Annotated in this window: 47 protein-coding genes and 3 pseudogenes (1 of these 50 running past the window's edge); 23 read left to right on the forward strand and 27 right to left on the reverse strand. The window is 67.5% G+C overall.

Annotated features, from left to right (window positions below):
• Positions 1-75: 75 nt before the first annotated feature.
• Both AWC14_RS04195 and AWC14_RS04200 read right to left on the reverse strand, forming a co-directional pair.
• Entirely contained in the window at positions 76-966 is an 891-nt protein-coding gene (locus AWC14_RS04195) for a DUF559 domain-containing protein (protein WP_045379033.1), read from the reverse strand.
• 137 nt (positions 967-1,103) lie between these two features.
• The gene (locus AWC14_RS04200) at positions 1,104-2,495 is read right to left on the reverse strand and encodes a glycine--tRNA ligase (protein WP_045379036.1); all 1,392 of its coding nucleotides are present in this window, start codon (positions 2,493-2,495) and stop codon (positions 1,104-1,106) included.
• Positions 2,496-2,592: 97 nt separating this feature from the next.
• On the opposite strand from AWC14_RS04200, the gene AWC14_RS04205 reads away from it, so the two are divergent.
• Both AWC14_RS04205 and AWC14_RS04210 read left to right on the forward strand, forming a co-directional pair.
• Positions 2,593-2,970, forward strand: coding sequence for an ArsR/SmtB family transcription factor (locus AWC14_RS04205; protein WP_045379039.1), 378 nt, complete (start codon positions 2,593-2,595; stop codon positions 2,968-2,970).
• Positions 2,967-3,359, forward strand: coding sequence for a Fur family transcriptional regulator (locus tag AWC14_RS04210; protein ID WP_045379042.1), 393 nt, complete (start codon positions 2,967-2,969; stop codon positions 3,357-3,359). Before AWC14_RS04205 ends, AWC14_RS04210 begins: the two co-directional genes overlap by 4 nt.
• Positions 3,360-3,441: 82 nt before the next feature.
• On the opposite strand, the gene AWC14_RS04215 is transcribed toward AWC14_RS04210, so the two are convergent.
• From AWC14_RS04215 to recO, 3 genes are read right to left on the reverse strand one after another with little or no spacing between them, the layout of a single operon-like run.
• Positions 3,442-3,843, reverse strand: a complete 402-nt coding sequence (locus AWC14_RS04215; protein WP_045379045.1) for a hypothetical protein — start codon at positions 3,841-3,843, stop codon at positions 3,442-3,444.
• Positions 3,843-4,724 (reverse strand): decaprenyl diphosphate synthase, encoded by an 882-nt coding sequence (locus AWC14_RS04220; protein WP_045379048.1) that lies wholly within the window; start codon positions 4,722-4,724, stop codon positions 3,843-3,845. Before AWC14_RS04220 ends, AWC14_RS04215 begins: the two co-directional genes overlap by 1 nt.
• On the reverse strand, positions 4,699-5,514 hold the full coding sequence (gene recO, locus AWC14_RS04225; RefSeq protein ID WP_045379051.1) for a DNA repair protein RecO: 816 nt from the start codon (positions 5,512-5,514) through the stop codon (positions 4,699-4,701). Before recO ends, AWC14_RS04220 begins: the two co-directional genes overlap by 26 nt.
• Positions 5,515-5,576: 62 nt before the next feature.
• Between recO and AWC14_RS04230 the strand changes: the two genes are divergently transcribed.
• Positions 5,577-7,034 (forward strand): amidase, encoded by a 1,458-nt coding sequence (locus AWC14_RS04230; protein WP_428838940.1) that lies wholly within the window; start codon positions 5,577-5,579, stop codon positions 7,032-7,034.
• 3 nt (positions 7,035-7,037) lie between these two features.
• Here the strand turns inward: AWC14_RS04230 and AWC14_RS04235 are convergent, their stop codons facing one another.
• Complete coding sequence (locus AWC14_RS04235) at positions 7,038-7,682, reverse strand: TetR/AcrR family transcriptional regulator (RefSeq protein WP_045379056.1); 645 nt, start codon at positions 7,680-7,682, stop codon at positions 7,038-7,040.
• A 64-nt stretch (positions 7,683-7,746) separates the two neighbouring features.
• Between AWC14_RS04235 and AWC14_RS04240 the strand changes: the two genes are divergently transcribed.
• Positions 7,747-8,790 (forward strand): oxygenase MpaB family protein, encoded by a 1,044-nt coding sequence (locus AWC14_RS04240; RefSeq protein WP_045379060.1) that lies wholly within the window; start codon positions 7,747-7,749, stop codon positions 8,788-8,790.
• A gap of 41 nt (positions 8,791-8,831) precedes the next feature.
• On the forward strand, positions 8,832-9,257 hold the full coding sequence (locus tag AWC14_RS04245) for an LGFP repeat-containing protein (protein WP_081968151.1): 426 nt from the start codon (positions 8,832-8,834) through the stop codon (positions 9,255-9,257).
• 4 nt (positions 9,258-9,261) lie between these two features.
• Here AWC14_RS04245 and era read toward each other — a convergent pair whose 3' ends face one another.
• The 7 genes and pseudogenes from era to AWC14_RS29430 all read right to left on the reverse strand — a co-directional run.
• Positions 9,262-10,158 (reverse strand): GTPase Era, encoded by an 897-nt coding sequence (era, locus tag AWC14_RS04250; protein ID WP_045379066.1) that lies wholly within the window; start codon positions 10,156-10,158, stop codon positions 9,262-9,264.
• 75 nt (positions 10,159-10,233) lie between these two features.
• Positions 10,234-10,497 (reverse strand): cytidine deaminase, encoded by a 264-nt coding sequence (locus AWC14_RS04255; RefSeq protein ID WP_235215912.1) that lies wholly within the window; start codon positions 10,495-10,497, stop codon positions 10,234-10,236.
• A gap of 49 nt (positions 10,498-10,546) precedes the next feature.
• Positions 10,547-11,845, reverse strand: a complete 1,299-nt coding sequence (locus AWC14_RS04260) for a hemolysin family protein (RefSeq protein ID WP_045379072.1) — start codon at positions 11,843-11,845, stop codon at positions 10,547-10,549.
• Positions 11,842-12,378 carry an rRNA maturation RNase YbeY gene (ybeY, locus tag AWC14_RS04265; protein WP_045379160.1) on the reverse strand — a complete coding sequence of 179 codons (537 nt, stop codon included), beginning with the start codon at positions 12,376-12,378 and terminating at the stop codon, positions 11,842-11,844. Before ybeY ends, AWC14_RS04260 begins: the two co-directional genes overlap by 4 nt.
• A 59-nt stretch (positions 12,379-12,437) precedes the next feature.
• Positions 12,438-12,776: pseudogene (locus AWC14_RS29420) on the reverse strand (PhoH family protein); the annotation flags it as partial.
• A 312-nt stretch (positions 12,777-13,088) separates the two neighbouring features.
• Positions 13,089-13,865: pseudogene (locus AWC14_RS30065) on the reverse strand (PhoH family protein); the annotation flags it as partial.
• Positions 13,854-14,558: pseudogene (locus AWC14_RS29430) on the reverse strand (PhoH family protein); the annotation flags it as partial. The pseudogenes AWC14_RS30065 and AWC14_RS29430, both read right to left, overlap by 12 nt.
• Positions 14,559-14,717: 159 nt before the next feature.
• Here AWC14_RS29430 and AWC14_RS04275 point away from each other — a divergent pair.
• Together AWC14_RS04275 and AWC14_RS04280 are read left to right on the forward strand one after the other, a co-directional pair.
• Positions 14,718-14,915, forward strand: coding sequence for a hypothetical protein (locus AWC14_RS04275; protein WP_045379075.1), 198 nt, complete (start codon positions 14,718-14,720; stop codon positions 14,913-14,915).
• Positions 14,912-15,292, forward strand: coding sequence for a type II toxin-antitoxin system death-on-curing family toxin (locus AWC14_RS04280; RefSeq protein ID WP_045379077.1), 381 nt, complete (start codon positions 14,912-14,914; stop codon positions 15,290-15,292). The genes AWC14_RS04275 and AWC14_RS04280 overlap by 4 nt, the downstream gene beginning before the upstream one ends.
• A gap of 4 nt (positions 15,293-15,296) precedes the next feature.
• On the opposite strand, the gene AWC14_RS04285 is transcribed toward AWC14_RS04280, so the two are convergent.
• Genes AWC14_RS04285 through hrcA form a run of 3 tightly spaced genes read right to left on the reverse strand, consistent with a single transcriptional unit; the run spans position 15,297 to position 18,256 of the window.
• Positions 15,297-16,034 (reverse strand): 16S rRNA (uracil(1498)-N(3))-methyltransferase, encoded by a 738-nt coding sequence (locus AWC14_RS04285; protein WP_045379080.1) that lies wholly within the window; start codon positions 16,032-16,034, stop codon positions 15,297-15,299.
• Positions 16,035-16,037: 3 nt separating this feature from the next.
• Entirely contained in the window at positions 16,038-17,174 is a 1,137-nt protein-coding gene (gene dnaJ / locus AWC14_RS04290) for a molecular chaperone DnaJ (RefSeq protein ID WP_045379083.1), read from the reverse strand.
• Positions 17,175-17,212: 38 nt separating this feature from the next.
• Entirely contained in the window at positions 17,213-18,256 is a 1,044-nt protein-coding gene (gene hrcA / locus AWC14_RS04295) for a heat-inducible transcriptional repressor HrcA (RefSeq protein WP_045379086.1), read from the reverse strand.
• Positions 18,257-18,382: 126 nt separating this feature from the next.
• Here hrcA and AWC14_RS04300 point away from each other — a divergent pair, with 126 nt between their 5' ends.
• From AWC14_RS04300 to AWC14_RS04310, 3 genes are all read left to right on the forward strand, one after another.
• Positions 18,383-18,688, forward strand: coding sequence for a type II toxin-antitoxin system VapB family antitoxin (locus AWC14_RS04300; protein ID WP_045379089.1), 306 nt, complete (start codon positions 18,383-18,385; stop codon positions 18,686-18,688).
• A gap of 115 nt (positions 18,689-18,803) precedes the next feature.
• Positions 18,804-19,400, forward strand: a complete 597-nt coding sequence (locus tag AWC14_RS04305; protein WP_045379092.1) for a carboxymuconolactone decarboxylase family protein — start codon at positions 18,804-18,806, stop codon at positions 19,398-19,400.
• Positions 19,397-20,266, forward strand: a complete 870-nt coding sequence (locus AWC14_RS04310) for a sigma-70 family RNA polymerase sigma factor (RefSeq protein WP_045379095.1) — start codon at positions 19,397-19,399, stop codon at positions 20,264-20,266. Before AWC14_RS04305 ends, AWC14_RS04310 begins: the two co-directional genes overlap by 4 nt.
• Here AWC14_RS04310 and AWC14_RS04315 read toward each other — a convergent pair.
• Both AWC14_RS04315 and AWC14_RS04320 read right to left on the reverse strand, forming a co-directional pair.
• Positions 20,263-20,772, reverse strand: coding sequence for an MTB12 family secreted protein (locus AWC14_RS04315; RefSeq protein ID WP_045379098.1), 510 nt, complete (start codon positions 20,770-20,772; stop codon positions 20,263-20,265). The genes AWC14_RS04310 and AWC14_RS04315 overlap by 4 nt on opposite strands.
• A gap of 37 nt (positions 20,773-20,809) precedes the next feature.
• Entirely contained in the window at positions 20,810-21,307 is a 498-nt protein-coding gene (locus AWC14_RS04320) for an MTB12 family secreted protein (protein WP_045379101.1), read from the reverse strand.
• A 147-nt stretch (positions 21,308-21,454) separates the two neighbouring features.
• Here AWC14_RS04320 and AWC14_RS04325 point away from each other — a divergent pair, with 147 nt between their 5' ends.
• Positions 21,455-22,816, forward strand: a complete 1,362-nt coding sequence (locus AWC14_RS04325) for a SagB family peptide dehydrogenase (RefSeq protein ID WP_045379104.1) — start codon at positions 21,455-21,457, stop codon at positions 22,814-22,816.
• On the opposite strand, the gene AWC14_RS04330 is transcribed toward AWC14_RS04325, so the two are convergent.
• Genes AWC14_RS04330 through AWC14_RS04340 form a run of 3 tightly spaced genes read right to left on the reverse strand, consistent with a single transcriptional unit; the run spans position 22,817 to position 35,759 of the window.
• Positions 22,817-26,263, reverse strand: a complete 3,447-nt coding sequence (locus AWC14_RS04330; protein ID WP_057003384.1) for a non-ribosomal peptide synthetase — start codon at positions 26,261-26,263, stop codon at positions 22,817-22,819.
• The gene (locus AWC14_RS04335; RefSeq protein WP_057003383.1) at positions 26,260-30,786 is read right to left on the reverse strand and encodes a non-ribosomal peptide synthetase; all 4,527 of its coding nucleotides are present in this window, start codon (positions 30,784-30,786) and stop codon (positions 26,260-26,262) included. The genes AWC14_RS04330 and AWC14_RS04335 overlap by 4 nt, the downstream gene beginning before the upstream one ends.
• Positions 30,768-35,759 carry a non-ribosomal peptide synthetase gene (locus tag AWC14_RS04340; RefSeq protein WP_045379107.1) on the reverse strand — a complete coding sequence of 1,664 codons (4,992 nt, stop codon included), beginning with the start codon at positions 35,757-35,759 and terminating at the stop codon, positions 30,768-30,770. Before AWC14_RS04340 ends, AWC14_RS04335 begins: the two co-directional genes overlap by 19 nt.
• A 101-nt stretch (positions 35,760-35,860) precedes the next feature.
• Between AWC14_RS04340 and AWC14_RS04345 the strand changes: the two genes are divergently transcribed.
• The 4 genes from AWC14_RS04345 to nbtC all read left to right on the forward strand — a co-directional run bounded on the left by AWC14_RS04345 (position 35,861) and on the right by nbtC (position 41,610).
• The gene (locus AWC14_RS04345) at positions 35,861-36,466 is read left to right on the forward strand and encodes a GNAT family N-acetyltransferase (RefSeq protein WP_235215908.1); all 606 of its coding nucleotides are present in this window, start codon (positions 35,861-35,863) and stop codon (positions 36,464-36,466) included.
• A 71-nt stretch (positions 36,467-36,537) separates the two neighbouring features.
• The gene (locus AWC14_RS04350) at positions 36,538-37,296 is read left to right on the forward strand and encodes a thioesterase II family protein (protein WP_057003382.1); all 759 of its coding nucleotides are present in this window, start codon (positions 36,538-36,540) and stop codon (positions 37,294-37,296) included.
• On the forward strand, positions 37,293-38,600 hold the full coding sequence (locus AWC14_RS04355; protein WP_085240998.1) for a beta-ketoacyl [acyl carrier protein] synthase domain-containing protein: 1,308 nt from the start codon (positions 37,293-37,295) through the stop codon (positions 38,598-38,600). The genes AWC14_RS04350 and AWC14_RS04355 overlap by 4 nt, the downstream gene beginning before the upstream one ends.
• Positions 38,601-38,607: 7 nt before the next feature.
• A complete protein-coding gene (gene nbtC, locus AWC14_RS04360; protein WP_268811713.1) occupies positions 38,608-41,610 on the forward strand; it encodes a nocobactin polyketide synthase NbtC in 3,003 nt (1,000 codons plus the stop codon).
• Between the two features lie 15 nt (positions 41,611-41,625).
• Here the strand turns inward: nbtC and mbtG are convergent, their stop codons facing one another.
• On the reverse strand, positions 41,626-42,912 hold the full coding sequence (mbtG, locus tag AWC14_RS04365) for an NADPH-dependent L-lysine N(6)-monooxygenase MbtG (RefSeq protein ID WP_045379175.1): 1,287 nt from the start codon (positions 42,910-42,912) through the stop codon (positions 41,626-41,628).
• A gap of 111 nt (positions 42,913-43,023) precedes the next feature.
• Here mbtG and AWC14_RS04370 point away from each other — a divergent pair, with 111 nt between their 5' ends.
• From AWC14_RS04370 to AWC14_RS04400, 7 genes are all read left to right on the forward strand, one after another.
• Positions 43,024-44,607: a (2,3-dihydroxybenzoyl)adenylate synthase gene (locus AWC14_RS04370; protein ID WP_272947991.1), complete on the forward strand. Its 1,584-nt coding sequence runs from the start codon at positions 43,024-43,026 to the stop codon at positions 44,605-44,607.
• A 58-nt stretch (positions 44,608-44,665) separates the two neighbouring features.
• Positions 44,666-45,634: an alpha/beta hydrolase gene (locus AWC14_RS04375; RefSeq protein WP_045379116.1), complete on the forward strand. Its 969-nt coding sequence runs from the start codon at positions 44,666-44,668 to the stop codon at positions 45,632-45,634.
• 2 nt (positions 45,635-45,636) lie between these two features.
• The gene (locus tag AWC14_RS04380; RefSeq protein WP_045379120.1) at positions 45,637-46,479 is read left to right on the forward strand and encodes an SDR family NAD(P)-dependent oxidoreductase; all 843 of its coding nucleotides are present in this window, start codon (positions 45,637-45,639) and stop codon (positions 46,477-46,479) included.
• 78 nt (positions 46,480-46,557) lie between these two features.
• A complete protein-coding gene (locus AWC14_RS04385) occupies positions 46,558-47,478 on the forward strand; it encodes a hypothetical protein (RefSeq protein WP_045379179.1) in 921 nt (306 codons plus the stop codon).
• Positions 47,479-47,481: 3 nt separating this feature from the next.
• Entirely contained in the window at positions 47,482-48,978 is a 1,497-nt protein-coding gene (locus AWC14_RS04390) for a flavin-containing monooxygenase (RefSeq protein ID WP_045379123.1), read from the forward strand.
• Positions 48,978-49,889, forward strand: coding sequence for a MerR family transcriptional regulator (locus tag AWC14_RS04395; protein WP_045379126.1), 912 nt, complete (start codon positions 48,978-48,980; stop codon positions 49,887-49,889). The genes AWC14_RS04390 and AWC14_RS04395 overlap by 1 nt, the downstream gene beginning before the upstream one ends.
• 172 nt (positions 49,890-50,061) lie before the next feature.
• Entirely contained in the window at positions 50,062-51,258 is a 1,197-nt protein-coding gene (locus AWC14_RS04400; protein WP_045379130.1) for a sodium-dependent bicarbonate transport family permease, read from the forward strand.
• Here AWC14_RS04400 and AWC14_RS04405 read toward each other — a convergent pair.
• Positions 51,255-52,604 (reverse strand): salicylate synthase, encoded by a 1,350-nt coding sequence (locus AWC14_RS04405; RefSeq protein WP_045379133.1) that lies wholly within the window; start codon positions 52,602-52,604, stop codon positions 51,255-51,257. The two genes, AWC14_RS04400 and AWC14_RS04405, sit on opposite strands and share 4 nt — an antisense overlap.
• 355 nt (positions 52,605-52,959) lie before the next feature.
• Here AWC14_RS04405 and AWC14_RS04410 point away from each other — a divergent pair, with 355 nt between their 5' ends.
• Complete coding sequence (locus AWC14_RS04410; protein ID WP_045379136.1) at positions 52,960-53,160, forward strand: hypothetical protein; 201 nt, start codon at positions 52,960-52,962, stop codon at positions 53,158-53,160.
• Between the two features lie 3 nt (positions 53,161-53,163).
• Here the strand turns inward: AWC14_RS04410 and AWC14_RS04415 are convergent, their stop codons facing one another.
• The 4 genes from AWC14_RS04415 to AWC14_RS04430 form a co-directional block, all read right to left on the reverse strand.
• The gene (locus AWC14_RS04415) at positions 53,164-54,387 is read right to left on the reverse strand and encodes a cytochrome P450 (protein ID WP_045379139.1); all 1,224 of its coding nucleotides are present in this window, start codon (positions 54,385-54,387) and stop codon (positions 53,164-53,166) included.
• Positions 54,384-56,105: an N-acyl-D-amino-acid deacylase family protein gene (locus tag AWC14_RS04420; RefSeq protein WP_045379142.1), complete on the reverse strand. Its 1,722-nt coding sequence runs from the start codon at positions 56,103-56,105 to the stop codon at positions 54,384-54,386. The genes AWC14_RS04415 and AWC14_RS04420 overlap by 4 nt, the downstream gene beginning before the upstream one ends.
• Positions 56,090-57,286, reverse strand: coding sequence for an amidohydrolase family protein (locus AWC14_RS04425; RefSeq protein ID WP_052425590.1), 1,197 nt, complete (start codon positions 57,284-57,286; stop codon positions 56,090-56,092). Before AWC14_RS04425 ends, AWC14_RS04420 begins: the two co-directional genes overlap by 16 nt.
• Positions 57,287-57,403: 117 nt before the next feature.
• Positions 57,404-57,671: the 3' end of an aldehyde dehydrogenase family protein gene (locus AWC14_RS04430; RefSeq protein ID WP_045379148.1), read on the reverse strand. 1,175 nt of this gene lie beyond the right edge of the window; 268 of the gene's 1,443 nt are visible here — the last part of the coding sequence; the start codon falls outside the window, past its right edge — the gene reads right to left on this strand; the stop codon is at positions 57,404-57,406.

Raw genomic sequence — 57,671 nt, forward strand, 5'->3', positions numbered from 1 at the left:
GCCGCCTACGAGCCGACCACAAAACCAGCCATCAATCACCGCAAAACACGGCCGCTTGACATAGGAGCAACACGCTCACGCCGCTCGAGACCGCGCCGTTAGCTCCCAGCCGATCCGGTGCACCATCTCCCAGGACCGACGCCGTACATCGTCGGCCACAACCGACAGCACCGACCAACCAACCTCTTGAAGCGCGGCACGCTTTTGCCGGTCGCGGCGCAGGTCTTCGGGGCCGCTGTGCCAGTCGAACCCGTCATACTCGACTGCCACCCGCTGGTCGGGCCAGGCGAAGTCGACCCGCCACCTCTGCCAGTTGCGGTCGACGATCTCGTATTGCAGCACCGGCACGGGCAGCCCGCCGTCGAGCATCACCAGCCGCGCTTCGCTTTCCATCGGCGATTCCGGTTCAGGAGCGGCCAGTGGGATCAGCTCGCGCACTTTCACGATTCCGCGTCGTCCGGCCTGACGGGCAGCCGCGGCGCGCAGCTGTCGTCCATCGCAGGTTCCGCTGCGCAGGGCGGCATCGAGTGTTGCCAGCGCACGGGGCCGACGCAGGCTGCGCGCGACTTCTACTGCGGTCCAACCCGGTTCGGTGGCCGGTCTCCCGTCGACCATGCTCAGCGGAGCTCCCTCGCGGCGGTGGACGAACAGGCCGTCGGAGCTGCGTAGCTGATGGCCGACGGGGTTGAGAACATGGAGGTCGACGTTGTCCTCGGTGTCGAATCCGTAAGCGGCGGCGGCTGTTCCGAGACAGATCGCGACTTTTTCACCGGCCCGCAGGTCCAGGCCGCTCAAGCGAATCAGGACGTCGGGTTCTTCCCGCGTGTAGACGCCCGTCCACACGCAGGTGAGCTCGCCGCGGGCGACGCGCCTTTCGAACCCGGCGCGGCCGAGGTGCCGCAGCAATTGGGCAGTAGTCGCTACTCCGCCTTGGTTCGACAGGAGGGCATCGAGGGCGTCGCTCATTGCCGAATCGTGCAGCCTCGTCGGCAGCCGCGGTAGCCAGGCCTGTGGATGGCGAGCGTGCGGAATCTACGTGATTTGCTCGGCGTGTCGTTCGGGGACGCGCACGCTCGCGCAAAAGGCGCGCCGGGGAGTAGCTCTCAGCAGCCCTTCAGGCGCTTGGCCAGGTGGTCGGCGACGGCGTCGATCGCCACCCGCTCCTGGGTCATCGCGTCGCGCTCGCGCACTGTCACGGCCTGATCGTCGAGCGTGTCGAAATCGATCGTCACACAGAACGGCGTGCCGATCTCGTCCTGACGCCGATAGCGTCGCCCGATCGCGCCGGCGTCGTCGAACTCGACATTCCAGCATTGCCGCAACTCGGCGGCCAGGTCGCGTGCCTTGGGACTCAGATCGGCGTGCCGGGACAGCGGCAGCACCGCGACTTTGACCGGCGCCAGCCGCGGGTCGAGCCGCAACACCGTCCGCTTGTCCATCCCTCCCTTGGCGTTGGGCGCCTCGTCCTCGCTGTAGGCGTCGATCAGAAACGCCATGAACGAGCGCGTCAGACCCGCCGCCGGCTCGATCACATAGGGCACGTACCGGGTGTCGCTGGCCTGGTCGTAGAACGACAGGTCGACACCGGAATGCTTTGAATGCGTGGACAAGTCGAAGTCGGTGCGGTTGGCCACGCCCTCCAGCTCGCCCCACGGATTGCCGGCGAAGCCGAACTTGTACTCGATGTCGACCGTGCGGTCGGAGTAGTGCGACAGCTTGTCCTTCGGGTGCTCCCACAGCCGCAGGTTCTCCGGGTTGATGCCCAGGTCGACGTACCACTGCAGCCGGGTGTCGATCCAATACTGGTGCCACTCCGGCGCGGTCGACGGCTCGACGAAGAACTCCATTTCCATCTGCTCGAACTCGCGGGTGCGGAAGATGAAGTTGCCGGGTGTGATCTCGTTGCGAAAGCTCTTGCCGATCTGCCCGATTCCGAACGGCGGCTTCTTACGCGCCGTCGTCACCACGTTGGCGAAGTTGACGAAGATGCCCTGCGCGGTCTCCGGCCGCAGATAGTGCAGCCCCTCTTCGGTTTCGATCGGGCCGAGGTACGTCTTGAGCATCATGTTGAATTCGCGCGGCTCGGTCCACTGGCCGGGCTCACCGGTCTCCGGGTCGCGGATGTCGGCCAGGCCGTTGGGCGGCGGATGTCCGTGCTTTTGCTCGTATGCCTCGATGAGGTGGTCGGCGCGGTAGCGCTTGTGGGTGATCAGCGACTCGACCAGCGGGTCGTGGAACACCTCGACATGCCCGGAGGCGACCCACACCTCGCGGGGCAGGATGATCGAGGAATCCAGGCCCACGACATCGTCTCGGCCCGTCACGACCGATTTCCACCACTGCCGTTTGATATTCTCCTTGAGTTCCACCCCCAACGGCCCGTAGTCCCACGCCGATTTGGTCCCGCCGTAGATCTCCCCGGACGGATAGACCAGCCCCCGCCGCTTGGCCAGATTGACGACGGTGTCGATGACGGACGCCACGAGGTGGTGCACTCCTGTCTGCGGATGAGGGGCGGTGGGCATCGCCATCGTAGCGATCTCCCCGGAAGTCTTTGACATGCGTCATTACGCATGTGACAGTGGAACCAACATGTCCCCCACCACGTCAGCGGCGGCCGACGGCGACGAGCTCGTCGAAAGCCATGAGCACGGCGGATCGGCCGCGTTCCCGCCGCCACCTCCGCGGGAGATTCTCGACGCCGCCGGGGAGCTGTTGCGGGCGCTCGCCGCGCCGGTTCGGATCGCTATCGTGCTGCAGCTGCGCGAATCGCAGCGCTGCGTGCACGAGCTGGTCGACGCGCTGGGCGTGCCGCAGCCGCTGGTCAGCCAGCACTTGAAGATCCTCAAGGCGGCGGGCGTGGTGGCCGGGGAGCGGTCCGGCCGTGAAGTGCTCTACCGGCTGGCCGATCACCACCTCGCGCACATCGTCATCGACGCTGTGGCGCACGCCGGCGAGGACAACCTGTGACTCGACCCAGCGTGCGCGCCACCCGGCAGCGCGCCGCCATCTCGACGCTGCTGGAGACGCTCGACGACTTCCGCTCGGCCCAAGAGTTGCACGACGAGTTGCGTCGCCGCGGCGAGAACATCGGCCTGACCACCGTGTACCGCACGCTGCAGTCGATGTCGGCGGCGGGACTGCTCGACACGCTGCGCACCGACACCGGCGAGTCCGTGTACCGGCTGTGCTCCGAAGACCATCACCACCACCTGGTGTGCCGCAGCTGCGGGTCCACAGTCGAGATCGGCGGCCACGAGGTCGAGACGTGGGCCGAGCAGGTCGCGGCCGAACACGGCTTTGCCGATGTCAGCCACACCATCGAGATCTTCGGCACCTGTTCGGAGTGCCGAAAATAAGGCGGTAGTGATCGCGAGCGTGCGCAAACCCGGAAATTCAAGCGGCGTGTCGAGCTGGGACACGCACGCTCGCGGATAGGGGTTAAGCGGTTAGCGCGCGGCGGATCTCGGCGCCCCGCTCCAGCACCATCAGAATCAAGGTGCGTAGCGCCTCGTCGGTCAGCCCGTTACCCGGAAAGTTGTAGCGCAGCATCACATCGGCGGACTTACCGGACTCCTTCTCCACCAGCGCCACCGAGCCCAACAGCGTGTTGTGCGCCGCGTCGGCCACCCGATCGCGAATCTTCTTGGCCAACACCAGATCCCACGCCAGGACCTGGGTGAGCGAGATCAGGTCGAGACCCTCCACGATGCCCACCACACGCAACGACGCATAGGTGCCGTCGTGGCGGATGGTCAGCCCGCCGTCGGATTCTTGGTCGACGGGCAAGATCTCGCCGAGCACCGCGGTCAGCCGTTCCTGCAACTCAGGCCCTTCCGGCATCACGCGCTCCCGAAGCGACGATGCCGCGACGCGTATTCCTCGCAGGCCGCCCACAGATCGCGCCGGTCATAATCGGGCCACAATTTGTCCTGAAATATGTACTCCGCGTAGGCCGCCTGCCACAACATGAAATTGCTGGAGCGCTTTTCACCGGAGGTCCGCAGCAGCAGGTCGACATCGGGAATGTCGGGGCGCTGCATGTGACGGGCGACCGTCGCCTCGGTGATCCGCTCCGGGTTCAACTTGCCCGCAGCCGCTTCGCGCGCGATTTCCCTTGCTGCCTCGGTGATTTCGGTGCGACCACCGTAGTTGACGCAGTAGTTGACGGTGATGACGTCGTTGTCGCGGGTCATCTCCTCCGCGATGGCCAATTCGTTGATGACGCTGCGCCACAACCGCGGTCGCGAACCGACCCACCGGATCTTGACGCCCATCGCCTTGAGGTTCACCCGCCGGCGTCGCACCACGTCGCGGTTGAACCCCATCAGGAAGCGGACCTCCTCGGCCGAACGCTTCCAGTTCTCGGTGGAGAACGCGTACAGGCTGAGCCACTTGATGCCCATTTCGATTGCGCCGCAGACAACGTCGATGACCACCGCCTCCCCCATTTTGTGGCCTTCGACACGCGGCAGTCCGCGCGCCGTGGCCCAGCGCCCGTTGCCGTCCATCACGATGGCCACGTGAAGGGGCAACTGGTCGGCCGGAATCCGCGGCGCGGCGGCTTTCGACGTGTGCTGCGGCGGGCGGCACGGGCCGCCGTCAGGCGACGGAGGCAGGTCCGGGAAGACGACGGGCCAGGTGGAGGTGTCGGGGAAGGTCGGATAGTCGTCGGGAGCCGGGGGCAGTTGCGGGAAGTCAGCCGGCTTCTGATTCCGCACCATGGGCCGTATTCTTCCCGACCAGCGAGATCCGGCGGTCGACGACCGTTCGGTCAACCCGGTAGACCCGCTCCACCAGTGGCAATGTTCGCAGCCGCCGCTCTAAATGCCACTGCAGATGCGCGGCCACCAATCCGCTGACCTGGCTGCGGTGCGCTTGCGGCGCGGCCTCCGCCGCCTCCCAGTCGCCGTCGCGCAGCGCGGACATCAGCTCCAGCACACCCACCGGCGGCGTGGTGGAACCGGCCGGGCGGCAATACCCGCAGACGCTGCCGCCGGCGGCGACGTGAAACGCCCGATGCGGGCCGGGGGTGGCGCAGCGGGCGCATTCGGTCAGCGCCGGCGCCCATCCCGCGATCCCCATGGCCCGGAGCAGGTAGGCGTCCAGCACCAGCTCGCGAGGTCGTCGTCCGTCGGCCACCGCCCGCAACGCCCCGACGGTCAGCCGGTGCAGCGCCGGGGCCGGTGCCCGTTCCTCGCCGGCCAGGCGTTCGGCGGTCTCCAGCATCGCGCAGGCGCAGGTGTAACGGCCGTAGTCGCTGACGATGTCGGTGGCGAACGCGTCCAGGGAGACGACCTGGGTGACGATGTCGAGGTTGCGGCCCGGGTGCAGTTGCACGTCGATGTGAGCGAACGGCTCCAGTCGCGCGCCGAACTTGCTGCGGGTACGACGCACCCCTTTGGCCACCGCGCGAACCAACCCGTGGTCGCGGGTGAGCAGGGTGACGATCCGGTCGGCCTCGCCGAGCTTGTGCTGGCGCAGCACCACCGCCCGGTCCCGGTAAAGCCGCATCACACCAGTCTGTCATCGCGCCGAGACATCACCGGGACCACGCGCCGATAATGTCGATACCGATGAGTAACGCCGTTAACCGCCGCTTTCCCACCCTGACCGAGCAGCTCTACCAGCTGGCCAACGGCGAGGTGACCTCCGACGAACTGGTCCGCCGCTCGCTGCACGCCATCGACCTCAGCCAGTCCACGCTGAACGCCTTCCGGGTGGTGCTCACCGAGTCGGCGCTGGCAGATGCTGCCCAGGCCGACCGTCGCCGCGCCGCCGGCGAGCAGGCACCGCTGCTGGGAGTGCCGATCGCGGTCAAGGACGACGTCGACGTGGCCGGGGTGCCCACCGCGTTCGGCACGTCAGGGTTTGTGCCGCCCGCCGCCGCCGACTCCGAGGTGGTGCGCCGGCTCAAGGTGGCCGGCGCGGTGATCGTCGGCAAGACCAACACCTGCGAGCTCGGCCAATGGCCGTTCACCAGCGGCCCCGGCTTCGGGCACACCCGCAACCCGTGGTCACGCAAGCACACGCCGGGCGGGTCGTCCGGCGGCAGCGCGGCCGCGGTGGCCGCCGGCCTGGTTGCCGCCGCGATCGGCTCCGACGGCGCCGGCAGTGTCCGCATCCCGGCGGCGTGGACGCATCTGGTGGGCATCAAGCCGCAGCGCGGCCGCATCTCGACTTGGCCGCTGCCGGAGGCGTTCAACGGCATCACGGTCAACGGTGTGCTGGCCCGCACGGTCGAAGACGCGGCGCTGGTGCTCGACGCCGTCTCCGGCAACGCCGAGGGTGATCTGCACAAACCACCGCCGGTGCGGGTGTCCGACCACGTGGGCACCGCACCCGGCGAGCTGCGGATCGCGATGTCAACCCACTTCCCGTTCACGGGTTTTCGGGCGAAGCTGCATCCCGAGATCCGCGCCGCGGTGCAATCGGTGGCCGATCAACTGCGGCTGCTCGGCCACACCGTGATCGTCGGCAACCCGGATTACGGACTGCGGTTATCGTGGAACTTCCTGTCGCGGTCCACCTCCGGACTGCTGGACTGGGCCGAGCGGCTCGGTGATGGCGTCGAGTGGGATCAACGCACCCTGGCCAACATGCGGATGGGCCGGCTGTTGTCGCAGTGGATCCTGCGTTCCGCCCGGGCACACGAAGCGGCCGACCAACGCCGAGTGGGGTCGATCTTTCGTTTCGTCGACGTCGTGCTGGCGCCGACCACGGCGCAACCCCCGCCTCCCGTGCACGCATTCGACGGGCTGAGCGGTCTGCAGACCGACCGGGTCATGATCGCGGCGTGCCCGGTGACCTGGCCGTGGAATCTGCTGGGCTGGCCGTCGATCAACATCCCCGCGGGATTCACCTCCGACGGGCTGCCGATCGGCGTGCAACTGATGGGGCCGGCGAACAGCGAGCCGCTGCTCGTGTCGCTGGCCGCCGAACTGGAAGCGGTCGGCGGCTGGGCCGCCAAGCAGCCGGAGGTGTGGTGGAACACCGGTACCGACACGCCGCCGGTGTCGACGGGGCGGACCTGACTCCTAGGCCAGTTCCCGGATTGCCCGATAGGCGGCGCGTCCCACCAGCTCGCCGAGTTCGTCGGGGGTGTACGTGTTGTCCGAGGCGAGCAGGCTGCGCACGCCGGCTTCGCCCATCGAGACAAACAACTCGACGAGGACAGGCAGCTTGCGCTCGATGTCCTCGGTTCCCCAGCGGTGCAGGTCGGGCTTGACCAGCTCGGCGAATTGCTCGGCCGCTCTGCGGCGGCCACGCGCGAACAGCTCCGCGACATCGGGGCCGGGGTTGCAGCAGAACAGCGTGCGCCAGGTGTCGGGCTGGTCGGCGACCGTGCGCATCCACGCCTTCATACCGCCGACGTATGCGTCCTGGGTGCTCGCGTAGCCGCCCGGCGTGGGATAGGCGGCCAACATCCCGCCCAGCAGCTTCTGCTCCTCGCGCGCCAGCAGCGCCTTGATCAGTTCGACGCGGTCCGGGAAGCACGCGTAGACCACCGGACGCGTCACGCCGAGACGCTCGGCGACCGCACCGATGGTCACAGCCGGAAAACCGCCTTGCAGCGCAATCTCTTTGGCGGCATCCAGGACCTGCGGGCGGCGCCGCTGCGGACCCAGATGGGCCGCACGAGGCCGGTGAAATGCCGGCCGAGAAACGGTTGCGTCGCCCATGACAGATAATGCTACAGTACTGTAGGAATGGCCGTTAACTTGGCCAGGGGAAGGACAAACACGCATGGCTCAACCCGCCGAGGACTACGGCTTCTTCGGTCCGGACTCGGTTACCTGGAAAGTGTGGAGCTACCCGACGTCGCTGACGGTCGGGTTCATCCGTGCGGTGGTGATCGAGGAACTCGACCCGGCGCTGGTCGCGTCCGTCGACCACACCCACGACATCTATAACCGGCCGCGGACCCGCTACGACCGCACGTTGCGTTACTTCGCGATGGTGGCGTTCAGCGACTCGCGCTCCACCTCGCAGGCCGCCGACGTGCTGGTCAAGGTCCACTCCAAAGCGATCGGCACCGAGCCGTACAGCGGGCAGCGCTACGACGCGAACGATCCGCAGTCCCAGCTGTGGATCCACCTGACCGCGTGGCACTCGATTCTCTACGCCTACGAGAAGTACGGACCGGGCAAGCTCTCCGCCGAGGAGGAGGCCCGGTACTGGCAGGAATGCGCGCTTGCCGCAGAACTGCAGACCTGCGATCCGGCCGACGTGCCGCGCAGCCGGGAGGGCATCCGGGCCTACTTCGAGCGGATGCGTCCGCAACTGTCCGGTTCGCCGATCGCCCGCCAGGCGATGAAGCACTTGATCAACGGCGCCGCGCTGATCTCGCCGCTGCCGCGCTACCTCGCGCCGGTCACCTGGGTCATCAACCGCACTCTGCAGGCCGGCGTGATGGCCACGATGCCGCACTGGATGCGCGCGATGGGCGGCCTGAAACAGCCCCGAGTTGCCGACGTCGCCGTCGTCCCGATGCTGCGCATCGCTTTTGCGGCACTTAACGCCAGCCCGCCCGCGGTGCGGCTGTGGGTGCTGCGGCTTTTGTCGCCGGCGACGGTGCCGGTGGTCGCTCCGGTGCTGCTTGGTGTACCGCCGCTTAACCCGGTGGTGGTCTCCCCGGCCGAGGCGCGCGCCCGCTACGGCTACGACAAGCCCGCCGAGGCCCATCGGGGGTTGCGGGACAAGCAGTATCGGCGGGTGTTCGCCGAAGGCAGCGCGCCCAGCGACGACGGACTGATCGAGTCACAGGCGATTCTGGGGTCGATCGGTTGATGGCTCGCTGTCGAAAAGTCCTGGCGTGCATGGCGGTTGCAATGGCGGCTGCCGGCTGCAACAGTATCGACCCGTCGAGTCTGGCCGAGTCCGGAACACCGGTGTCGACCAGCCGAATCCCCACTCCCAGCGGGCAATACGTTGTGCAGGGCGAAATTCTGCGCAAGTACGCCGACGCCGGTGGGCCGAGTGGGCCGCTGGGCACGCCGATCTCCAATGAGCTTCCGGCGCCAAACGGCGGCCAGTACAGCAAGTTTCAGACCGGGGTGATCTACTGGTCGCCGCGCAGCGGGGCGCATGTCCTGTCGGGCGCCATCCGCGCCGCGTGGGAAAGTGCCGGGGGCCCCGACGGGCCGCTGGGCTACCCGGTGAGTGATCCACGGCCGATCCCCGGCGGGTCGGTCGCGGACTTCGAACACGGCACCATCACCGACACCGGCGGCCAGCCGCAGATCGTGACCCGCTAGGGCGTCAAAACCCCAGTCGGCCAAGCTGTTTGGGATCGCGCTGCCAGTTCTTGGCGACCTTGACACGCAGGTCGAGATAGACCTTGGTGCCGAGCAACTTCTCGATCTGGCTGCGTGCGACGGTGCCGACGTGTCGCAGTCTCTCGCCGCCCTTGCCGATCACGATGCCCTTCTGGCTGTCGCGTTCGACATACAGCACCGCGTGCACGTCGATCAGGTCGTCGCGGCCTTCCCGCGGTTCGACCTCGTCGATCACCACGGCCAGCGAATGCGGCAACTCGTCACGCACGCCTTCCAGGGCCGCCTCGCGGATGAACTCGGCCATCAGAACCTCTTCCGGCTCATCGGTCAGCTCGCCGTCGGGGTAGAACGCCGGCCCGGGCGGCAATGCGGCGGCCAGCACGTCGATCAGCACGTCGATCTGCTCACCGGTGACCGCGGATACCGGCACGACTTCGGCCCGGTCCACGAGGTCGCCGACCGCCGCGAGTTGAGCGGCCAGCTTGTCCTTGGAGACCTTGTCGATCTTGGTGACGACGACAACCAGCGTGGTTTTGGGCGCGATGGAGCGGATCTGCTCCACGATCCACCGGTCCCCCGGGCCGATCGCCTCGTCGGCAGGAATGCACAACCCGATGGCGTCGACCTGGGAGTAGGTGTCGCGAACCAGGTCGTTGAGCCGCTTGCCCAGCAGGGTGCGCGGTCGGTGCAGCCCCGGTGTGTCGACCACAATGATCTGGAAGTTCTCCTGATGCACGATGCCGCGAATCGTGTGCCGGGTGGTCTGCGGGCGATTCGAGGTGATCGCAACCTTGGCGCCGACGAGGGCATTGGTCAGCGTCGACTTGCCGGTATTCGGCCGGCCGACGAAACAGACGAAGCCCGAATGGAATTCAGCCATAACCAGCACCCGCCGAACGTGAAGCTGTTGCGACTTTTTGCGCGATTTTTCGCAATGGGTTCACGCTCGGCGCGCTCACGACGGGTTACCGTCGCGGTCGGTGACGATGATCGCCGCCGTCGGGGAGAGCTCCCGGACGGCGGCGATGCCGGCGTCGTCGGCCGACCCGGCCACCAGGACGGCGGCCTCCAGACCGCCGGCGCCGCTGGACACCGCCGCGGCCACCGCTGTCTGCAGCGCGGTCAGCTGTAGCGCCGAGAGGTTCACCGGGGCAGCGGCGTAGGTGCGGCCGTCGGGGTCCCGCACCGCTGCGCCGCTGCCGGCCTCCGCGCGGGCCATCGCGGATCGGGCCAGCACCACCAGTTTCGCGTCTTCGGCGTCGAGCGGCTCAGCCGTCACCGTTGGCCTCCTGTCCGTTGGAGTCGACGCGGCTCAGCAGGACCGTGCCGACTCGGACCCGGCCCCGATGGTCGGGGCCACCTTCCGCACGCAACCGCAATCCATGTGATACCACTTCGGCGCCGGGCAGCGGGACGCGGCCCAGCTCCAGTGCCAGCAGTCCACCGACCGTGTCGACGTCGAGGCCGTCGTCGAATTCGACGCCGTACAACTCGCCGACGTCTTCGATCGGCAGCCGGGCCGATACCCGAAACCGGTTGTCGCCCAAGTCTTCTATCGGGGCCGTCTCGGCCTGGTCGTATTCGTCGGCGATCTCGCCGACGATCTCTTCCAGCACGTCCTCGATGGTCACCAATCCGGCGATCGCCCCGTACTCGTCGACCAACAGCGCCATGTGGTTGCGGTCGCGCTGCATTTCGCGCAGCAGCGCGTCGAGCGGTTTGGAGTCCGGCACGAACACCGCCGGCCGCATGACTTGCGCCACTGTGGTGTCTCGTCCCCCGTTGGTCGAGTAATACGTCTGCTGGACAAGGTCTTTCAGGTACACCACGCCGACGACGTCGTCGACGTTCTCGCCGATCACCGGGATGCGGGAATGCCCGCTGCGCACGGCCAGCGAGGTCGCCTGGCCGGCCGACTTGTCGCTTTCGATCCAGATCATCTCGGTACGCGGCACCATGACCTCGCGAGCCGGCGTGTCGCCGAGTTCGAAGACCGACTGGATCATTCGTCGCTCGTCGGCGGCAACCACACCGCGTTGCTGGGCCAAATCGACAACCTCGCGCAGCTCGATCTCGGACGCGAACGGCCCGTTGCGAAAGCCGCGGCCCGGGGTCAGAGCGTTACCGAGGACCACCAGCAGCCGGCTGATGGGCATCAGCAGCCACGAGATCGCCTGCAACGGAAAGGCTGCCGCCAATGCGATGGAGTACGCGTTTTGGCGGCCCAGGGTGCGCGGGCCGACGCCGATCACGACGAAGCTGATGACGACCATGATCGCGGCGGCGGCGATTCGCCCCCACTCCAGGTTGAGGCTTGCCCGCAGAAACACCACCAGCAACACCGTGGCCGTGATTTCGCAGGTGATCCGGAGCAATACCACGAGGTTGATGTAGCGCGGCCGGTCCGCCATCAGCTTGGCCAGCCGCACCGCCCCGGGCCGCCCATCGCGTACCAGTTCTTGGACCCGGGCCATCGACACCGTGCTGACCGCGGCGTCGATCGCCGCGAAAAGCCCGCCCACGCCTATCAATACGATCGCCCCGAGCAGCGGAGCAAACACGTTCACGGTTCGTCGAAATACCTTGACTTGTCCAGCAACCGGCGGTCTTTTTCGCTCTGGCGGTCCAGGTGGTAGGCCTCGACCTGATCGGCGACCCACTCCTCGAGCAGTCGCTGTTGCAGGGCGAACATTTCCTTTTCCTCGTCCGGCTCGCCGTGGTCGTACCCCAGTAGGTGCAGCACGCCGTGGATGGTCAGCAGCGCCAGTTCGTGGCCCAGCGAATGCCCCGCCGCAGCGGCCTGTTCGGCAGCGAATTCCGGACACAGCACGATGTCGCCCAACATGGCCGGCCCCGGCTCGGGCGCATCGGGCCGCCCACCCGGCTCGAGTTCGTCCATCGGAAAACTCATCACGTCGGTCGGGCCGGGCAGGTCCATCCAGCGCATGTGCAGATCGGCCATCGCCGCGGTGTCGAGCAGCATCATCGACAGCTCGGCCGCCGGGTTGACATCCATCTTGGCCAGCACGAACCGGGCGACGCTGATCAGTTCGGTCTCGGAGATGTCAACGCCCGATTCGTTGGATACCTCGATGCTAATGGCGCCGCTCCTCCTCATCGCTTCGCTCTGCATCGTCGCCGGCGCGGCTCATGGCATTCTCACCGGCGGTGCCGGACGCCCGACGCGCGCCGCGCCGCCCGGTTCATCGTCAGGCCCGGCTCTTCGTATTTGGCGTAGGCATCCACGATTTCGGACACCAGACGATGCCGTACGACGTCGGCGCTGGTCAGCTCCGCGAGGTGGATGTCGTCGATGCCCTCGAGGATGTCGGCCGCGACGCGCAGACCAGAGCGCGCGCCGCCGGGAAGGTCGATCTGCGTAACGTCACCGGTGACAACGACTTTGGAGCCGAATCCGAGGCGGGTGAGAAACATCTTCATCTGCTCGGCCGTGGTGTTCTGCGCCTCGTCGAGAATGATGAAAGCGTCGTTGAGGGTGTTGTGGGTAAGCAGGAAATCTTCGGTGACGTAGAGCGAGTCGGCCGCTGCGACCCGAATACACACGGCCTCCTCGGTTCCTGCGGGCTCGATGCGGTCGACGAAACGCATCGGCCGGCCGCCGCCGGTCGCGTCGTATTTGGCGGCCTTGCGGGCGAGCCGGAATGGGACGACGCCCGCGGGCAGTCGGATGTCGAGGGTGTGCGCGTCGGACCGGTGATGGACGTCGCGGCCGCGTGCCAGTCCGGGCTTTCGCCCTTCGGCGGGCCTGGTGCGCTGGTAGACCACACCACCGAGCGACTGGACCAGAAACACCACGTCGTCGCGCAGCCTATTCGAGACCGTGGTGAATTGAATGCGGCATGTCCGCCCATGCTGAGTAACTGGGCCGCCGTCGGAGTCCAGGAGCCCTTGCAGAACAGCAAGTCGCACATCGCGCGAATTGAACAGGTAGTCCTCGGGAATGAACTTTGTGTTTGATCGCGCGCCTGCCAATCCCAGGCGGCGCATGGCGCCGTTCACCGGGTTTTCGATCGTGATGACCTCACCGCGGCGGGTGACCCGGTTCAGCACATAGTCGACCGCGGACTTCCGGCGCACCTCGATGCCGGGGATGAGATGTTCCAGTGCAGCGGCGAGCTCGGGATCGTTCGTCGCAAACGAAGGTGTCGTCGAGCAGGTAACGCACCCATCGCCCAACAGCAACCCGAGCGCATACGGGTCGAGCGGCACTCGCCGCGCAGCGAAAGTCACCGGCTCGCTCAGCAGCGGCAGCTCGTAGCGATGATAGTGCGCCGCGCGGAGATTGCCGATCATCTCCTTGGTCTCCAGCACACGCGGCGGCTTTCCGCGACTCCGATCCTCCCGCGTGTACACCGACCAGAGGTGGTCACCTGACGCCAGGGTCGATGACCCGTCCTGGGTGCAGACCCGGTAGATCTCCTTGAAGCCTTGCGGATAAACGCCGAGAACTTCGGTGGGCCGGCCGTCCGAGCCGATCACGAAATCCCCGACCTGCAGATCGCCGATCCTCCGGAAACCACTGGGGGTCAACACTTTGGTAGATACCGGCTGCGCCCGACCGCGCATGTACGCCAGCGGCGCGACCTCAATTACCCCGGCGCTCATCAACTTTGGGATCAGCTCGGGATCCATCATGTCGTAGAGCGCGTCATAGAGCGGCCGCAGATACGGGTCGATCTTCTCGCTCAGAGTGCCCGGCAAAAACCCAAGGCGCTCACCGGCTTCCACCGCCGGCCGGGTCAGGATGATCCGGGTGACCTGTTTGGTCTGTAACGCGTTGACGGCCTTGGCCATTGCCAGATACGTCTTACCGGTGCCGGCCGGGCCGATCCCGAAGACAATGGTGTTGGCGTCGATCGCGTCGACGTAGCGCTTCTGGTTGAGCGTCTTGGGCCGAATCGTCTTGCCGCGGCGCGAAAGGATGTCGAGGGTGAGCACCTCGGCCGGCGACTCGTTACCGGTGCCGACCAGCATCGCAACGCTGTGGCGCACCGCCTCCGGTGTCAGGGCGTGGCCGGTGGCGACGATTGTCACCAGCTCCGAGATCACCCGCTCGCCGAGTGCGACGTCGGCCGGCTCACCGGCCAGGGTGACGGCGTTGCCGCGCACATGCAGGTCGGCAGCGAGGATCCGTTCGAGTGCGCGCAAATTTTCGTCAGCCGAACCGAGCAGGCCCACGACGAGGTCGGGCGGAACATCGATGCTGCTGCGAACCTGGGACGAGGAGGGGTCAGCGGCGTTGGTCTCGCGGGGCGTCACGTGGTTTCTAATGCCTGCTTTCTGGGTTGTCGGGTGACGACGCTCGGTAGTTCAGTTTACCGCTGACCACCGGCAGGGCGGTCCTCGTCCGAGGTAACCAGCGACCCGGGTTGAGCTCATTGGTACCGAAACGGGTACCAATTGCGGTACCGTCGAGTCGTGCCGTCACTGAACATCACCTTCACCGAAGAGGAGCTGGCTGCTGTGCGCGCCGCAGCCGGTGGTGAGAACCTGTCGCTCCGCGCATTCGCGCACCGTGCAGTTCTGTCCGCGGCCAGCGAGCATAAACGCCGGGTAAGCGAGGCCGCGGCTCTCATCGCTCAGCGTTCCGCTGAGCTGAATCGCCGTCTGGCTTGACCGAATTCCTCGATCGCGACGACATCTTGACCGCTGGCGCGGTAGCCGTTGGTCATGCGCTCGAAATCCGGGACTTTGGGCTGCTCGACGCCGCGGCGGCACGGCCCCAGACCACCGTCTACGGCGTAGACGCCTACCCTGACCTGTACTCCAAAGCCGCGGCGCTGCTGCAGTTGCTGGCCCGGAATCATGCGGTGACCGACAGCAACAAGCGGACCGCCTGGGCCGCGGCCTGGACCTTCCTGCACATCAACGGGGTTGAGCTCGCAGCGGGGTTCGACGTCGACGCCGCCGAGACCTTCATGAACGACCTCGCGCAACGCGGTGAGCTGACAATCGACGAGATCGCCGGCACCATGGCGTCGTTCGCTGCCTAACCAGCTAAGCCCACCGCGGCGTCAGCACCCCGAGCGCGCCCAATGCCACCGCGGCTGCCGACGACGTGCGCAGCACGGTGGGCCCCAGCCGGACGGCGACGGCGCCCGCATCGGTGAGCGCATCGATCTCGTCGGGTGCGATGCCGCCTTCGGGACCGACCACAAGGGTCAGCGAATTCGCTTGTGCCACATCGATGTCCGCCAGCCGGTCGGTCGCCGACTCGTGCAGCGCCAGGACCACGGTGCCCTCGTTGCGCACACGCTCGACAAGCTCGGCGGTCGACAACACGCCGTCGACTGGCGGGATGTGCGCCCGGCGGGATTGTCGGGCCGCGGATCGGACCACGGCCCGCCAGCGTCGCAGACCCTTGTCGAGGCGCGGCCCGTCCCAGCGGGCCACGCAGCGGGCGGCCTGCCAGGCCACGAACGCATCGGCGCCCGCCTCGGTGGCCAGCTCGATCGCCAACTCGGAGCGATCGGCCTTCGGTAGTGCTTGGACGACGGTCACTGGCGGCTTCGGGGGCGCCACGATCCAGCGGTCGACCACCCGGGCGGTGAGCCCGTCGCGGCCGGCCTGTTCCACCAGGCAGCTGGCCAGGCCGCCGGCGCCGTCGCCGAGCATCAGCTGTTCGCCGGGACGGATGCGCCGCACGGTCGCGGCGTGGAAGCCTTCGTCGCCGCCGACGACGGCCAGTCCACCGGTTTCGGGCAGTGCGTCGACGTAAAACAGGCCCGGCACCAGACGTCAGCGACCGGTGAAGGTTTCGCGCAGCCTGCTGAACAATCCGCTGGTGGCGCCGGCGTGCGTCGAGCGGACTTCGGCGACGTCACGGCTGCGGCGGTTCTTGAACTCGCGCAACAGTTCCGCGTCGCGGTGGTCGAGCCGCTCGGGCACCACCACCTCGACGTGCACGTGCAGATCTCCCCGCACTCCGGAGCGCAGGTGCGGCATCCCACGACCGCGCAGGGTCACCACCGCGCCGGGCTGGGTGCCCGGCGGCACAGTGATTTCGGTGAGCCCGTCGAGGATCGCGTCGAGGCTCACCGTAGTGCCCAGCGCGGCGTCGACCATCGGCACCGAGATCGTGCAGTGCAGGTCGTCGCCGTCGCGCATGAAGATGTCGTGCGGCTGCTCATGCACCTCGACATAGAGGTCACCGGCCGGTCCCCCGCCGGGTCCGACCTCGCCCTGGGCCGCCAGCCGCACCCGCATGCCGTCGCCGACGCCGGCGGGAATCTTGACGCTGATCTCCCGGCGGGCGCGTACCCGGCCGTCGCCGCCGCACTGGTTGCACGGGTCGAGGATGACCTCACCGACCCCGCGGCAGGTCGGACACGGCCGCGACGTCATCACCTGCCCGAGCAGCGAGCGCTGCACGGTTTGCACTTCACCGCGGCCGCCGCAGGTGTCGCATCTCACCGGGCCGGAATTGCCGTTGGTGCCCCGCCCCTGGCAGCGGTCGCACAGCACCGCGGTGTCGACGGTGACCTGCTTGGTCACCCCGGTCGCGCACTCGGTGAGATCCAGCCGCATCCGCAGCAGCGAATCCGAGCCGGGCCGGACCCGGCCGACGGGACCGCGGGAGGTCGAACCGCCACCGAAGAAGGCCTCGAACACGTCGCCGAGGCCGCCGAAGCCCGGGAAGCCGTTGGCCGTCGCGGCGTTTTCCAGCGGGTCGCCGCCCATGTCGACGATGCGCCGTTTCTCCGGGTCGGACAGCACCTCGTAGGCGACGCTGATCTCCTTGAACTTCGCCTGGGCCGCCTCGTCGGGATTGATGTCCGGGTGCAGTTCGCGCGCCAGCTTGCGATAGGCGCGTTTGATCTCGGTATCGCTGGCGTTCGGGCTGACGCCGAGCAGGCCGTAGTAATCGCGTGCCACGCCTGACCTTTCTTACGCAGCGCTAGACGAGTGCGCGGTCATCGAGCACCCAGCACTTCGCCGATGTACATAGCAACCGCAGCGACACTAGCGATAGTTCCGGGATAGTCCATCCGGGTGGGCCCCAGCACGCCCATGCCACCGTAGACGGTGTCGGACGTGCCGTACGCAGTTGACACCACCGACGCACCCACCATCTGCTCGGCTTCGGTTTCGTGGCCGATCCGCACGGTGACCTTGCCCGCTTCCTGCTGGGCGGCCAGCAGGCGCAGCACGACGACCTGCTCCTCGAGGGCTTCAAGGATCGACCGCAGGGAGCCACCGAAGTCGGCGGTGTTGCGGGTCAGGTTGGCGGTGCCGCCCAACAGCAGCCGTTCCTCGGTGTGCTCGACCAGCGACTCCAGCAGCACGGTCGCCGAACGACCGACGGCGTCGGACAGGCTGTTGGATTGCCCGCCGTGCCCATTGAGCTGCCCCGCCAGGTCGGCCACCGCCGCCGAGGCGGCCGAGAGCTTCTTGCCCTCGAGCGCCTGGCCCAGCATCTCGCGCAGCTGAGAAAGCTGATGGTCGTCGATGACGTCGCCGAGTTCGACGATGCGCTGGTCGACCCGGCCGGTGTCGGTGATGACCACCATCAGCAGCCTCGCGGGTGTCAGCGCGATCACTTCCAGGTGCCGCACGGTCGACGTCGACAGCGTCGGGTACTGCACGATGGCCACCTGGCGAGTCAGCTGGGCCAGCAGCCGCACCGCGCGGCGGAGCACGTCGTCGAGGTCTACGCCGGATTCGAGGAAACTCTGGATGGCCCGCCGCTCGGCCGACGACAACGGTTTGACGTCGTGTAACCGGTCGACGAACTCGCGGTAGCCCTTCTCGGTAGGCACTCGTCCCGAGCTGGTATGCGGCTGCGTGATGTAGCCCTCGGCCTCCAGTACCGCCATGTCGTTGCGCACGGTGGCGGACGAAACACCGAGGTTGTGGCGCTCCACCAACGACTTCGAGCCAATGGGTTCCTTGGTGGCGACGAAGTCGGCGACGATGGCGTGCAGCACTTCGAAGCGACGCTCGTCGGCACTCCCCATTCCGAGTCCACCTCCTTGACCGCGTCCATTTTACGGTGATCAGCAGCGGGTTACGGTCACCGGCAATAGCGGGCTAGCCTTATCAACCATGCTCACGTCGGACCGGACACCAGAAACGGTCGGCGAATGATCTTCAAAGGTGTGCGGGAAGGCAAGCCGTACCCCGACCATGGCCTGTCGTATCGGGAGTGGTCGCAGATACCGCCGCGCCAGATCCGGCTGGACGAGTTGGTCACCACCACCACGGTGCTCGCCCTGGACCGGCTGCTCTCCGAGGACTCCACCTTCTACGGTGACCTGTTCCCGCACGCGGTGAAGTGGCGGGGCATCCTCTACCTCGAGGACGGCCTGCACCGGGCGGTGCGCGCGGCGTTGCGGAATCGCACGGTGCTGCACGCGCGGCTGCTGGACATGGACGGTGCGCAGGCTTAGGCGGCGATCGCAAGCGCGGCGAAGCCGGGCGCAGTGGGTCGCCGCAGGCTTACGTCGTCACCTTTCGGCGGCGCCGGGTGTCGAGCTAGGTGAGACCACTTGCTAGGAGGACACCATGGCACGACTTACCGGAGTCTCCGACCGCGACGCAGGGCTGGGCGCCCGGATCGCCTTCTTCTTCACCAAGCGCCGCATGGCGCAGATGACCGGACTGCAAACCGCGACGATGCTTGAACCGCTTCGGATGTATGCCCACATCCCGAAGCTGCTCAGCGCCATCGGCCGGCTGGAACTGGCGGAGTCCAAACTGGACATGCTCAGTGCCCGCTACCGCGCGCTTGCCGAGCTCAAGGCGGCGACCACGGTGCGCTGTGAGTACTGCATCGACTTGGGTTCGCAGATCGCGCGCGAGTGGGGCATCACCGACGAGGAATTGCTCGCGCTGTCCGACTACAAGAGGGCCTCGTGCTTCTCCGACGTCGAGAAGTTGATCCTCGATTACGCCACGGCGATGAGCCGCACGCCGGTCGAGGTGACCGACGAGCTTTTCGACGCGCTGCGCGGACACTTCGATACCCCCCAACTCGTCGCGCTCACCCACGTCATCAACCTGGGCAACTTTCGGGCGCGGTTCAACCTGGCGCTTGGGATCGGGTCTTCCGGCTTTTCCGAGGGCAGAGTGTGTGCGCTGCCGGATGCGGCCAACCGGTGACAACCTCGCTGGCGGCACGATTCGAGGCGGCTCGTCCGCAGCTGGGCGCACTCGCCTACCGCATGCTGGGCTCGGTCGACGACGCCGAGGACGCGGTGCAGGAGGCGTGGCTGCGGCTGAGCCGAGACCAGGCCGGCGACATCCAGAACCTGGACGCGTGGCTTACCACCGTGGTGGCGCGGATCTGCCTGAACACGCTGCGCAGCCGCCGCGCCCGACGCGCCGAGGAGCTCGTCGCGCACGTTCCGGACCCGGTGGTCGACGCCGTCGGGGAATTCGATCCCGAACACCAGGCGCTGCTGGCCGACGCGGTCGGGCTCGCCCTGTTCGTCGTGCTGGACACCTTGCCGTCGGCTGAGCGGCTGGCGTTCGTCTTGCACGACGTCTTCGCGGTGCCGTTCGATCAGATCGCCGGAATTGTGGAGCGGTCGCCGGAGGCGGCCCGCAAACTGGCCAGCCGCGCCCGGCGGCGCATCCAGGATGCGGCGCCGGACCCGGACGCCGACCTGAGCGCCCAACACGCGGTCGTCGACGCCTTCTTCGCGGCCGGGCGGGCGGGTGACCTCGACGGTTTGGTCGCGGTACTGGATCCGGATGTGGTGCTGCGCGGCGACTTCGGCCCCGACCAGACCCGCTGGGTGCGCGGCGCGTCGGCGGTGGCCGGCCTGGCACGCACCTACGCTGCCCCGGAGCGGGAAGCGCGTCCGGCCACCATCAACGGCGCCGCCGGGGCGGTGATCTTCGTCGCCGGCCATCCGGCCGCGATCATGGGCTTCGTCGTGCGCGGCGAACGCATCGCCGCGATCGACGTGCTGGCCGACCCGGCACGCGTCGGGCGGATCGACCTGAGCGCGCTGTCCGGCTAATTGGTGGCGGTGGCCGCCTGGATCAGCGCGATCGCGGCGTCATGCTGAAGCATCCAGTTGCCGCCCTCGTTGACGAACGCGAGTTGCTTGGTGACCGGCCCGGCGAACTTGGGACCCGAGATGGCCACGTCGGCGCTGGCCGCATTCGGGCCGGCCGGCGCGATGTTCGTCACGTTGAACTGCTCCGGGAAGTTCCCGTTGCGGTAGGCCTTCCTCAGGTCGTGGTCGGCCACCATGCCCTCATTCTGAGCGATGCCGCCCTGGACCAAATTGTTCTTTTCGGTGTACCTCACGCCAGGGTCTGTGACTTGGTTGCACAGGTCTGCCAACTGGTCAGCGCTGGGCAGCTGCTCCTGCCCCGGCGGCGGGGGCGGCGGGTCCAGCGGGACGCTGAAGACCACGGGCTGCACGTCGGCTGGCGCCGAGCTGGCAGGCGCGAATCCGGCTGCTGCGGCACCGATCGCGGCGACGGCCGCCGCACCGGTAGCGAGAGCTTTGACAGTCATGGATGTCCCTTCGATTAGGAGGTCGGTGTGGAAAAGGTTAGTGCCCAGAGGCCGCGTGGAGCAGCGTCATGGCCGAGTCGCGTGACAACATCCAGCTGCCCTGGTTGACGAACGTGACGTTCTGTGTGACAGGCGCGGCCAGTTTGGGACCCGAGACCGCGACGTCGGCCGTGGCGCTACCCGGTGCAGCGGCCTGGATATTCGAGATGCCGAACGTCAACGGCAACTGGCCCTTCTTGGCCGCCTTTTGCAGCGCGTGGTCGGCCAGCGCAGCCTCGGACGGGCTGACACCGCCCTCGACGAGCCCGGACTTGTTGGCGAATGGGACATTGGGGTCCGCGAGGCTGGTCAGCACGGTGGAAAGCTGCCCGGCCGTCGGCAAAGTCGTGGTCTGATCCAGTGGCAACGGCGCGCTGAAGACGACGGGGCGCACCGGGGATGCGGCCGGGCCGCTGAAACTGGAAGTCAGGCCGGCGGCCGCGGCCCCGATTGCGGCGACGGCTGCCACACCGGTGGCGAGCGCTTTCACGGTCATGAGTGTCCCTTCGAAGCTGGTGTTGGTGGTGACGCTGATACTGGTGTGTCGTTTCGTCGGCCCGTCGTGTTACACCCGCTCACCGCTGGCCTACGCTCATGGGCTTGGCACGGTGAATCCCGTGAAAGCAGCGAAAGAGGTCGCGGATTGTCCGCCGTCAGCTACCCCGATCAGACCAGCTACGCGTTTCGGTCCGGCGTCACCTGCCTGACCACACCCGCGGGAGCGGTGCTGCTGAATCCTCCCCGCAGCGAGAAGCTGACGCGGTTGACCCCCGGGCAGCTGCACGCGCTGAAGACCCTCAACGCCGGGCCGGCGACAATCGCGGAACTATCGGCGGGCGGCGACGTCGGCGCACTCATCGACCAGCTCACCGCCGGTGGCTGGCTGACCGTTACCGTGCGCGACGGCGCACGCGAGCTGTACTCCCTACTGCCGTTCGGCCAGCCCACAGCACGCCCCGAATCACCGTCGCCGGACACCACCACATTATCGAAATTCGCTGTGCTGCACCGGGATTCACAGGGCTTCGTGCTCGAGCATCCGCTGGGGTGGTGTGATCTGCGGATCCATGAGCCGGCTCTGCTCCCGCTGCTGGACGGGCCCCTACCGGCCGAGCCGCCCGTGCCGGCCGTGGTGGCCGCCCAATTCGTCGACGACCTGCACTGGGGGGGCTTCCGGCGGCCGGCGGGCGAGGAAGACCGCAGCTTCGATTCGCTGGCCTGGAGCCCGCCGGACCTGTGGTTTCACCGCCGCAGCACGCTCGGTGAACGCACTGTCACCTGGGAGCATTTCGGGCCGACCAAGTGGGCCAAGGACCGGTTCCCGCAGCCCCCGGCGCGCCGACCGAATTATCCCGGCCAGCCGGTCGCGCTGTTCGTCCCCGACCTCACGGCCAAACGAACCGAAGACCCGACGCTGACAGCCGTTCTCGAAGACCGTGTTTCGACAAGAACTTTCGACGACGCCCGCCCGATCACCGTCGAGCAACTCGGCGAGTTGTTGTACCGCACAGCGCGCACGCGCAAGACTCAGCCGGTCGGCCCGGGTGAGGAACTGCTGTCGCGGCCTTACCCGTCGGGTGGCGGGCTCTACGAACTCGAGCTGTACCCGGTGGTGCGCAACGTCGCCGGACTGGAGCCGGGCATGTACCACTACGACTCGTTCGACCACGTGCTGCGGCCGGTGGCCGGCGCAGAGTCAAAAGCGGTGTCCCGACTTGTCAAACCCGCCTCGGCGACGTTGACCGGTGGTGCCGAGCCGCAGGTACTCATTGCGATGGCCGCACGAAGCGGTCGCATCATGTGGACCTACGAGCAGATCGGCTACGCCGCCATTTTGAAAGATGTCGGCGTCCTGATGCAGACGATCTATTTGGCGGCAACCGCAATGGGCCTCGGCGCGTGCGCCCAGGGATTCGGCGACACCGCCGCGTTTGTCGCGGCCACCGGAGTCGACGAACGCCAAGAGTGCAACGTCGGCAGCATCATCGTCGGCTCCGTTGGCTGACTAGTCCTGGGCGAGAACCTCTTCGTCGGTCAGCGCCGCAACCTCGAGGTAGGCACGCGCGATCACGGCCAGGCGATCCGGCGTACCGCGCTGGGTCTCCCGCTCACCCAGGCGATCGGCCAACGCTGCGACGGTTCGGGCGGCGAACAGGTCGGCGACCACCGCATGATCGATCTCCAGCCAGTCGCGCAGCCGGGCGATCACGGTGGTCGCCAGCACCGAATCGCCGCCCATGGCGAAGAAGTCGTGGTGCACCCCAACCGAATCCACGCCCAGCACCTCGGCCACAACCGCGGCGAGTGCGGCCTCGACGTCATTACGTGGCGCACCGTCTTCGGTTGCGGTGGTGTCCGGTTCGAGCTGTCGGATCACCGCTTTGCGGTCCAGTTTTCCGTTGGACGTCAATGGAATTCGGTCGACCGACACGATGCGCTTGGGAACCATGTAGCCCGGCAACAGGTCCGCCACCGCCGCGGCAACGTCGTCGACGGAGTCCACCTCGCCTGAAATCGCGGCGACCAGCGTCGGCGCCGCGTCGCCGACCACCGCAGCGACGGCGTGACGCACTCCGGGCACGGTGCGCAGCGCGCTCTCCACTTCGCCGAGTTCGACGCGGTAGCCGCGAATCTGGACCTGGTTGTCGGCTCGGCCCAGGAACTCGATGGTGCCGTCCGGCCAGTACCTGGCCATGTCACCGGTTTTGTACCAGCGAACACCCTCGCGCTCGACGAAGCGCTCTGCGGTTCGCTGCGGGTCGTTGCGGTATCCCGCTGCGACATTCGCTCCGCCGACCCACAGTTCGCCGGCCACCCAATCGGGGCAGTCGCGGCCCGACGGCGCGACGACCCGGCACCGCACATTGCGCAGCGGGATGCCGAACGGCACCGTCGCCCACTGCGCTGGTGGTTCGCCGACGACCTCGCAGATGGTGTGGTGGATCGACGTCTCGGTCGCACCACCCAAACCGGCGAACCGGCATCCCGGCACTTGCCTGGCGAGTCTGCGCGCAAGGTCGGCGCCGACCCAGTCACCACCGAGGGTGACGGCTCGCAACGAGTCGCCGAGCCGGTCGCCGCCGAGTTCCAAGATCATGTCGAGCATGCTCGGCACGCAGTTGAGGATCGAAACGCGATGCTGGCGAAGCAATTCCACCCATGTGGTGGCTGCGGCGCGCTGTTCGGAGTCGACCGCTACCAGCGAGCCGCCCACCGAGAACATGCCGAAGACGTCGTAGACGGATGCGTCGAATTCGAGGGCGGACAGCGCGAGCACCCGGTCGGCGCTGCCGACGCCGAACCATTCGTTGACGGCGTCGATGGTGTTCATCGCGCCGCTGTGGCGCACGTCGACTCCCTTGGGCAGCCCGGTCGAGCCGGAGGTGAAGATCACGTAGGCGATTTCGTCGGGATCGGTGAAGACGGGCGCCGGCAGCGGTGCGGGCTGGTTGACCGCGGCGTCGATGGACAGGCACGGAACCGAGTCCATCTGGCCGGTCTCGGCGGTGATCGCCGCCACGACGTCGGCCGTCTGAAGGATCTTGGCGCGCCGCGCAATCGGCTGATCGAATCCGATCGGCACATATGTTGCGCCGGCCGCGAGTACCCCGAGCACGGCCAGTACTTGGTCGCGTCCCTTGGGGAGCTGGACGGCGACCGCGTCACCGCGACCCACACCTAGCGCATGCAATGCGCCCGCGACCCTCAGCGAGCGTTCGGCGAGGTCGGCGTAACTCCATGCGCCCGCATCGTCGCCGAGTCCCCACACCACGGCCTGCGCCTCGGGGTTGGCGGCGGCATGCTCGAAGAAGCCTTGGTGCAGGCACCGGCCGCTGACCGGTCCGTCGGTCGCGTTGACCGCCGCCCGCACCTTCGCCTGGTCGCTCGGCAACCGCACCGCCGCCTCGGCGTCCCACCCCGCGTCGCCGTCTGCAAGGCGTTCGACGGCGTCGGTGAACCTGGCGAACATGGCGTCGATCAGCCCGGGCGGGAAGGCCAACTCACGCACGTCCCAGTTGAGCAGCAATCCGCCTCGCAACTCGGTGATTTGGGCGTCGAGCAACACCTGGGGACCCTGCGAGACTATCCACACCGGTTCGCCGAACGTGTCGATCACCCTGTCGGCGAACAACTCCCCGAGGTCGAGCGCGCTGGTGAACACGACGGGCGCCAGCACCGGTTCGCCGCGGTGTCTGCCGAGATCACGCAGCACGTCAAGTCCGGAATACGTGGCATGGGCCGCGCTTTCGTACATTCGGCGCTGGATGTCGCGGGCGCGCTCGGTGACCGAGGCGTTCTCGGTCACGTCGACCTCCAGCATGATCGAGGAGGTGAAGTCCCCCACCACCCGATCGATGTCGGGGTGTATCGAGTCGCGGTGGAACAACGGCACGTTCAGCAGGAACCTGCTCTGCGCGGACCAGCCGCCGATGGTGTCGGCGAACAACCCCGCGACGGCCATCGCGGGTGTGACGCCGCGGCGATGTGCGCCGGCCAGCAGCCGTTGCTTGGCGTCGGGCCCGAGCCAGTGTGCGTAACGGACGGTGCGATGCGATGCCGTGGCGACGGTGGGAAGTTCGGGCGCACCGGGCAGCCGGGCTATCCGCTGCTGCCACCACTGCCGATCGCGCTCACGTGCGGCGCTGTCAACGGTGCGCTCGGCGCGGTAGCGCCGGTAGGTATAGCCGGGCGCCGGCACGGCAGCGCCCCGGTATAGCTCGGCCAGGTCGGAAACCAGCACTCGGTAGCTCATCGCGTCGCCGGCCAGCATGTCGATGTCCAGATGCAGCCGCGTGCGGTCGTCGTCGCACACGGTCAGCGTGACGTCGATAACCTGACCGTCCGCAATGGCCAAGCGCTGGTGGGTTTTCCGGTCGCGCAATTGTGCGAGCCTGGCGTTGACCACCTCGGGGCTCTGCCCGCGCAGGTCGACCACGCCGAACACCGGCCGGCCCGGCCCGGGCATGGTCTGCTGCGTCCCGTCGGGCAGGAACCGGGTCCGAAGCATCGGGTGGGTGGCGACGAGGTCGGTCACCGCTCTTTCCAGTTGCGCGGGATCGGTTGCGCCGCCGTCGAATTCGACGTAGAGGTGGGCGGCGACGCCGCCGAGTTGTTGCTCGTCGGAGCGCCCGATCCAATACGCGTGCTGCATGGTCGCCAATGGGAAGGGCGCGTCCTCTGCGGCGACGGGCTGGTCGGGAACCGGCTCTGCCACGCCGGCCATTCCCTCCACTAGCAGGTCGTGCCACGACTCGACGGTGGGGTTGGCCGCGAGCTGGGCGAACGTGATGTCGGCCCCTTGTTTGCGCCACCCTCCCGCGAGTGCCATCATCCGGATCGAGTTGAGCCCCAGTTGAATGAGATCGTCGTGGTCGGCGACATCTTCTGCGGCGCAGTCGAGTTGGGCTGCAACCGTGGCCCGGATCTCCTCCCTGCTGATGCGCTCGGTCATGACGTGTACTCCAGGCCGGCTACCAGCGCTTCGATGCCGCGTCGCCAGAAATCCGCCAGCAGGTCGATGTCGGCGGCGTCGAAAAGGGCAGTGCTCCAGCGCAGGCTGGTGATCAGTTGCGAACCCTGCTCCGTAGCGCCCACCAACGTGCTGATGTTCAGCGCGAAACGCAGCGGCAGGTCAGGCTCGGGGTCGATCGGCAGCGCACCGATGTAGGGCTCGGTGAGCAACGACCACGGCTGGTCGCTGACACCGCTGAGGTCCAACCGACCCAGATACCCGAACTGGATCTGAGGTTCGGCGGCCTCCTGTAACTCCGGGACCCGCTCGACGTACCGAAGTAGCCCGTAATCCAAGCCGTCGTGCGGGATCGTGCTCAATTGTGCGGCCACCGACTCGAAGAGCGCGCGTGCGGCGCCCGGATCGCGTTCGGCTTGCTCGACGTCGACCGCGGCCGCACCCGATCCGAGGCGCACGGGAAATGCCGTGGTGAACCAGCCGACGGTGTTGGTGGTGTCGGTGTCCAGGACGGCGTCGGCCCGCCCGTGGCCTTCCAGGGCGAGAAGCGTGCCCGATGCCGGGTCCTGTCCCCGAACGCGGCGCCAACTCGCAACCGCCATTGCCGTGACGGTGGGCAGGAATTCGCGCACGGGCTCCGCGCGGGTCAACGCACGTTCGGTGGTGTGGGCCGGTGTGATCACGGGGGTCACGCGCAGGGTGGACCAGGTGTCGCGGTTGGGATCCGGATGCCGCCTGCCCAGCGCCGGGTCGGGGTCGCGGACCTGTGCGGCCCAGTAGTCGCGTTGCGCCGCCACCTCCGGCGTCGCGGCCCGCCGCCACATCAGTTCCGACCACCGGCGGTAGGAGGTGAACTCCGGCAGCGTTTTCGGTGTCGCACCGGCTTGCAGGGCGCGCCACGCTTCGGCGAGGTTGCCCAGCATGATGTGCCATGAGACCACGTCGACCACCAGGTGGTGGGCGCTGATCAGCAGGACCGGTGGGTGATCGGCGCCGCAAAGCCACACCGCGCGCAGCATCGCGCCGCGACGGGGGTCGATCTGGTCGTTGGCCTGGCGTGCGTAACGTGTGATGGCGGAGCTGAATTCGGCATCTGCCGGCAGGTCGATGCGGGTCAGCATGTCGGCGGCACTGACCACCCCGGGTGCACGGGTGACCAGCCGCGGTCCCTCTGGAGTGTCGTGCAGGATCGAGCGCAACGTGTCGTGTCCGTCGAGCAGCAATTGCAGCATCGACCGGATCGACGATTCCTCGATGTCGGCGGGCAGCCTCAGCAAGACGGTATGGGTGAAGCGACGGTAGTTGCCGTACTCGTGGAGCCAGGACACCATCGGCAGCGGCAGCACTTCGCCGTATTCAGCTCTTTCGGCGGCGGCACCGCAGGCGGTGCCATTGTCGATGGCAGCCGCGAGTTGGCGAATCGAAGGGAAAGCGAACACCATCCGTGGACTGACGGCGAGGCCGCGCCGCGCAACCTTGTGCACCACCGAGATAGCCACGATGCTGTCCAGCCCGAGTGAGAAGAAGTCGTCGTCGATGTGCGGTGCGGTGCCGCCCAACTGTTCTGCGAAGACTTCGCACAGCAATCGTTCCGTCGAGGTGCTCGCCGACCCCGCGCCGTCTCCGGCGCCCGCGAGCACTTGCTCGGCCAGCCGTTCCAGCGCGTGGCCGTCCAGCTTGCCGTTGGTGTTCACCGGCAGCGCAGGCAGTTCGACGATGCGCGCCGGAACCATGTAGGACGGCAACCGTTCGGTGAGCCTGGCGCGCAACAGAACCGGATCGCCCGCGGTATTGTCCCGCCACACCACAAAGCCCACCAATTGGGCGCCCCCGCCACGGCGCAGCACCGAAACCGCCGCGTCGTGCACCTCGGGCCGGCTGCGCAGCGCGGCCTCGATCTCGCCGACTTCGACGCGGTAGCCACGGATCTTGACCTGGGTGTCGCTGCGGCCGATGTAGGCGTAGCCGCCGTGCGGGAGCCGGCGGACCAGGTCTCCGGTGCGATACATGCGGTGTCCCGGGCGCAGGGGATCCGCCACGAAGCGGGCCGCGGTCAACCCCGGCCGGCCGACATAGCCCCGGGCCAGCTGCGCGCCCGACAAATACAGCTCGCCGACCACACCGGTCGGCACCATCCGCAACGCCGAATCCAACACGTAGCCAACGGTTCCGGCGTTTGGGATGCCGATCGTCGGCGCGGGGTAATCCTGCACCGGCGCCACCACCGCCTCGACCGTCGTCTCGGTGGGCCCGTAGCAGTTGTAGACCGCGGTCGGCGAAAGCGCGCGCAGATGCTCCCACAGCGCGGTGTCGATCGCTTCGCCTCCGAGGGCAAGCACCGAGGGTGGCGACTCCGATAGTCCGGCGGCATGCAGTTGAACGAACATCGACGGCGTGGTGTCGATCATGTCGATGCGGTGTGCGCCCATTCCGCGCACCAGTCGGTCGGCGTCGCGCATTTCGTCGGCGTCGAACAGGTGCAGGGCATGGCCGTCGAGCAGGCCGACCATGGGCTGCCAGGAGGCGTCGAAGCTGAACGACCAGGCGTGCGCGATCCGCAGCGGGCGGCCGAGCCGCGACCGGGCGGGCCCGTAGACGCGCTCGCGGTGATCGGCGAAATAGCCCAGTAGCGCAGCGTTGGTGCCGACTACGCCTTTGGGTTCACCGGTGGAACCGGAGGTGAAGATGACGTATGCGCTGTGGTCGGGTTGGCGACGAACGGCGGGTGGCGTGTCCGAACGTTGCGAAATGCGTTCGGCGACGGCAGGGTCGTCGAGGAGTAGGGTCGGCAACCCGGCGGGAAGCAGTTTTCGGTAGCCGGCTTCGGAGACGGCGAGCACCGGATTGGCCTGGCGCGCAATGGATTCGATTCGCGCCGCGGGAAGGGTGATGTCGACCGGCAGGTAGCCGCCGCCGGCGGCGAGGACAGCCAGGATGGCGACGATATAGCGCGGCGAGCGCGGCAGCGCCAATGCCACTACCGCTTCGGGTCCGACGCCGTAGCGGGCCAGCTCCTGTGCCAGCCGGCACGCTTCGGCGTGCAACTCGGAATACGTATACCGCTCACCGTTGCCGGCGGCCAGCGCCTCGGCCTCCGGGGTGGCGCGTGCCTGTCGTTCGAAGATCTCCCAGACCGTGGTGTGCTCCACCGCCGGCGCCGGCCGCGCCGCGATGTCACGCTCAGCCTCGCTGAGAATATCGAGCGCGTCGGGAGTGCCGTCGCCGACATCCGGCAGTTGCCGCAGCACGCCAAGCAGCCGTTCGCCGAGCTGGTCGGCCGGAAGATGCGGCAGCGCTTCGGAAATCGCCTCGACGACCACTGCCAGCGCGTCGCCGCTCAGGTGCGAGACGATGGTCAGCGGGTAGTGCGTCAGGCTTTCCATCTCCACCGGAGTGAACCGGGCGCCATCGGGTTCGGTCACCGTTTTGATGGCGTCTTCGATGGGGGCGTTCTCGAACACGAACATGCTGTCGAACAGGGCTCCCTGGCCGTGCGCGCGCTGCAGTTCCGAGAGGCTGAAATAGCCGATGTCGCGCATCGCCGACAACTCGCGCTGCAATCGCAAGCATTGCTCGACCACTGATTCCGTGCCGCGGAGGCGATGCACGACCGGCACGGCATTGATGAACAACCCGACCATGCTTTCCACACCGGTCAAGTTCTCCGGGCGGCCGGACACGACGGTGCCGAACACGACGTCGCGGCGGTCGGTGATCCTGCCGAGCACGACGGCCCACGCGAAAAGGACCGCGGTGCCCAGCGTGATCCCCGAACTGCTTGCCCAGTGCCGCAGCCGCGTCGTGTCGGCGGCGGGCAGCAGCAGTGATGCCTTCTCCGGGACACGCTGTCCCGCAACGACGCCGGCGTCGGCCACCATCAGCGGTCCGGACACACCCTGCAGATAAGCGCGCCACTTGTCGAGCGCCGCCGCCTTGTCCTGCGCGGCGAGCCAGACAATGTAGTCCCGGTAGGGACGCGCCGGTGGCAGCGCCTCCAGCGATCCGCCGGCCCGGTACACGGCGAGCATTTCGGTGAAGAACACCGCCAGCGCCCAGCCGTCCACCACGATGTGGTGCGCGGTGAAGATCATCCGCCGCCTGGTCTCGCCCGACACGCTGAGCAGCAGGACGCGCAATGCCGGGCCCCGGCTCAGATCAAACCGGCGGCGCCGCTCTGACCGCGCAATGGACTCGAATTCCGTTGGCGCGGCGATACGTTCGGACCACGGCAGCCTTGCTTCGGCGGGCACGATCTGAACCGGTTTTTCCACCCCACGATCCCAGAAGGCGGCACGCAGGTTGGGATGCCGGTCCAGCATGGCCTGGGCGCTGCGGCGCAGCAGTTCCACGTCGACCGGCCCGTCGATGTCCACCACGAACTGCATGCTGTAGAGGTCGACGCTGTCCTCGGCCAGCCGGTGGAGCGCAAACAACCCTTCTTGTAGGGGTGTGAGGGCCAGCACGTCCTCGATCTGGGGCGGGGCGCTCACGACTGTTCTTGCCATGCCGCGGTGAGCTCGGCCAACGCATCGGCGCTCAGCCCGGATGCGCTCATCGGCGTGTACTGCTGGCCGGACGTCGAATTACCTTGAGGCGCGGCCGCGTCGACCGCGGCGGCCAGCTCACCGATCGTCATGTGCTCGAACACCATTGCCGGTGTCAGCGCCAGACCCTGTGCGCCCGCTTGCGCCGACCATTTGATGGAAATGATGCTGTCACCGCCGAGCGCGAAGAAGTTGTCGTCGCGATCAACCCCGGTGATGTCGAGCAACTCCTCCAGCATGGCGATCAACTGCCGCTCCGTTTCCGCCGAGCCGCGGCCGCCCGCCTGCGACTGGCCGGCGGTCGCCGGAGTCGGCGGCGCAAGCACTTTCGCCAAGTCCGCCGGTGCCAGCAACTCCACGGTCGACACCGGACAATCCGGGGTCGTCGCGAACGCGTCGAGGGCGGCTTTCAGGGCATCGGCGATGAGCCGAACAGTCTGCGGTTCGTAGAGATCGGCGTTGGCGACGACTCGCACGTCGAGTTCTCCGTGCGACGTGACGTGCATGCTCACGTCCAGGTCCAGCAGCGAGACGTCAAAATCCATCGGAAGCGCCACCACGGTGGTTTGCCCCGTTGCGGTCAGATCCCGTTGCGTCGCCACCCAGTCCTTGCCACGGAAATGGATCGTGGTCTGGTACAAGGGGTTACGGAAACGTGAGCGCGCCGGTTTGACGGCTTCGACCAAGCGTTCGACGGGGACTTCCTGGTGCGCGAATGCGTCGAGGACCATGTCGCGGCTGCGGCCCACGATGGCCCGCAGACTCGGGTTGCCGGACAGGTCGTTGCGCAGCACCACGATGTTGGCAAACAGACCGACCAGGTTGGTGGTGGCCGGCTCCACACGGGACGCGACCGGGCTGCCCAGCGCGATGTCGGTGCCGCCACCGAGCTTGTGCACCAAGACCGCAACGGCGGCCTGGTACACCATGAACTCGGTGGCCCCGTTTTGCTCGGCAAGGCGTGCCAGGGCCGCCCGCTGGGCCGCGGAGATCGTGAACGTCACCACTTCTCCGCGTTTCCCGAGCACCGGTTGGCGTTCGTGGTCGGGCACTATCGACGTCTCGTCGGGCAGGCCGGCCAGTGCCTCGCGCCAATAGTCGACCTCTGACCCGCCCCACGCGCTGGGCTCGTCGAAGGCGTTGCGCTGCCACAGCGCATAGTCCACGAATTGGATCGGCAGTGTGCTCCACTGTGGCGGCTGCCCCGCCAGCCGTGCCCGGTAGGCCGCGACGAGGTCGTCGTAGATGATTTCCAGCGACGCGTGGTCGCCGACGATGTGATGGACGATCACCAGCAGCACATGGGTATCCGGGTCGACCGCCAGCAGGGTCGCCCGGATCAGCGGCCCGGCCTCGGGTGTCAAGACGTCACGACGCGACGAGGCGATCGTCTCGTCGACCTGAGCCGCACCAACCTGGCGGACGGGCAGCTCCAGCCCCAGTCGGGGCTGCACGAACTGGTAGGGAATCCCTTCGTGCTCACCGAAATTGGTACGTAGCGCCTCGTGGCGGGCCACGACGTCGTTCAGCGCCTCCGCCAGCGCGGTGGTGTCCAGCGGACCGCTGAACCGAAGCGCCAGCGGCAGGTTGAACGCATCGCGGGCGCCGTCCATCCGGTACTGGAACCAGGCGGCGAGCTGCGAGTAGGACAGCGGGATCCGCTCGGGGCGCGCGGCCGCGACGAGTTCGGGGCGGGTCGTTCCCTCGGCGTCGCCGAATGTCTCACCGACGTCCAGGTCGTCGAGGTCGATGTCGAATTCCGCGCGGAACTGGTCGACCAGGCGGGTCGCCAACCCGGCCGGCGTCGGGGTGTCGAACACGGCACGAACCGCGAGTTCCACGCCGAATTCGGCCCGCACTTGCGCGACCAGTCGTGCAGCGAGCAGTGAGTGACCGCCCAGTTCGAAAAACGAGTCATCGGCACCGACGCGCTCACAACCGAACAGCCGGGCGAAGATCGAGCAGATTCGTCGCTCGGTCGTCGTCGCCGGCTCACGGTAGGCGCGTGCCGCGATCGGTGTCGGCGCCGGCAGCGCGCGCTTGTCCAGCTTTCCGCTAACGGTCAGCGGGATCTCAGGGATCAGCGCAAACGCGTTGGGCAGCATGTAATCCGGCAGCAGCGTGGCGGCATGATCGCGTAACTCGTCGAGGTTCAGCTGGGCCCGGGGCACTACGTAGGCGGCCAGCATCGGCCCCGCCTCGGTGTCGGTGGCGAGGACCAGGCACTGTTGCACCGCTGGATGCGACGTGATCGCGGACTCGACCTCGCCCGGCTCGATGCGAAAGCCACGAACCTTGACCTGTTCATCGGCCCGGCCGACAAACTCCAACTCCCCCGCCATGTTCCGGCGGACCAGATCGCCGGTGCGATACAGCCGCATCCCGGGGTTGAAGGGGTCGGCGACGAACCGCTCGGCGGTCAGGCCCGGACGCCCGAGGTACCCGCGCGCCAATTGCGCACCGCCCAGGTAGAGTTCGCCGACCACTTCCGCGGGCACCGGCTGCAACTCCTGGTCGAGCACGTAGGTGTACACGTTGCGGTTCGGCACGCCGATCGGCACCACGCCGGTCCCGTACGACCGCTCCACCAGCTTGTGCGTCGAGCAGACCACTGCCTCGGTCGGCCCGTAGTGGTTGCGCAACTCGGCGTCGAAGTAGGTGGCGAACTTGTCCGCGACCTGCCCCGGCAGCGCTTCTCCCCCCACCGGCACGTGCCGCAGCGCCCGCCACTGCTTGACCTCCGGCAGCGCCAGCAGCGTACCGAGCAGCGAGGGCACCATGTGCACCACCGTGATGCCATGGCGGTCAATGAGATCGGCGATGTAGTCGATGTCGCCGAACGCCTCGGGTTTGGGAACGACCAGCCGGGCGCCGATCGACAATGTCATGAAGATGTCGGGCAGCGACGCGTCGAAGCTCACCGACGACGACTGCAGCATCCGGTCGTCGGCCGTCATGCTCCACTCGGCGATGAATCCGTCCACGTGTTCGGCGATCGCACGATGGGAGACGGCCACCCCTTTGGGCCGCCCGGTCGAGCCGGACGTGTAGATGACGTAGGCCAGGTTGTCCGGGTGTAGCGGTCGGACACGCTCGGCGTCGGTGACTGTGGCGTCCGGCAAGTGCGCTGCGACGGTTTCGGCGGCGTCGAGCTGCTGTCGCCCGATGACCATGCGCGGACGGGTGTCCGTGATCAGGTAGTCGATGCGGTCTTGCGGGTAAGACGGGTCGATGGGCAGGTAGGCCGCACCGGCCTTGTGGACGCCAAGCACGGCGACGATGAACTCGATCGAGGTGGCCAGCCGCAGGCCGATGACGTCTTCGGTGCCGATCCCCTTGCCGATCAGCCAGCGCGCCAAGCGATTCGCGCGGCGATGCAGTTCGGCATAGGTCAACTCCGCGTCGTCGGAAACCAGCGCGACCGCATCCGGGGTGGCGGCCGCAACCGACTCGAGCATGGCGACCAGCGTGCTGGGAGGCGTGGCGACGAGTTCGCCGTGGGACTGCGCCGCAACGGCGGCTCGCTCGCCGGGGCCGAGCATGTCCAGGCCGGTGACCCGGTGGCCCGGCTCACTCAGCGCGTTGTCCAGTAGCTGCAGGTAGTGGGTCAGCATCTGGTCGACGAGTTCCCCGCGCAGCAGGTCGACCTGGTACTCGATCTCCGCCAGCACGTCCTCGCGCTCGAGCACGATCGCCATCGCGACAGGAACCGGCGCACTGACCGCACCGAGCTCGAGTTGCCGAATGACGATGCCGTCCAACGAGAATCCGCGGACGCTCTTGCGCATGCTGAAGCCCAGGCGGACCAGCTGCTCCATACCGTCGCGCCCCGGCGTCCGCTCCGGATGCGCCTCGTTCACCACCCGGTCGATGCCGACGCACTGGTGGGCGAAGCCGCCCAGACAGGTTTCGCGCACCGTGTCGACGAACGACGCGAACGAGTCGTGCGGTCCCGCCGCGAGCCGCAGCAACAGCGTGTTGCCGAAATAGCCGATGGCGTTCTGCGCGGCGGCGCGGCGGTCGGTGACCGGGACGGCCACCACAAAGTCCGCGGCGCCCGTGTAGCGACGGATCAGCACCCCGAACGCCGCCAGCAACACCGTGAACGGCGACGTGGCGTGCTCGCGGGCAAAGGCTTCGACGCGGCCGAACAGGTCGGCTGGCACTGCGCGGGTCCGGCGTTCGGCCCGCCGCGACGGATTTGCCGCCGCCGGGCCGGGCAGCTCCACCGGTTCGGGCAACGGCTGCAAGGAGTTTCGCCAGTATGCGACGTCGGCCTCGGTGGGTTCGGCCGAGGGCGCCAGCACCTCGACAGCGACATACTGGGGCGCTTGGCCGGCCGGCGGCTGCCCGTTGTACGCGGCGCTCAGTTCGCCGAAGAACAGGTCCCAGCAGTCGTCGTCCCAGCAGATGTGGTGCACGACGAGGAGCAGCACGGATTCGTCGGCGCCGGTGCGGACCACGCTCACCCGCAGCGGCAGCTCGTTGGCGAGGTCGAACGGCCTGCCGAACTCGCCGGACGCCAGAGCCTCGAGTTGCCGATCGACGTCGGGCAGAGCGGTGAGATCGTGTGTGCGCCATGGGATCTGGATATCGTCGTGGAATTCCTGATACGGCTCGCCCTCGCCGTCGACGCGGTAGGTGGTGCGCAAAAGGGCATGGCGCGCAACGACTTCACTCACCGCGGCGCGAAGGCGGCCCTCGTCCAGCGGACCGGTCAACCGGTAGGCGACGCAGATGTTCAGCGTGGAGTCCGAGGGATCCATGGTCTGCAGAAACCACATCCGGCGCTGGCCGGCGGACAGCTGGTAGCGCTCGCCGGGGCGGATCACCGCCGACTCGCCCCGGTGGCCTGCCGTCGCGCCGCTTTGGGCGATGCGCTTGCGGAGCAGTTCCCTGCGGCGGTCCTGCACGGTCTGGGAGTTGTCCGTCATTGGCTGGTCTCACTTAGTCCGGTTCGCACGAGTCGCGTCAGCCACCAAAGCATCGCCTTAGCATAGGCTATGCTAACCACGCCGAAGCGCGAGGAGAGCTAGTGACCTACGTCGACCGATCCGGCGCACAGAGCGCGGGGCTGGCCTCGCTGGACCTGCAGCACCGCCGGCTGTCCGTGGACCACGGCGCGTTGTCCGGGGAGTTTTCGCTGCGTCGCCTGGACCCGGACGGCGACCTCGATCTGATGCATGCCTGGATGAACGATCCGGAGGTGGCCCGGTTCTGGCGGAAACCCTGGCCTCGCGATCGAATCGGCTCGTATCTGCGCGAACAGGACCGCAGCACGCACTCCGTTCCCGTCCTGGGTGAACTCGACGGGGTGCCGATCAGCTACTGGGAGCTCTATCGCGCCGACCTTGATCCGCTGGCGCGGTACTACCCGGCCCGCGCGCATGACGTCGGCTTTCACATGCTGCTGGGTCCGGCCCGGTACCGCGGCCGGGGGCTGGCCGCAAGGCTGATGGATGCGATCTCTACCTGGCTGCTCGACGCCGATCCCAGCGCCACCCGGGTGGTCACCGAGCCTGACGTCACCAACGAGCGAGTGGTCCGGATGCTCGTGCGGGCGGGGTTTTACCGCCTCGCGCTCGTCGACCTGCCGGACAAGCGGGCGGCCCTGATGGTCCGCGATCGGGAGCAGCCCTGACGGCCGGCAGCTTATGTTAGCCTTCGCTAAGTTTTGGGGCCGCGGAGTCTGGCGATCGAGAGGTGGGGCCCATGCCGCGCACGTTGGGTTGGATCAGGCAGTTCCACAAACCCGATTCGCCTGAGCGGCCCGTCCTGCTGGTCTTTCCGCATGCCGGCTCCGGCGCGTCGGCCTACCGCGACTTCTCCAAAGTCCTCAGTAGCACGTTCTCCGTGCTGGTCTTTCAATACCCGGGGCGCCAGGACCGGGCCGGTGAAGCGCCGCTGCTGTCCCTGCCGGCGATGGCGGCCGCCGCGTTCGAGGAGTTCTCCCGCTCGGAGCACAACCGCGACGTCCCGATTGTCACCTTCGGTCACAGCATGGGCGCATTGGTCGCGTTCGAGTTCGTGCGGATCGCCGAGTCGAGCGGGATCGACGTGCGCCAACTCAACGTCTCTGCCGCGGTGGCGCCCAGCCACGTCGCCGCCAAGCCACCGCATCCCACCGACGACGAGGCCATCCTCAACCACCTCGCGACGCTCGAGGGCACCGAGACGGACGTGTTCGCCAACCGCGAGCTGATGAGGCTGGCGCTGCCGGTCATCAAGGCCGACTACCAAGCCTTCGATGCCTACGACTGCGCGCCAGACGTCAAGGTGGCGGCGCCGATTCAGGCGATGGGGGGCGACCAGGATCCTTACGTCACGCTGGGCGACCTCTACGGGTGGGGCAAGCACACCGACACCGCGACCGTCACGGTGTTCGACGGCGGGCACTTCTACCTCACGGATCACATCGACGCGGTGGCGACGTTGTTGACGGCATCCGCCCAGTGCGAGCAGACTGCGTGAGCGCCGACGACCCGATCGTCATTTCCGGGATGGCCGTCGAGGCGCCCGGCGGAATCGACACTCCCGCCGCGTTGTGGTCGGCGCTGGCCGAATCCAGAGAGCTGATCACCCCGTTCCCGCGCGATCGCGGCTGGCCGCTCGAGCAGCTGCTGTCGGTGTCGCGGCTCGACGGCTGGGGCCGGGTGTGCGACGCCGGTGGATTCCTCGACGGCGCAGCGATGTTCGACCCGGCGCTGTTCGGCACCACCTACCGCGAAGCCCTGGTGATGCACCCGCAGCAGCGGGTCGCGATGCGGGTGGCGTGGAAGGCGCTGGAGAATTCCGGGATCAACCCGGCCACACTCGACGGCGAAGAGGGTGGCTGTTTCATCGGAATGTCGCCGATGGAGTACGGCCCGCGGGCAGCGACCGCCGACGCCTACAGCGGCCACCGGATCGCCAGCCTGGGACAACTGGGCGCGGCAGGGCGCATCTCGCACAGCCTCGGCCTGACCGGCCCGTCGATGTGTGTCGATTCGGCGTGCGCATCGTCACTGAGCGCGCTGCACCTGGCCGCCACCGCGGTGCAAACCGGCGAATGCGACTGGGCACTCGCCGGCGGGGTGTGCGTAATGGGTTCTCCCGGTGCGTTTTTCGAGTTCGCACGGCTCAATGCGCTGTCCGAGGACGGTCATTGCCGGGCGTACGCCGACGACGCCAGCGGCACCGTTTGGGGCGAAGGCGCAGGCGTGGTTCTTGTCGAACGGGAGTCGCGGGCACGGCAACTCGGACATCCCGTCTACGGGCGCATTCTGGCCATCCGCACCAACCACAACGGGAAGGGCAAGCCGATCCTGGTTCCGCGGGTGCGCGCCCAAGAACAGCTCATCCGCAAGACGCTCGACGCGGCGGGGATCGACCCGGCCGATGTGGGCATGGTCGAAGGCCATGGCACCGCAACCCTTGCGGGCGACCCGGTCGAACTGCTCGCCCTTTTCAAGACTTACGGCGCAGCGGGCTCCACCGCGCTGCTGGGCTCGATCAAGTCGAATGCCGGACACGCGCAAGCGGCATCCGGCATCCTCGGACTGATCAAACTACTGCTCGCGGGGCAGCACGGCCTCATTCCGCCAACCTTGTTCTCGGACAACCCGACCACCAAGCTGGACTGGGATCTCGTCGGTATGCGATTGGCTACCAAGCTGCACCGCTGGGACCCCAAAAACGGCGTCCGGTACGGTGCCGCGTCGTCGTTCGGCGCCGGAGGTGCCAACGCGCACGCCATCATCGCCATGCCCGTAAGTGAGACCAGTGACGACTCGTAGCTACCGGCTGCCCGACGGTACCGTCCCCATCCTGCTGTCCGCGCCGACTCCCGACCTGGTTGGCCAGGAGGCCGCCGCGTTGCTTGGGTACGCGACGGCCCACCCGCAGACAACGCCAGATGCGATCGCCGGCATGCTGTTTCGCACCCGCACGCCACGCTTGCATCGGGCGCTGGCCATGGTCACCACCCGCGACGAGTTACTCGATGCGTGTAAGGCAATTGCCGATGGCCGCGACCACGGTTCGGTGGTGCGCAATGACACCCCCGCGATGGCGCGCAACCTCGCCTTTGTCTTTCCCGGTCAGGGCGGCCAGCGACCCGGGATGGGCCGAATCTTCTACCGCTCGGTGCCCGCGTATCGCGCCGAGGTCGATCGCTGCGTGGCAGCCTTCCAGAACGTCAGCGGCGAATCGCCGTTGGATTACCTTCTGGCAGAAGATTTCCCGGCCGAAGACACCGCCAGAACCGTCCAGCCCGCCTTGTTCGCCCAAATGGCCGGCCTGGCCGCAATGTGGCGCTCATTCGGTGTCGAACCGAAGATCACGATCGGACACAGCCAAGGCGAGATCGCCGCGGCGTATGTGTCCGGTGCGATCACCCTGGCTGACGCCGTGCACCTCGTGGAAATCCGGTCGCACGCGGCCGACGAGTTCATCACCGGTGACTACGCGATGGCCGTGCTGGCCGCCGACCGAGACACCTGCGAAAGCGAACTGGCACGCAGCACGGGCTGGGCAGAGCTATCCGTCGTCAATTCCCCCGGAATGACCGGGATCTCGGGCGAGCGCGACGCGGTGCAGCGCATCGTGGACGCACTCAGCGAAAGGGGCACGTTCGCCCGGATCATCCGGGTTCGTTACCCCGCGCACACCAGCATGATCAACGCACTCGCCGAAAAGGTCCGCGCCGCCGCACAGCGCCAGCTGCGAAACCCCGCGTTCCTCGACACGGACATCCCCTGCGTGAGCGCTACCCTCGGCGGTCCGATCAGCAGCGACCTGCCGGTCGACCACTACTGGTTCTGGAACCTGCGCAACACCGTTCGATTCGACAAAGCCGTCGCGGCGGCATTGCGTCTTGGCGCCGACACCTTCGTCGAATTGGCCGAACATCCGACGCTGCAGTTGGCGATCGAGGAAAACCTCGCCGCCGCGGCTGGTGACCGCGCGACCGTGGTGGTCGGCACGTCGACCCGAAATGCCAGCGGCCTGGGCGATTTCACCCGCAATCTGGCGCTGCTGGCGGTCCATGACCAGGATTACCGCTGGGAGAGCCTGTGCACCGAGTCGGCGGGTCCTACCCCGCTGCCGCTGCCCGATTTTCCGAACACGCGCATGAACGAAGTGCCGCTGTGGCTGCCTTATGACGGCGGCGCACCCGAGAGCCAGCCCGGCGCCGCGCCCACTGCAGAGCACCCCCGGCCGCAACTGCTCGCCGAGCGCTGGGTCCGGCTGGCGCAGCGCTCGCTGATGCCGCCACGCGCCATCGGCATCATCGATCACACCGGGTCCTGCTCCGAACTGGCCGCGGCGCTCTGCGCAGCGGCGGGAGACGTCGGCGCCACAGCATGCGTCGTCGAGCCTCAAAGCCAGTACAACGCAGCCGATCTCGACACCTACGTCATCCTCCTGCCACCATCGCCGGAACAGGACGACGCCGCCGCGGTGACCGACGTCGCCTCGTTCTTCGGGAATCGCGCGTGGTGGCCGGACATCGCCGACACCATCACCGACTGCTGGCTGGTGACCGTGGCCGGCGAGAAGGTGGTCGCCGGCGATCCACCGCCCGATCTGGTGCACGCGGCGGCCAGCGCCGGCTTCCGCAGTATCGGCGCCGAATTTCCGCGGGTGGCGTTCCGGCACCTCGATCTGCCCCCCGCACCATCGTCTGCCGAATCCGCAATCCTCGCAGCGCTGCACACCAAGGAGGAGTCCGAGCTTGCGCTGCGCGACGGCGCTCTGTACGCCAAGCGGATCGTGCCGGGCACTGCCGGCGACCCGTCCGCTCCGAATCCCCGTGAGCATGTGGTGATCACCGGGGGTACCGGCAATCTCGGGCTGGAGTTCTGCGAACACTTCGCTCGCCGCGGAGCGCGCCGCATCACACTGGTGAGCCGGTCGGGCGAAACCGCCGCGGTCGCCAACCGGCTGCGGCAGATCCGGTCAACCACCTCGACGCGGATCGACACGCCCAGATGCGATGTCGGCGACGAGGCGGCGGTGTCGCGGCTTGCCGAGAATCACGGCGACGTGCCGGCGGATCTGATAATCCATGCCGCGCTGGCATATTCGGATGTCGAATGGCAAGACGTCACCGCCGGCAAGGTCGAGGAAGCGTTGCGCGCCAAGGTGGTCGGCATCTGGCGTCTGCTGCGTGCATTTCCGCGGACCGATGCCTGCCGCATCCTGCTGTGTTCGTCGGCGGCGGCAACAATCTGCGGTCGCGGCCAGATTGTCTACGCCGCTGCCAATCGCATGCTCGACGCCATGGCGCACCGGTTGCGGTCCGAGGGTTTCGATTGTGTGTCGGTGCAGTGGGGTCAGTGGACGGTCCACAGTCTGGACGACGCCGGCCTGGCGAAGGTGACCGCCACCGGCCTGCTGCCGATGCTCCCGGCCGACGCGCTCGCGGTGGGAATGACCCGGTTGCCGGACAATGCGATTGTCGCGGCGTTCGATCTGGATCGCGCACAACCGGTGCTGGCAGCCTACGGCTACGGTCCGCTGATCTCCGAACTGGTTGCCCCGGCCGCCGTTGCCCCGGCTGCCGCACCTGTCGAGGGCGGCGACCTCAAGCAGCGGCTGACCAGCCTGCTGGCGGGGGCCATCGGCGTCGACGGCGTCGACGCGATCGACGCGGACGTGCCGATGGTCGCGATCGGCCTGGATTCGTTGCAGGCGCTGGAGTTTCGCCGCCGCGTCAAGAGCGAGTTCGATTACGACCTGGAGGTCTCAGATCTCCTTGGCGGGGCGTCGATCGCCGATGTCCTGGTCCGGCTCGGCGGCTAGTGAACGCGCCGAGCATTAAACGGATTGGTACTCGGCGCTTCTCTGGATCGACGGCTCGGTGACGCCGAGTTCGGCGCCGAGGACACGGTCGGACAGCAGGCCCAGGCAACTCAGGTTGGGGAAGCCGGGGCCCTCGTTGAGACCGGATAAGTTGGGCAGCACCAATTTCGGAGCGGCGCCCCGAACCGCCAGGTCGGGCCCGATGGACTCCTCCAGCCGTTCGCCGGTCAGCGGCCCGCCCAGCCACAGTTCCAGGCTGTCGACGGCGTCTTGGCTCAACAGCGGCAGGAACCAGAGCGGGTCGGCGCCGGATCCGTCGATCACCAGGTCGAAGCCGTGCACGGTCTCGATCGGTTCCCCGCCGCGGTCGGTGTGCAACGTGATCCAGATCCGGTTGTCGCGGTCGACCGCGTGAACCACCCGCCCGCGCAGATGTTTGATCCGCTCGTCGGCGAGTAGCGACTCCTGAACACGCGAGGAGAACACACCCCGGTCGGTGCGGGCGATGCACTCACGCCGTTCGGCCAGGGTGAGGCTGCGCCAGTTCGCCGGATCGGAAAACAGCGAGTTCTCGAAGTAGCCCTCGCCGCGGGTGAACAACGTTGCCTGCGGCGAGATGGCGGTGATCGCCAAAATCCGGTGGTGAGACAGCTCGTTGAGCATGGATGCCGCGGTCTCGCCACCCCCGATCACCGCGACGTTCTCGGCGATGATCCGGTCCTTGCATGCGGTGCGCTGCCAGAACTGTGCGATCGACAACATTCGCGGATCACCGGAAAGGATGGACCGCTCCGGCTGGCCCGGACCGGTGATCATCAGGGTGTCGGCGGTCAGCCGCGAATCGTGGGTGCGCAGCATCCACCGCGACCCGTCGATCGAGATCTGTTCCAATTCGCCGTAAATGACGTTCAAGCCGGCCACATCGGCGACCCAGCGCAGATACTGCGCCCAGGTGTTGTGGGTCGGCGCCGGCCGCCCCCGGTCCACCCAGCCGACGAATTGGTCAGTGGCGACCAGGTAGGACTGCCAGCTCCACTGCATCATCCGTTCGTTGAGTTCGGCGTTGCGGCCGGGAACCAGCGTCGAGCGGTACGGGAAGCCGACGTCTTTTTCCGGGCTGGTGCCAAGGCGCTGCAGACCGTCGGTCCAGCCGCCGCCCGCACGCCAGTTGGCCGCCACGCCGGAGCGTTCGATCGCCACGATGTCGACCGTCTCGACGCCCATCTGGCGGAGTGCGGCCGCCTTTGCGGCCACGGCTACCGCTTTCGCGCCGGCTCCGACGATCGCGAGTGTCCCGCTCAATCGCACCCCGCTGATTAGCCCAGCCTTCCCTAACTTTCTGTACGCTACACGATGTCCCAGGACCAGAACACCGTTGGCCGGAGGGAGTGCGGCGTGGATCTCACTCTTCCGTTGGATGGATTCGTTCCGTTTCCGCAGGATCGGGCGGCCCGCTACCGCGCTGCCGGATATTGGGCCGGCCACAGCGTCGATTCGCTGTTGCGCCGGGCGGCGGCGGCCTTTCCGGACCGCACCGCCGTCGTCGATCCCGTCCACAGCCATACGTTCGCTGAGCTGGACAAGCTCGTCGACGCCGCCGCCGGCGGCTTTGCCGCGATCGGTATCGCGCCCGGCGACCGGGTGCTGCTTGACTTGCCGAACTCGGCTCTGTTCGCGGTTGCGTTCTTCGGTCTGCTGCGCGCCGGGGCCATCCCGGTGATGTGTCTGCCGGGGCATCGCTTTGCCGAGCTCAGTCGCTTCGCCCGCGTGAGCGGCGCCGTCGGATTGGTCATCGCCGACACCGCGGGCGGATTCGACTACCGCGCGATGGCCGAGCAACTGGACGCGGCACATCCGCAGCTGCGTCACGTCGTCGTCGACGGGGAGCCCGGGCCGTTCACCTCGTTCGCCCAACTGCCCGAAAGCGATCTACCCGAGATCGTCTGCGACACAACCCTTCCCGCGTTGCTGCTGGTGTCCGGCGGCACCACCGGACTGCCGAAACTCATCCCCCGCACCCACGACGACTACGTCTTCAACGCCACCGCAAGCGCCGAGCTGTGCCGGCTGACAAGTGACGACGTGTACCTGGTGGCGCTGCCAGCCGCGCACAATTTTCCGCTGGCCTGCCCCGGCCTGCTCGGCGCGATCAGCGTCGGCGCCACCACGGTGTTCAGCGCCGATCCCAGCCCGGAGTCGGCGTTCGCCAGCATCGCGCGCCACGGCGTCACGGTCACCGCGCTGGTGCCGGCGCTGGCCAAGCTGTGGGCGCAAGCCTGCGAGTGGGAGCCGGTCCGGCCGTCGTCGTTGCGGCTGCTGCAGGTCGGCGGTTCCAAACTCGGCGCCGAGGACGCGCGTCACATTCGCACCGCCCTGACGCCCGGCCTGCAGCAGGTGTTCGGGATGGCCGAAGGGTTGCTCAACTACACCCGCCTCGACGACCCGGCCGAGCTCGTCGAGAACACCCAGGGCCGGCCGCTGTGCGAGGCCGACGAGCTGCGGGTAGTGGACGACGCGGGCGCCGAGGTATCGGAGGGCGAGCTGCTGGCGCGCGGGCCGTATACGTTGAACGGCTACTTTCGCGACGACGCGGCCAACGAGCGGTCCTTCACGCCCGACGGTTTTTACCGCACCGGCGACCGAGTCCGCCGCCGTGCCGACGGCTACCTCGAGGTCACCGGGCGGGTCAAGGACGTCATCCACCGCGGCGGCGAGACGGTCGCGGCCGCGGACCTCGAGGAGCACCTGCTGGCCCACCCGGCGATCCGGGCAGCAGCAGCGGTTGCGCTGCCCGACCAGTACCTGGGCGAAAAGATCTGCGCTGCAGTCGTTTTCACTGGCGAGACGGTGACATTGGCGGAGCTGAACCGCTACCTGGACGACCGTGGGGTGGCCACCCACGCCCGGCCCGACGCACTGGTGGCGATGGCGGCACTGCCGACCACGGCGATCGGCAAGGTCGACAAGAAGAGAATCGCGGCACAGCTGCAGAATTGACCGGACACACCCGATATTGCCATTGACTAATGTCATCATTTGTCGTTGACTTAGTCGCATGACGGACGGTGTGCCCGCGCGCGGGTCGCTGCGATCGCGCGCCGCGGCGGTCGTGAGCGCATTGACATTGCGGCAGATCAGCGCGGTGCTACCGCCGGAGCGGACCTGGGGTCTGTGGCTCTCGCGCCGGATCGTGGCCGGCATCATGGATGCCTTCGGCCCGTCGCTGGCCGGGACCCGCGTCGAGCCGGTCGATGCCAGACTCCCGGACGGGCGTCGCGTCGTCGGCGAATGGGTGAGCGGTCGAGAGGTCCGGCGCAGCGATGGCGGAATCTACTTCGTCCACGGCAGCGGATATGCGCTGTGTTCGCCGCGTACCCACCGCCGGCTGACAGCCTGGCTGTCGCGACTGACCGGGCTGCCGGTGTTCAGCGTCGACTACCGGCTCGCGCCGCGGCACCGCTTCCCCACCGCCGCCGACGACGTACGCGCGGGATGGGACTGGCTCTCACGCCAGATACCGGCGGAACGCATTGTGGTCGCCGGCGATTCGGCAGGCGGACACCTGACGGTGGATCTCTTGCTGCAGGTCGCTGCCACCCGGCCGGCCGCACTGGTGTTGTTCTCACCGCTGATCGATTTGACCTTCGGCCTGGCCGCCGAACGGGAACGGCGCCGCCGCGACCCGGCCATCCGGGCCGCCGACGCGCTGAGGCTGGTTGGTTTGTATTGCCGCGGAATCGATCCCGCGCACTGCCGACTGACCCTCGACGTCGCGGGCGGGCCGGTAATGCCGCCGACGCTGATCCAGGCCGGCAGCGCCGAAATGCTGGCCGCCGACGCCGAGCGCCTCGCCGCCGACATCACCACGGCCGGCGGGAGTTGCGAACTGCAGGTGTGGCCAGACCAGGTGCATGTATTCCAGGCACTGCCCCGGCTGTCCCCCGAAGCCGGCAAAGCAATGGCGTATGCGGCCCAATTCATTGCCGATGCCCTGAACGTCGGCACCGTCGAAAAGGCAGGTTAGCGATGCTCGGCCGAAAGTCTCCCAAAGCCAGCCACGGCGCCTCGGCAGTGGTCACCGGCGCCGGCAGCGGCATCGGTGCGGCGTTCGCCACCGAACTCGCCCGCCGCGGCGGGGCCGTCGTCTGCAGCGACATCGACGAAGCCGCCGCCGCCAAGACGGCGGACGCCATCAGCGCCCAAGGCGGTCGCGCAATCCCGATCCACTGCGACGTCTCCCAGTACGACGACGTGGCCGAACTCGCCGCCAAGTCGCAATCCTGGTTCGGCGGCCCGCCCAGCCTGGTGATCAACAACGCCGGCGTCGGCGCCGGCGGTATGCCCATCGGCGAAGTCTCCCTTGATGATTGGCACTGGACGCTGGGCGTCAACTTGTGGGGCCCGATCCACGGCTGCCATGTGTTCGCCCCGATTCTGCGGGAAGCCGAACAGTCGAAACAGCCGCGCGGCATCATCAACGTCGCTTCGGCCGCGGCATTCGGCGCCGCCCCCGGCATGGCTGCCTACAACGTCAGCAAGGCCGGTGTGCTCTCGCTGTCGGAAACGCTGGCCGCCGAATTGTCGGGCAGCGGCGTCAAGGTCACCGTGCTGTGCCCCACCTTCGTCAAGACCAACATCGTCGAGTCCGGCCGGATCACCGCCGAATCCACCGACTTGGCCACCAAACTGATGCGCTGGACCGGATTTTCGCCCGACAAGGTTGCTCGCATCTGCCTGGACGCCAACGACCGCGGCGACCTGTACTGCATGCCGCAATGGGACGCCAAGATCGGCTGGAACGTCAAACGCCTTGCCCCGGGCGCCTATACCCGCGCTGTCGGGCTGATATCCCGGGTCGCCCCGCACTGAAACGCCTCGAAAGAAGGAGAATCCGATGGCCCGCGCCAGCGACGATGCAGAGCAACGCGATGAGGAGGAGTGGCGCAGATGACAATCGACATGGACACGATGCTGGCCAAGATCAAGGACCGGCAGTGGGCACTGGCCGACATCGACTGGGACGCACCCGGTGCCGAAACGATCAGCGACGAGTTCCGGCCCAAGCTCAAGGCATTCATGGCTGACCTGTGCTGGATCGAGAACATCGGCGCGCGCGGGTTCGCCGCGCTCGCCAAGAAAGCGCCGACGACGACGCTGGCCGAGATCTACCGGTACTTCCACGCCGAGGAACAACGCCACGCCAACGCCGAACTGGCCCTGATGAAGCGATGGGGAATGCTCGACGACGGCGAAATGCCCGAACCGAACGTCAACATCCGGCTGGCCATGCAGTGGCTGGACACCTACGCCGACGGCATGTCGCTGTCGATCCTGGGCACCGTGATTCCGATGCTGGAGGTCGCGCTGGACGGCGCCCTGCTGAAGTTCCTGCTCGACGAGGTCGAAGACCCGGTCTGTCACCAGGTGTTCGAGAAGATCAACAACGACGAATCACGGCACCTCGCAGTCGACTTCGAAGTGCTGAACATGATCGGCCACGCCAAGGCACGCAAGCTGGCCATCGATGTCGTCGGCAACGTCGCCTCGCCGGGACTGATCATCGGCGCGCTGATGTATCTGCCGCTGCTCAACCGGGTGCGCAACGAGCTGGACGACATGGGCATGGAGCCCGAGCGGCTTTACAACGCGGTCAAGCGGTTCAAGCAGCTCGGTGAGCGCGGCGAATACACGTGGCGGGTCCCGACCTACCAAGTCCTCAAACGGCACGCCGCCATGGTGGTCAACCCGCGGCACCCCTACCATCTGCTGGCCAACTCCATGGTGTGGCTGTCCGACCGCTATCCCAGGCGGCTGCTCAAACCGGTGCCCAGCTGGTTCAAAGAGCTGACCTACGAGCCGGCGGCATAACCCATGGCACGCAACGACACTCATGCAACGCTGATCGTCGGCGCCGGCTTCACCGGGCTGGGCGCCGCGATCAAGCTGGCCGAGGCGGGCGTCGAGGACTTCGTCATCCTCGAGCGCAGCGACCGGGTAGGCGGAACCTGGCGGGACACCACCTATCCCGGTGCCAGCTGCGACATCCCGTCGCTGCTGTACTCGTTCTCGTTCGTCAAGAACCCGAGCTGGTCACGGACCTACTCCCCCGCCGACGAGATCCGCAGCCACATCGAGGACATGGCCACCCGATTCGACATCCGGCGGCGTATCCGGTTCGGCCAGGAAGTCAACGGATTGTCGTTCGACGAGGACACCGGGGTCTGGACCGCAACCACGGCGGGGCGCAAGCGGTTTCGGGCCCGCACCGTGATCCTGGCGTCGGGCCCGCTGCCGGACTGCAGCTTCCCCGACATCCGCGGCCTCGACTCCTATCGCGGGCACAAGATCCACAGTGCCCGCTGGGACCACGACTACGACTTCACCGGCAAGCGGGTAGCCGTGCTCGGCACCGGCGCCAGCGCCATCCAGATCATTCCCGAACTTGTCAAGCAAGCCGGATTCGTCAAGGTATTCCAGCGCACGCCGGGCTGGGTGCTGCCGCGCCTCGACGTCGCCACACCACCGGCGCTGCAAACCTTGTTCGCGAAAGCGCCCGCGGCACAGGAGCTTGCGCGACAGGCATTGTTCTGGGGCCACGAGGCCAGCGCCACCGCGCTGGTGTGGAACACCCCGCTGACTTCGCTGGTGGCGCGGCTGGGCAAGGCCCATCTGCGGCTGGCGGTCAAAGACCCGTGGCTGCGCCGACAGCTGACGCCTGACTTCGCGCCGGGCTGCAAACGCATGCTGGTCTCCAGCGATTACTACCCTGCGCTGCAACGCGACAACTGCAAGCTGATCGACTGGCCGATCGCGACGCTGAGCCCGGCCGGCATCCGCACCAGCGACGGCGTCGAGCATCACCTGGACTGCATCGTGTTTGCCACCGGCTACGACGTGCATCTGACCGGTCCGCCGTTCCCCGTCACCGGGCTGGGCGGCCGGTCGCTGGCCGCCGAATGGGCCGACGGCGCACAGGCTTATAAGAGCATCAACGCCCACGGCTACCCGAACCTGTTCTTCATGACGGGCCCCAACTCCGGGCCGGGCCACAACTCGCTGCTGGTCTACATCGAGGGCCAGCTCGACTACGCGGTGCGCGGCGTCACCACCATCCTCGAGAACGACCTGCGCTACCTCGACGTGCGCGCCGACGTCCAGCGCCGGTACAACGAACGCATCCAGAAGCGGCTGACCAGGACGACGTGGATGTCCGGATGCCACAGTTGGTATCTCACCAAGGACGGGTTCAACGCGTCGATGTACCCGGGATTCGCCACCCAGTATCTTCGACAGATGCGGGATTTCCGGTTCGACCACTACGAGGCGGTCGCACGGCCCGCCGATGTCCGGGTCAGTTCATCGGCCTGATGGCTCCGAACCGACCGCCACGAGCAGAGACCGGCACCATCGCCGGCGTGCTGGCCAATCTGCGGCGCGCGCCGAAGCGCGTGCGGCGCCAATCGCGGGAAGTCATCGAAACCGCTGTGTCGCAACTGTTCGACGCGGCGGTCCGGCATCCGCACGGCTCCCCGGTCTCCGGGGAGTACCGCATCGACGACCTGGCCCGGCTGGCCGGGACCACCACCCGCAACATTCGGGTCTACCGCGATCGCGGCCTATTGCCACCGCCGCTGCGCGTGGGCCGGATCGCCCTGTTCAACGACACCCACCTGACCCGGCTGCGGTTGATCACCTCGATGCTCGACCGCGGATACAACATTGCGCACGTGCGGGAAATGCTCAGCGCGTGGGAAGAAGGCAAAAATCTCGGCGACGTGCTGGGCCTGGAGACCGCGATCGTGGGAACCTGGACCACCGAAAAGCCGGAAACCATACCGCTTTCCGACGCGCAGCGGCTGATCGGCGACGCGGCGGCATTCGATCGGCTGGTGGGGCTGGGGGTGATTCGGGTCGACGGCGCGCAGGCCACGATCACCCGGCCGAAACTGATCGAGGCGTTCAACGAGATCCGCGGCTACGGCGTGAGCATGGACAAGCTGATCGACCTGCACGAGCAGATCGTTCCGCTGGTCGACCAGATCAGCGAATTGCTGGTGCGGGCGGGCGCTGAGCACGTCGCTGACCGCGTCAAACCGGGCGAGGCCCTGCCCGCCGACACCGAAATCGCCGAACTGATCACCATGTTGGTGCGGTTCCGCACGCAGGCCGTCGCATCGGTCACCGCCACTCTGGCGTCGTCGATCGAATCGACAATCGAATCGCTGGTCAGCAGCATCCTTGCCGACTACATGGAAAAGTCGGCGGCCGACGCCGACTGAGTTTCCGCGCCGTTGACCTGCTGGTGAACACGCGGTCATGCGATGTTGACAAGCAGTTCACGCCGCGGCAGCGCAGCCCCAAGCTAATCCCCAGCTTGGCCTGTTTATGCTCTTAGCGCCACGCGGCGGGAACGCGCCCGCCGCGGCGCCCCATATAAGGGAGAGAGACCTGATGCTCCTCGAGTTCTGGCAGAACTTCACCCACAATCTGTTCAAGCCGCTGCTGCTGTTCTTCTATCTCGGGTTTCTCATCCCAATCCTGAAGGTGGAGTTCGAATTTCCCTACGTGATTTACCAGGGCCTGACGATGTACCTATTGCTAGCCATCGGCTGGCACGGGGGTGAAGAACTCGCCACGATTCATGCGTCGAGCGTCGCCAACATCGCGGGATTCATCGTCCTGGGATTCGCCCTGAACTTCGTGATAGGTCTGCTCGCCTACCAGCTGCTGAACCGCCTGACATCGATGCGGCGGATCGACAAGGCGACCGTCGCGGGTTACTACGGGTCGGACTCGGCAGGAACGTTCGCGACCTGCATCGGCGTGCTGGGGACCGTCGGAATGGCGTTCAACGGTTTCATGCCGGTCATGCTGGCCGTCATGGAGGTGCCCGGCTGCCTGGTCGCGCTGTATTTGGCGGCTCGACTGCGGCACAAGGCGATGGACGCGGCGGGCAACATGCCGGGCGAGCCCGGCTACATCGCGCCCGCGAAACTCGGACCCGGGGCGGCTGCCCGGCCGACTCCCGGCGACGACCTCGAGACCCGCGAACGGGCGATCGAGCAGGAAGCGGAGCTTGCGCTGGAACGCCGCGAGCATGGAGACGGCGGAAAACCGCGCATGGCCACCGGCCAGCTGCTCAGGGAGGTCCTGCTCAATCCGGGTCTGTATCTTCTCTTCGGCGGCATCGTCATCGGTTTGGTCAGCCGCCTGCAGGGAGCCAAGGTCGTGCACGACGACGACAGCGTGTTCGTCACGGCCTTCCAGGGTGCGCTATGCCTGTTCTTGCTCGAGATGGGCATGACGGCATCCCGCAGGCTCAAGGACCTGAAAGCCGCCGGGCCGGGGTTCATCTTCTTCGGTCTGCTGGCGCCCAACCTTTTCGCCACCCTCGGCATCATCACCGCCCACAGCTACGCGCACCTCACCCACACCGAGTTCAAACCCGGAACGTACATCCTGTTCGCGGTGCTCTGCGGCGCGGCATCGTATATCGCAGTTCCGGCGGTGCAGCGTCTGGCGATTCCGGAGGCAAGCCCCACGCTGCCGCTGGCCGCGTCACTGGGGTTGACGTTCTCCTACAACGTGACGATCGGGATCCCGCTGTACATCGAGCTCTCCCGCATCGTCGATCACTGGTTCGGTTAACGCCGAACCAGATACGGCGCCAGCGTGGTCAGCTTCTCGCAGGTTTCCTCGAATTCGCGGCCGGGCTGCGACGCCTCGATGATGCCCGCCCCGGCGCGCAGCCACGTACGCCCGTCGCGTTCGTAGGCCGCTCGCAGGGTCAGCGCCGCGTCAAGTCCGCCGTCGGCCGAAAACATCACCACCGCACCGGAATACAGGTCGCGCGGACTCTCGTCGAGACGCAGGATCGCGTCGACGCTTGCGGCCTTGGGGATTCCCGATGCGGTGACCGCGGGGAACAGCGTCTCCAGGGCATCCATCCGGTCTTTCGACGTGTCGAGGCGCGCGCGGACCGTCGAGCCGAGATGTTGCACGCTGCCCCGCTCCCGCACGGTCATGAAGTCGGTGATGACGGCGCTGCCCGGCGTCGCCACCTCGCTAATTTCCAGCAGTGAGCTGCGAACCGAAATAGCGTGCTCGACAATCTCTTTGGAGTTCGACTCGAGGTCGACGCGGGCCTGGCCGTCACACGCCGCGCCGCGGCCCAGCGCCCGGGTGCCGGCCAGTGGCTCGGTGATCACGGCGCCGTCGCAGTGTACTGCCGTCACCAGTTCGGGGCTGTAGCCCACCGCCCGAACACCGCCGAGCCGCAACAGAAATGAGCGTGCCGGAGTGTTGTGTCGACGGCCCAGCCGATAGGTGGATGGGAAGTCCAGCTTGAACGGCACGTCGACGCAGCGGGACAGGATCACCTTGTGGTACTTGCCGCTCGCGATCTCGCCGATGGCCGCCGCTACCCGAGCGTGATAGCCGGTGGCGTCGCCGGCCACGTCGATCGCCGATGCCGACGGCGTGTCCGGCAGGCCGCCGCGCAAGAGCCCGTCCACCACATCGCGCTGGCGCTCGTCGGCGTCGGACACCCGCACCTCCTCGGGTGTGACGACGATGCGGGTGCGCGGCCAGAACACCCGAGCCAGCGGAGTGTGTGGCGCAAGGCGATCCTGCAGCCCGAAGCGGAAGGCGCCGAATTCGAATGCGACCCAGCCGAAGGCCTGGTCGGTCTCGAGCAGCAGACGGTCGACCGCCTCGCCGAGAACCGGTCCCGGCCGCCCCGTCCACGTCTGACGCTGCGTGACGCCGTCGCGGATGACGCGCAGCTCATCTCGATCCAGCTCGACCATGGCCAGCACACCGATGGCCAGCACCCACTGGCCGTCGTGCTCGTAGAGCAGATATTCCTCCCCGTCGCGCTCCGGCAGCGATGCAACCAGCTCAGCGGCCAGGTCGGCCGGAGCGATCCCAGGGGGTAACCGGAACGACAGTGACGGGGCGCCTGCGGGACTTGTCTCGACACTGACCTCGGTCACGGTTAGTAAATGTAGCCTAACCTATCCACCGGCGGGCATCTCCGGTTCGACATCGACCCCGGTCACCGGCGCGCGGCACTTTGAGTAGCGATGACTTTAAGTCCATGCGGCGGCGCTCGACCCGCGCTGAGCACGCCGTTTCGCCTCGATGCGACGTCTACGCGCGCGATGCGACGTCGCGCGCGTCGACCCTGAGTGTGATTGGTTTTGGTCACCGAACGTTTGCGCAACGTTCAGTCCCCAGTCTCGCAGCGGATCGCGTCCAGAAGGAGGCCGTTCGTAGCATCACGGGCAGCCCGACATTGGCCAGATCCACGACCTACGCCAATCACGAATACAGAAAGGGGCAACCGCCGTGTTCATCATCCGGCTTCTCGACGGTGAAGAAGTGCATGCCAACGACGGCGACACGCTCTCGATCAACCAGGAAACCGGCGTGCTCACCGTCTCTCGGGTGGATGGTTTCGAGGAAGTCACCACCTACTTCTCGCCCTCGGCGTGGGCCTCGGTGACGCATCGGGTCAAGGGCGCGGGGCTCAAGAAGGCGTCGGCCTAGCCGTTAGCCCTCGGCCTGCCCTTTGGCACTGAACTGCACGGGCAGCGCCGCCGGTGAGCGGAATGCCACCCCGACTACGCGCGGCGGGGGTTCGCTGGGATCCAGTCGCAGATCCGGCAGCCGGTCGAGCAGCGCGTTGATCGCGACGGTGGACTCCATCCTTGCCAGGTGCATGCCCAGACACAGGTGCGGACCGCCGCCGAAGGTCAGGTGGGTGATGTTCGCGCGGGCCGGGTCGAACCGGTCGGGATCGGGGTAACGCGCCGGATCCCGGTTGGCGGCCGCGACGCTGACGCTGACGTTGGTGCCGGCCGGAATACCGACCCCGCCCAGTTCGCAATCGTGGGCCGCTCTGCGCATCACCGTGGTGATCGGCGGCTCCCAGCGCAACGCCTCCTCGATCGCTCCGTGGACCAGGCCGCGGTCGGCGCGCACCGCCTCCCACAGCGCGGGCTCGGTGAGCAGGCCGACCAGCAGGTTGCCGGAAGCGCGGTAGGTGGTCTCGACTCCGGCCGGCAGGATCAGCAGCAGGAACGCGAAGATCTCGTCGTCCGTCAGCCGGGCGCCGTCGATCTCGGATTCGGCCAGCGTGCTGATCAGGTCGTCCTGCGGGTCACGGCGCCGCGCGGCCAGGATCTCCCCGAAATACGACTTCAGTTCGGCCGACGCGGCCAGACCGCACTCCCAGTCGTAGACCACGTTCAGCAGTTCGATCGACAACCGCTGGAAGCGCAGGTAATCCTGGCGCGGCAAGCCCATCATCCGGGCGATGACCTGCACCGGGAAGGCGAAGGTGAACTCGCGCGCCAGCTCGGCCCGGCCGCGCGGAGCGAACCGGTCGATGAGCTCGTGCACGACGACTTCCACCAGCTCGCTGCGCCACCGCTCGAGCAGCGCCGAGCGGAACGACGGCGACACCAGCGCGCGGCTGGCCCGGTGTTCAGCGCCTTCGAGTTCGAGCAGGGTGCGGCCCATGACCGGGCCCATGATCTGCTCGTAGATCGACGACGAGAACGTGTCGGGATGGGTCAGCACCGTCTGGCACTCGTCGTAACCCAATACCGTCACGCCCGCGGAACCCAGTGTCTGGCTGGAGGTTTCGCTGAATGGGTTGCCGACCATGACCCGGTGCTTGGTGCGTGCCTCGCGGAGTCGCTCGTGCACGTTTTCGACTTGCTTGAGCAGGCCGCCCTGCAGCTCGGCGGGGTCGAATTCGTCGACGGTCATGACGCGGTCACCGTCTCGGTGTCACGCCCGGACCGCAGCACGGTCCCGGGCGTAGCTCCGGTGGCCACGCCGTCGCGGCACACCTCCACCCCGCCGACCAGCACCGAGCTGATGCCGCGGGCGTCGGCCACCAGCCGCGGCGCACCGGCGGGAAGGTCGTAGCGGGTGCGCTCGGGCCCGTGGCCGACGGTCGCCGGATCGAAGAGCACCAGGTCGGCGTGCCAGCCCGGCGCGATCCGGCCGCGGCCGGTCAGCCCGTAGAGCCGGGCCGGCACGTCGGTGATCAACCGCACCGCCTCCTCGAGCGTCACCACCTGATGCTCCCGAACCCCGTGCCCCAGCAGCGATGTCGTGTAAATGGCGCCGCACATCATGTCCAGGTGCGCCCCGGCGTCGGAGCCGCCGATGACCGCGTCGCGGTGTCGCCACACCTCGGCGCGCACCCGCCAGTCGGCGGCGTCGTCACCGCTCGACGGCGGCGTCAGCCCGGTGCGCAGCTCGTCGGCGACCACGATGTCGCACAGCGTGTCGAACGGCGCTGATCCCCGCGCCGCGGCGACCGCGCCCACGGAATGCCCTGCGGCGTCGGCGTTTTCGGGCGCAAATGTTTCGACGATGATCAGGTGCTCCCAGTGCGACAGCCCACGCAGGATGCCGGCATCCTCGGATTGGGCGCCGGCGTCGAGGCGACGACGGACGTCCGGGTCGGAGAGCGCCTTGAGCCGCTCGGGCACTGGCAGGTGCATGGTGTCGCGCCAGCCGGGCAGCCCGTCGAGCACGAAGCCGGTGAGGAAGGACAGCCGGATTTTCATCGAGTGGGGCAGGGTGAGCGCGACGACCCGCCCGCCGCGCTGGGCGGCGACCTCCGAGGCCCGCAACTGGCCCTGGTGGCCGGCCGGATTGGCCGCCGACACCCCGAGCACGTTCCAGTTCAGCGGCCGGTCGGCGGCCCGCGACATGTCGGTGAGCAGCCCGATGTCGTAGTCGGTGAACCCCGACAGGCAACCGGGGATGATCGCCTCCAATGTGGTGCCCGGGTGGTTCCGAAGGCCGCCCGCCAAGGCCACCAGTTCCTGACGCGACGCCGCTCGTGACGGCACCGGCTGCCCGGCGCCGTCGTTGTGGGTGTGCGACTGTGACGTCGAAAACCCCAGCGCCCCAGAGTTCAACGCCTCCTCGAGAAGCGCAACCATCCGCTCGATCTGCTGCGGCGTCGCTGCCCTACCGACCGCCTCGTCACCCATCGCCGCCAGCCGCAACGCCGAATGACCAACGAGGAAGCCGGCATTCACCGCGATGTGGCCGTCGAGCCGTTTCAGCCAGTCGCCGAACGACGTCCACTGCCAGTCCAGGCCGGCCCGCAGCGCCTCCAGCGGCATGCCCTCGACCCGGGCAAGCATTCGGGTGAGGTAGTCGTGCTGTTCGGCAGCCGCAGGCGCCAGCGTGAATCCGCAGTTGCCGCCGAACACCGTCGTGACCCCGTGCTGCAGCGACGGGCTCGCGGTCGGATCCCAGAACAGTTGCGCATCGTAGTGGGTGTGCAGGTCGACGAAACCAGGCGCCAGCGTCTGGCCTTGCGCATCAACGGTTTTCGCGGCCAGCTCGTCGGTCTCCCCCACGGCGACGATCCTGCCATCCTTGACGCCGACGTTCCCGTGACGGGTGGGCGCCCCTGTGCCGTCGACGATTTCCGCGTCGCGGATCAACAGGTCGAGCATGTCAGCCAGCCGCTGTCCGGTAGTGGGTGGCGGAAGAGCTCCGCGGCGTTTCGGTGGGTGATGCGGGCGGCGTCGTCGGCAGACAACCCCGCAACGTTGCGCGCGACGACCTTCTGGGTGTCGGGCCACGTCGAATCCGCGTGCGGATAGTCACTTTCGACGAGGATCCGGTCGGCGCCGATGGCGTCCAGCGCGCCGAACGCGTGCGGGTCGTCGATCGAGCAGAACCAGAAGTTGCGGCGCAGCACTTCGCTGGGCAGCAGGTCGCTCGTCCACGAGCCGCCCTCGTGTCCGGATGCGGAGTGAGCCAGCACATAGTCGGCGCGGTCGCCGAGCATCGCCGCCCAGCCGAGCCCGCCTTCGGCCAGCGTGATGTTCAACTTCGGGAAGCGCACCGGAATCCCCGACCACAGCATGTCGGCGCATGCGACCAGAGCATTGACCGGAAACAGCGTGGTGATGGTCTCGAATGGGGTGTCCGGCGCGGGAATTGGTGCCCACTGTGCTGATCCGGTGTGCAGGCACACGACGGTGCCGGTCTCCTCGCACGCGGCGAAGAACGGGTCCCACACCCCGGTGTGCAGACTGGGCAGCCCACATTGGGCCGGCAGCTCGGGAAAGCTGACCGCCTTGAAGCCGCGGGCGGCGTTGGCGCGGATTTCCTCGGCGGCCAACTGCGGATCGGCCAGCCACGGCAGCTGCAGCGGGATGATGCGCTCCGGGAAGCTGCCGGCCCACACCTGAAGATGCCAGTCGTTCCAGGCCCGCAGCACGGCCAGGCCCAGCTCGGGATCTCTGCTCTTCCAGAACACGGTTCCGGAGAAGCCGGCGATCAGCGACGGGAAGTTCAGCGACGCCCAGATGCCGGCCAGATCCATGTCGGCGATGCGTGCCTTGATATCCCAACAGCCAGGGCGCATTTCGTCGAACCGGGTCGGCTCCATGCTCCATTCCTCCGGCGGCCGCCCAACCACCGCGTTGAGTCCGACGTTGGGGTAGTCGCAATCCTCGTAGCGCCACACCTGGCGTCCGTCGTCGGTCTCGACAATCCGCGGCGCCCGGTCGGCCAGCGCGGTGGGCAATCGCCCGTCGAACATGTCGGGCGGCTCGATGACGTGGTCGTCGACCGAGATCACCACGTGCCGTCGCTCTCGCGGAGCTGGGTCCGGCAGCAGCGCCATAGAGGAAGCTAACGACGGCTTTTCACGGGTGTCAATGCTATCTATGCAATGACAGCGAAGTTAGGCGATTTCGGCGCGGTAACCGTCGCTTAGCGCAAGAAAGCGCGCCGAAATCGCTTATCGCGGGGCCGGCTGCCGGACGAAGGCCCGCGGCTGGGTGAATGCCCGGATGCCGTCGACCCCGAGCTCGCGGCCCAGCCCGGACTGGCCCACCCCGCCGAATGGCAGCCGCGGATCCTGGGCCGCCATGCCGTGGCAGTTGACGCTGACCGTGCCCGCGACCAGCCGGGCGGCCACCGAGTCGGCCAGCGCGTCGTCACCGGTCCAGACCGACGCGGTGAGCCCGAAGTCGGTGGCGTTGGCGGCGTCGACCGCGTCGTCGATG

Origin of the sequence: Mycobacterium kyorinense, assembly GCF_002101735.1 — a bacterium.
Classification (GTDB): domain Bacteria; phylum Actinomycetota; class Actinomycetes; order Mycobacteriales; family Mycobacteriaceae; genus Mycobacterium; species Mycobacterium kyorinense.

Excerpts from the sequence above, each read along its gene's own strand:
- AWC14_RS04195 (WP_045379033.1), bottom strand. The coding sequence starts at position 966 with ATGAGCGACGCCCTCGATGCCCTCCTGTCGAACCAAGGCGGAGTAGCG.
- AWC14_RS04205 (WP_045379039.1), top strand. The coding sequence starts at position 2,593 with ATGTCCCCCACCACGTCAGCGGCGGCCGACGGCGACGAGCTCGTCGAA.
- AWC14_RS04215 (WP_045379045.1), bottom strand. The coding sequence starts at position 3,843 with ATGCCGGAAGGGCCTGAGTTGCAGGAACGGCTGACCGCGGTGCTCGGC.
- AWC14_RS04220 (WP_045379048.1), bottom strand. The coding sequence starts at position 4,724 with ATGGTGCGGAATCAGAAGCCGGCTGACTTCCCGCAACTGCCCCCGGCT.
- recO (WP_045379051.1), bottom strand. The coding sequence starts at position 5,514 with ATGCGGCTTTACCGGGACCGGGCGGTGGTGCTGCGCCAGCACAAGCTC.
- AWC14_RS04230 (WP_428838940.1), top strand. The coding sequence starts at position 5,577 with ATGAGTAACGCCGTTAACCGCCGCTTTCCCACCCTGACCGAGCAGCTC.
- AWC14_RS04235 (WP_045379056.1), bottom strand. The coding sequence starts at position 7,682 with ATGGGCGACGCAACCGTTTCTCGGCCGGCATTTCACCGGCCTCGTGCG.
- AWC14_RS04240 (WP_045379060.1), top strand. The coding sequence starts at position 7,747 with ATGGCTCAACCCGCCGAGGACTACGGCTTCTTCGGTCCGGACTCGGTT.
- AWC14_RS04245 (WP_081968151.1), top strand. The coding sequence starts at position 8,832 with ATGGCGGCTGCCGGCTGCAACAGTATCGACCCGTCGAGTCTGGCCGAG.
- era (WP_045379066.1), bottom strand. The coding sequence starts at position 10,158 with ATGGCTGAATTCCATTCGGGCTTCGTCTGTTTCGTCGGCCGGCCGAAT.
- AWC14_RS04255 (WP_235215912.1), bottom strand. The coding sequence starts at position 10,497 with ATGGCCCGCGCGGAGGCCGGCAGCGGCGCAGCGGTGCGGGACCCCGAC.
- hrcA (WP_045379086.1), bottom strand. The coding sequence starts at position 18,256 with ATGGGGAGTGCCGACGAGCGTCGCTTCGAAGTGCTGCACGCCATCGTC.
- AWC14_RS04300 (WP_045379089.1), top strand. The coding sequence starts at position 18,383 with ATGATCTTCAAAGGTGTGCGGGAAGGCAAGCCGTACCCCGACCATGGC.
- AWC14_RS04305 (WP_045379092.1), top strand. The coding sequence starts at position 18,804 with ATGGCACGACTTACCGGAGTCTCCGACCGCGACGCAGGGCTGGGCGCC.
- AWC14_RS04315 (WP_045379098.1), bottom strand. The coding sequence starts at position 20,772 with ATGACTGTCAAAGCTCTCGCTACCGGTGCGGCGGCCGTCGCCGCGATC.
- AWC14_RS04320 (WP_045379101.1), bottom strand. The coding sequence starts at position 21,307 with ATGACCGTGAAAGCGCTCGCCACCGGTGTGGCAGCCGTCGCCGCAATC.
- AWC14_RS04330 (WP_057003384.1), bottom strand. The coding sequence starts at position 26,263 with ATGACCGAGCGCATCAGCAGGGAGGAGATCCGGGCCACGGTTGCAGCC.
- AWC14_RS04335 (WP_057003383.1), bottom strand. The coding sequence starts at position 30,786 with ATGGCAAGAACAGTCGTGAGCGCCCCGCCCCAGATCGAGGACGTGCTG.
- AWC14_RS04340 (WP_045379107.1), bottom strand. The coding sequence starts at position 35,759 with ATGACGGACAACTCCCAGACCGTGCAGGACCGCCGCAGGGAACTGCTC.
- AWC14_RS04350 (WP_057003382.1), top strand. The coding sequence starts at position 36,538 with ATGCCGCGCACGTTGGGTTGGATCAGGCAGTTCCACAAACCCGATTCG.
- AWC14_RS04375 (WP_045379116.1), top strand. The coding sequence starts at position 44,666 with ATGACGGACGGTGTGCCCGCGCGCGGGTCGCTGCGATCGCGCGCCGCG.
- AWC14_RS04380 (WP_045379120.1), top strand. The coding sequence starts at position 45,637 with ATGCTCGGCCGAAAGTCTCCCAAAGCCAGCCACGGCGCCTCGGCAGTG.
- AWC14_RS04385 (WP_045379179.1), top strand. The coding sequence starts at position 46,558 with ATGACAATCGACATGGACACGATGCTGGCCAAGATCAAGGACCGGCAG.
- AWC14_RS04390 (WP_045379123.1), top strand. The coding sequence starts at position 47,482 with ATGGCACGCAACGACACTCATGCAACGCTGATCGTCGGCGCCGGCTTC.
- AWC14_RS04395 (WP_045379126.1), top strand. The coding sequence starts at position 48,978 with ATGGCTCCGAACCGACCGCCACGAGCAGAGACCGGCACCATCGCCGGC.
- AWC14_RS04400 (WP_045379130.1), top strand. The coding sequence starts at position 50,062 with ATGCTCCTCGAGTTCTGGCAGAACTTCACCCACAATCTGTTCAAGCCG.
- AWC14_RS04415 (WP_045379139.1), bottom strand. The coding sequence starts at position 54,387 with ATGACCGTCGACGAATTCGACCCCGCCGAGCTGCAGGGCGGCCTGCTC.
- AWC14_RS04420 (WP_045379142.1), bottom strand. The coding sequence starts at position 56,105 with ATGCTCGACCTGTTGATCCGCGACGCGGAAATCGTCGACGGCACAGGG.
- AWC14_RS04425 (WP_052425590.1), bottom strand. The coding sequence starts at position 57,286 with ATGGCGCTGCTGCCGGACCCAGCTCCGCGAGAGCGACGGCACGTGGTG.